Origin of the sequence: Halomonas tibetensis (genome assembly GCF_042643535.1) — a bacterium.
GTDB lineage: Bacteria > Pseudomonadota > Gammaproteobacteria > Pseudomonadales > Halomonadaceae > Halomonas > Halomonas tibetensis.
Map to the genome: position 1 here is coordinate 1 of NZ_JBHRSQ010000039.1, position 57671 is coordinate 57671.

Sequence of the window (57671 nt, forward strand, 5' to 3'; positions counted from 1 at the left end):
ACAGATGGCCCAGCCAGAAGGCCTGTGTCGAGGTCAGTTCAGTCATGGTGTCCTCCTTGGATTCGGATGACACCAGTCTGACGGGGGTTATTCATCTGCAGAAGATGTGGTTTATGGACCGCTTACCGACGACAGATCCATCTATATTTTCGCCGTAGGAGGTCATTACGATCAGTACTGACACTGGAGGCCCCGCAGCGTCACTGCTGACAGGGTAAGGAAATGGCGCACAGCAATTGTACGATATGGCTGACAGAAGGCTGACAGGGCTTGGCTAGGGTGAAAGTAATACCCACTGGCCGAGGAGTCCGCTCCGGGAGGGCATCATGCACCCCGCGACACCCTTCAGTTCCCACATTGACGGGGGCTACTATACAGCCACCCCCCGGACGCGAGTGAAACCCTGCCCACCACAGCGTCAGCAGGGGCTGACGCTTATCGAACTGATTGTCGTCATCGCGGTGCTTGCCATCATCACCACGGTGGGCATTCCAAACTTTCAGCAGTTTACAGCAAGGAATGAGGTCGCAGCGGAAGTGATGAAGTTGAAGAGCGCGCTTTCGATGGCACAGACACATGCGATCATGAAGCGCTCGACCGTGACACTATGCCCAAGCGCCGATCGGACAAGTTGCAGTAATGGGGACTGGTCACTACCGCTCCTTGTGATTCACGGCAGAGCCGAAAGCGGTGATATCAACGGTGAGATCCTCCGGCACTTTAATCCCGGGCGAGTTGAAAGCGTAACCTACCGAAATGATAACCGCCCCATACGTTATGGCCGACTGGGAAGACCAGCCGGCCATAATGGGACGCTCAGGATATGCGGACGTATGGGCACGGGAGCCAGCGTCATCGTAAGCAACTTTGGGCGAGTTCGCGTGGTCAGCGGCCGGCCGTCAGAATGCTGACCGCTGACCGCTGACCGCTGACCGCTGACCGCTGATCGCTGATCGCTGACCGCTGACCGCTGACCGGCAAGATTACTCCGTCTCCCAGGAAGTTGCCTTGGCGAATCCAGGTGCAGACTCAGCCGAATCTTGCGCGAAATCAAGTGCTTCAGCATCATTTTCTAGAGTAGATGATCCACCGCCACTGAAATCAAATTCAAAATTAGAGTTACCATACTGCCAGCCGTCTTCCACTAGGAACCGCTCAACCTCCGGAAATTCTACAAACCCGTTGCTATCAATCCAGTCGTAAGTAGGGCTATCGGGAGTAATAGGCGCATGAATCAATGATCCATAAAGGTCGCCGCTTCCACCACCACTATACTTAACCTGAGCACCTAATACAATAATAATTCCACGGAAATTATTCTTACCTCTCCATGTAAAGTTATCAGCCACCACCAGCACATTTACCTCACCATCACCATCACCAGCGTCATAAGCACTCATATCCGGGTCTTCAGTGACATAATGAATATTAGGCACTGAATAATCTATTGAAGCTGACCTCAACCCTTCAATAAAGGTTATAAATTCACCAATATCAATATCACCATCAGTAATACTAGGAGTGGCTGTGTTTGTTGAAAAACTCTCCCTAAAAAAATCTAAAGGAGTCCACTCCTGATTTCCTGAGCCAGGATATTTTTGCGTTTCACTGCTCTTGTAAACGCTGGAAGGCAAAGAGATCTCATACCCTCCCTTGCCATTAAGATTCATATTATTGGCACCACTAATTGTCACATCATCAGTGTCAAAATCATCTGCCAAAAATGCTATTGGAGGACCATCAAAGAGCCAGTTTATATTGATATCCGCATATTCAACTTCTATAAAAAGAGGCAGGCTTTCTGCAAACGTACCACTTTCGCCAGACACCATCCTCGCCATAGCGACGATATAGCGCTTGACGCGATCGACTTCCTTTTCTTCGCTTGAATCATAGAGCGTGACGAAACGATAACTGCACTCGATATCATCACTCGTAGGATTAATGCCTTCTTTTTCGAGCAGATCGCTGCAATCCTCGTCGGCAAAGTCAATAGGCACAGGCAACACACTCACGCAGGGGCCAGACTCCAGCGACGCAAAGGTGTCCAGGGCGGACAAGAACTCCCAATTGGCGATAAAATCCCCACGCTCTGCAGGAAGCATGGTTTCTTCATCAATGGCGCCTTTTGAGTTGAAGTCAATCACACCCCCTTCGGCGTTGATCGGTAGGAAAAAGTCATCGCTGCTACATTCTTCATTTTTGAGAAACGTCGAAAGGTCGCTTCTTACCATTGAAAAAGCGGCCGCACCTGCCCTCTCTGCGGACATTGAGAGTTTGGTGCTGGCGCGCTGACTACCCGCGAGACGCTCCCCCACGTGAGAGCTCTGCATACTGGACACGCCTATAATCAAGGAGGCGGCTAATACAGAAATCACGACCAGCAGGGCCGATCCGTTTTGATGTTTTTTCATTTTACACCTCCTAATCCTGGCACAAGCAAACCGCTCAGATACCAGCTTTCGCCAATGCTTTGCTTCTATTCACCACGTTGAATGTGAGAGCCTCGGGAGTCTCGCCCGCCGAGCCAAGGGGGGATTCCCGCAATCGCAGAGTAATCTGCCAGATCGAGCTATCACCCAAGGTGTCCGAAAATTCGATTCCGGCTGTACCTGCTCCAGCAAAGCCCCCAACAATAGGCTCAGGGGGTGGGTTGTCAATGCAATTGCTTTCGACGCTAGAAATCTGGACCCTAAGAACAAATTCGTCAATATCCGAGCTTGACGTTGCCACCTGGTAGGTTTTTTCCAATATCTCACCTGTGCCGCACGCCGCACTATCACCACGATTACTGACTTCCAGAGTAATCCCTGCACCATCATCTATAGCTTGCAATGTTCTAGCTCTTCGAATATCTCTGGCCAAGACATCAACGGCAACTGTAACGGCGGCCTGCTTGTCGCGCAGCCACTCTACCTGTCTGAAGGTTTGCAAATTAGCAATCAGCAAGCTGCCAGCCGCCAGCACAATAATTAGGCCGATAACCAAGGCGACCAGCAGCTCGATCAACGAAAAACCCACCTGTTGAGCTGACTTAGCCCTATTCGCGCCATGCACTACCTTTTCTATAGCCATTTTTGTGCGGGTCATTCTTCAGGCTCCATCGGGGCCACTTCGCCTGGAATGCGGAAACCGTATAAAAGATTCGGCGGAGGTGGAGGCTCCAATGCTTCACAATCGCTCTCGCCCCCACCTCCTTCCGCCTCTTCCATACACTCCTGATACTCGGCAACATTACCTGCTAAAGAAACATCTGACCAACTCACATCAACAACATACGTGCATACGCCATAACCAATTATGTCTCCAGCGTATTCCATCGTAACCGAAATATCAGCTGATGCAGTTGCATTCAGAAAAGCCAAGGTTGTCTGCCAATGACTAAGCCAATCAGCCGCAACATCGCTTATAACCGTTGGACAGAACCAGTCTCCGTCTACTTCAAGATCATGCTCGGCGAGAAGGCTCCAGACACGCTCTTCGCCGTCCAAGGCCACCATGCTGGCAAGAGAACGCTGATAAGCAATTGTCGCGCCTTGGGAAGCCTTGAGCTGCATGGCTGCCAAGCCAAGCACTCCCACTGAAAGCACCACTATCGCCACCAGCACTTCAACAAGAGTGAAGCCTTTTTGCCTAAGATTTCTCATCCCAGCAACCCTGAATGTTGACAACATTTCAAAACTCAATATATCCCGAAGGGGACACCGTAATGGTTCGCGAATCGATTACAATCGCGCACCCACCGCTCGTACATCCAGGAGCCCTTCCGAGTCGGTCAAAAACAATCTCGACGTCTCCCTCGACGCCAAAATTTCCAACCCCATCAAGCGGACGCATCATTGTGCATAAATCTTCACTCGTTACAGTAAGACCCCAAGGATCACCCGAAATACTGAGCTCTACATCACCACGACATTTAATAGCCTCTGCCCGCGCATAATTTAGCGCGGCCAACACCTCATTCACGTCTCCTCGAAGCTTGCTTGAATTCAAGACAGACTGAAAATTCGGAATAGCAATCGTTGCAACAATTGCTATTACAGCAACCGTGATAATCAACTCAACCAAGGTAAAACCTCTTTTCCTCATCACCGGCTTCACCAACATCCATCCTCTCCTCGACTCCCGTTACTTCTCACCCACAATGTCGTACAGGCATCTGGAACGCGCTCACCACCGGTCGCTTCCAGTCGATAAGCCTGACCCGACTGGGTCAGACTAATGGTGCTGTAAACGCCTTCCGGAGACCCTGTGGTGTCAAAGCCATCCAAACAGCTTAGCTGGTAACTATTAGTAACCGTGTAACACCTCTCCATGACGGAGGCCGCTTCCATGAGCCAAGCGGTACCATCCACTACACGCGAACGCTCCACATACCTCTGGTAGTTCGGTATCGCAATCGCCGCCAAGATTCCAATCACGGCTACCGCAATGAGCAGTTCGATCAGGGTAAAGCCGGCGCTGCGCCGGGTGCTGCATGTGGGGCCCTGGGGCCTGCGTCGGGTGCTCGGTTGGGTCACGCCGCGCCTCTCCTGCGTTCGTTACGTTTAGTTTCAGTATGTCGCAACAGCGAGATTCTCGCTAGTGTCAAGTCTAAAGACTCTCACCCCAGGTTAGCGATTGCTCACCCGGAAAACCTTTAGCCACTTGATGGCCTGGGATTAAAAGAGATGGGAATACAAGTACTTGGTGCTTTCGACGGCAACCAATGCCTTCTGGTGTCGCAGAAATAGAGACCGACCACAAAATTCGCCCTCATGGCCATGAGGGCGGCGCGATCGTTGGCGCATGCTCGCAAGGCTACTCGCTGACGATGACCCGTTCGCGCAGCTCACGGGGCATGGAGAAGGTGATGGTCTCGGCGAGGCCGTCGAGTTCCTCCGGGGCCTCGGCGCCTAGTTCCTGCAGGCGGTGGATCACGCCCTGCACCAGCACATCGGGGGCGCTAGCTCCGGCGGTCACGCCCACGGCGCTCACCCCTTCCAGCCAGGCGGTGTCGATCTGCTCTGCGCTGTCGATCAGGTAGGCCGGGGTGCCGACCCGCTCGGAGAGCTCGCGCAGGCGGTTGGAGTTGGAGCTGTTGGGGCTGCCCACCACCAGTACCAGATCCGCGCCTGCTGCCAGTTCGCGCACGGCGTCCTGGCGGTTCTGGGTGGCGTAGCAGATGTCGTCCTTGCGCGGCCCCTCGATCTCCGGGAACTTGGCGCGCAGGGCGTCGATCACCCGGGCGGTGTCGTCCATGGAGAGGGTGGTCTGGGTGACAAAGGCCAGCCGGCTCGGGTCGTTCACCTCCAGCCTGGCCACGTCGTTCTCGTCTTCCACCAGATACATGGCGCCGCCATGGGCGGTGTCGTAGCGGCCCAGGGTGCCTTCCACCTCCGGGTGGCCCTCGTGGCCGATCAGAACGCACTCCTGGCCGCGGCGGGCGTAGCGCAGCACCTCCAGGTGGACCTTGGTGACCAGCGGGCAGGTGGCGTCGAACACCTTGAGGCCGCGGCGGTCGGCTTCCTCCTGCACGGCGCGGGAGACGCCGTGGGCGGAGAAGATCACGATGACATCGTCGGGAACCTCATGAAGCTCCTCGACGAAGACGGCGCCGCGCTCACGCAGGGTGTCCACCACGTAGCGGTTGTGAACCACTTCGTGGCGCACGTAGATCGGCGGGCCGAAGGCATCGAGGGAGCGGTTGACGATCTCGATGGCGCGGTCGACGCCCGCGCAGAAGCCGCGGGGGTTGGCCAGCTTGATTCGCATGGAGTTGGCTTGCATGGGCGCCTCGCCTTGATGCTGGTGCATCTGCTGTTGATTCGTTGGTAACGGCCGCCGGGGCGCCTTCGGCGCCATTCGCCGGGCAGAGCCCAGCTCCCACAGGTGGCAGCGTCAGTGGGTGGTGGCGGGCTTCACGTCGAGCACGTCCACCTCGAAGGTCAGGGTACGCCCTGCCAGCGGGTGGTTGAAGTCCACGTCGATCATGTCGCCGTCGATTTCGCTGATCACGCCGGGCAGTTCGCCACCGGCGGGGTCGGCGAAGGACATCACGGTGCCCAGTTCCACCGGTTCCTCGCCGAAGTTGTCGCGCTTGATGCGGTGGACGTTCTGCGGGTTGTGCTGGCCGAAGGCGTGCTCCGGGGTGATCTCGAAGGTGCCGCTCTCGCCGGTGGTCATGCCCTTCATGGGGTGTTCGAAGCCGGGCGGCAGGTTGCCGTCGCCCACCTGGAAGGTGGCCGGGGCCTTGTCCCGGGTGGAATCCACCACGGTGCCGTCCTCAAGCTTAAGGGTGAAGTGCAGGGTCACTTCCATGCCCTCGTCGATACGGTATTCCTGGCTGTTCTGGTCGGTCATGAGGTGTAGGACTCGGTAAGGATGTATAGGTTCGGTGGCACCGTGGGGCGCCTGTCGGCGCCAATCGTCGAGGCGTCGAACCGGCAATAAATTGCGCTCCCGCCGGGACGGCCGGGCGACACCGCCGCGGCTATTTCAGGCGCGTCGTCGCGCGCGGCGCTTCTCGCCGAACACCGATTCCCAGATCAGGCCGATGGCCCCCAGGGTGATGCCGATGTCCGCCACGTTGAAGGCCGGGTAGTACCAGCCGGCCACGTGGAAGGAGAGAAAGTCCACCACGTAACCGTGGACCAGCCGGTCATAGAGATTGCCCAGGGCCCCGCCGATGATCGCCGCCAGCGACACGGCCAGCAGCGTCTCGTCGCGCTTGAGCCGGGTCAGCCAGACGGTCAGGCCGATGCTCGCCCCCACCGCGAAAGCGGCGAAGAACCAGCGCTGCCAGCCGGGGTGGTCGGCCAGGAAGCTGAAGGCGGCGCCGGTGTTGTGCAGAAGCGTCAGGTTGAAGAACGGCAGCACCTCCACCGGGCGGGCGTAGTCGAGCATGGCGCTGGCCGCATATTTCGTCGCCAGGTCCAGCACGATGATCGCCACGGCCAGCCACAGCCAGCGCAGCGGGCGCTGCATGGGCGGCACCCCTGGCGTGCTGACAGCAGGGCTGGCAGGGGTGCCACCCCCCTGGGAGGGACGCTGATCAGGCATGCAGACGCGTCTCGCCGGGGCCGTCGGGCAGGTTGCTTACGCAGCGCCCGCACAGGTCGTCGTGCCCTTCGTGGGTGCCCACATCCGGGCGGTGGTGCCAGCAGCGCTCGCACTTGCGATGATCGCTGACGGCCACCGCCACCCTGAGGCCCTCAAGGTCGGTGGCCTCGGCGCCTTCGCCTTCGGTTTTTTCAGCATCGCCGAGGGGGGCCAGGGTCACCTCGCTGGTCAGCATCACGAAGCGCAGCTCGTCGCCCAGCTTGGCCAGTGTCGCCTGCAGGCTGTCGTCCACGTAGAGGGTGACCTCGGCGGCCAGGCTGCCCTTGATGGTCTTGGCGTTGCGAGCGTCCTCCAGGCATTTGTTCACCGCCTGCTTGACCTCGAGCACCTGCTCCCAGAAATCACGGCCCATCTTGGCGGCGGCGTCCAGGGTGGCCAGGCCCTCGTAGTAGGTCGCCAGCAGCACGCTGTCGGCGCGCTCGCCGGGAATGTTCTCGAAGATCTCCTCGGCAGTGAAGGAGAGGATCGGCGCCACCCAGCGAGAGAGCGCTTCCACCACGTGGTAGAGCGCGGTCTGGGCGCTGCGGCGCGCCAGGGAGTCGGGCTGGGTGGTGTACTGGCGATCCTTGATCACGTCCAGGTAGAAGCCGCCCAGCTCCCGGGCGCAGAAGCCGTGCACCTGCTGGTAGACGTCCAGGAAACGATACTCCTGGTAGGCGATTTCGATGCGCGCCTGCAGCTGGGCGGCGCGGTCGACCACCCACTGGTCCAGGTCCAGCATCTCGTGAAACGCCACGGCGTCGCGGCTCGGCTCGAAGCCGTTGAGGTTGGCGAGCAGGAAGCGCGAGGTGTTGCGAATGCGGCGGTAGACGTCGGCGGTGCGCTTGAGGATCTCGTCGGAGACCGCCATCTCGTTGCCGTAGTCGGTGGAGGCGACCCACAGGCGCAGGATGTCGGCGCCGAGCTTGTCCATCACCTCCTGGGGCGCCACCACATTGCCCATGGACTTGGACATCTTGCGGCCCTGGGCATCCACGGTGAAGCCGTGGGTGAGCAGGCCGCGGTAGGGCGGGTGGCCGTCCATGGCGCAGCCGGTCAGCAGCGAAGAGTGGAACCAGCCGCGGTGCTGGTCGGAGCCCTCCAGGTACAGGTCGGCAATCGGCCCGCTCTCGTGGCCGTGGGGGTGAGAGCCGCGCAGCACGTGGCGATGGGTGGTGCCGGAGTCGAACCAGACGTCCAGGGTGTCGGTGACCTTGTCGTAGTCCGCGGCCTCATCGCCCAGCAGTTCGGCGGCCTCGAGGCGGAACCAGGCGTCGATGCCCTCGTTCTCGACCCGCGTGGCGGCCTCTTCCATCAGCTCGAGGGTGCGCGGGTGCAGCTCGCCGGTCACCTTGTGCAAAAAGAAGGGGATCGGCACGCCCCAGTTGCGCTGGCGGGAGATGCACCAGTCCGGGCGGTTGGCGATCATGCTGTGCAGCCGCGCCTGGCCCCAGGCCGGCACGAACTGGGTGGCTTGGATGCCTTCCAGGGCGCGCTCGCGCAGGGTCTTGCCATCGCGGCCCAGCACGTCCATGCCCACGAACCACTGGGCGGTGGCGCGGTAGATCACCGGGGTCTTGTGGCGCCAGCAGTGCATGTAGCTGTGGATGATCGGCTCATGGTGCATCAGCGCCCCGACCTCGCGCAGTTTCTCTACGATCTGCGGGTTGGCCTTCCAGATCATCTGGCCGCCGAAGAACGGCAGGTCCTCGGCATAGACGCCGTTGCCCTGCACCGGGCTGAGGATCTCCTCGAAGGCCATGCCGTGATCGCGGCAGGTGACGAAGTCATCCATGCCGTAGGCGGGGGCGGAGTGGACGATACCGGTGCTGCCCTCCTCGGCCTCGACGTAGTCGGCGAGATACACCGGCGAGAGACGATCATAGAGCGGGTGGCGGAAGCGGATGCCATCGAAGGCCTCGCCGAGGGCGGTGGCGATCACCTCGCCCGTCAGGCCGTAGCGCGCCAGGCACGACGCGACCAGGTCCTCCACCAGCACCAGCAGCCGCTCGCCGGTGTCCACCAGGGCGTAGGTGAACTCCGGATGCATGTTGAGCGCCTGGTTGGCGGGGATGGTCCAGGGCGTGGTGGTCCAGATCACGATGCCGGCCGGCTTGGACAGGGCCGCGAGGCCGAAGGCGGCCGCCAGCTGGTCGGCGTCTTCCACCGGAAAGGCCACGTCGACGGCGTCGGACTTCTTGTCGGCGTACTCCACCTCGGCCTCGGCCAGGGCGGAGCCGCAGTCGAAGCACCAGTTCACCGGCTTGAGCCCCTTGAAGACGTAGCCGGCCTTGACCATATCGGCCAGGGCGCGGATCTCACCGGCCTCGTTGGCGAAGTCCATGGAGCGGTAGGGGTTGTCCCAGTCGCCCATCACGCCCAGGCGCACGAAGTCGGCCAGCTGGCCCTGGATCTGCTCGCCGGCGTACTCGCGGCAGAGATGGCGGGCGCGCTCGGCTTCGAGGTGCTTGCCGTGGGTGGTCTCCACCTTGTGCTCGATGGGCAGGCCGTGGCAGTCCCAGCCGGGCACGTAGGGGGCGTCGAATCCGGCCAGGTTCTTCGACTTGACGATCATGTCCTTGAGGATCTTGTTGACGGCGTGACCGATGTGAATGCTGCCGTTGGCGTAGGGAGGGCCATCGTGCAGCACGAACAGCGGCTTGCCACTGCGCTCGTCGCGCAGGCGGTGGTAGAGATCCTGCTGCTGCCACTGGGCCAGCCGCTTGGGCTCACGCTTGGGCAGCATGCCCCGCATAGGGAAGTCGGTTTCTGGCAGGTTCAGAGTGTGCTTGTAGTCGCTCATATCCTGGAGGTCAGCCGTCGTCGTGGTCGGCGGGGGTACCCGCCGAGGAATCGGAAGTCACGGACTCGCGCGCCAACGGCGCCGATGCCAGAGGAAGAGAATTTTCGTTGTCGAGGGCAACGGGGTGCTGCAAAAAGTAACGCTGCGCGCGACGCCGATCGGCGCCGATCTGCTGCTTCAGGGCCGCGAAGTCGTCGAATTTTACCTCGCCACGCAGCTTGGCACAGGGAAATACCCGGAGGCGCTCGCCATAGAGGTCGCCATCGAAATCGAACAGGTGTACCTCCAGCACCGGCCGGGTGCTGCCCACCGTGGGCCGCCAGCCGATGTTGGCGACGCCGGGAAGGCATCGGCCGTCGGGCAGTTCGCTGACCACCGCATAAACGCCGTGCAGGGCCAGGGAGCGCACCGGCTGGGGCAGGTTGGCAGTGGGCACACCGATGGTGCGCGCCAGCTTCTGGTCGGCCACCACGCGGCCACCCAGCTGGTAGGGGCGCCCCAGCAGCCTGGCCGCAGCGTCGAAGTTGCCGCTGGCCAGCAGAGTGCGAATGCGGGTGCTGGAAACGCGATCGTCGTCGATGGTGAAGGTGCGGGTGTGCTCGACGCCGAAGCCACGATGCTCGCCGATCTCGGTTAGCAGGTGGAAATCGCCGCGGCGGTCGCAGCCGAAACGAAAATCATCGCCCACCACCAAGTGGCGCACGCCCAGGCCGTCGATCAGCACCTTATCGATGAAGGCCTCGGCGGTGAGGCTGCGCAGGGCATCGTTGAAGGGCAGGCAGAGCACCCGCTCCACGCCGGCCTCATCCAGCAGGCGCACCTTGTCGCGCAGCAGGGCGAGGCGCGGCGGCGCCTGGTCGCCGGCGAAGAACTCCCGGGGCTGCGGCTCGAAGACCACCACGGTGACCGGCAGCTGCAGTTTGGCGGCCTGTTCGCGGCACTGGTCGAGAATCGCCTGGTGGCCTCTGTGCACCCCATCGAAATTGCCGATGGTGGCCACGCAGCCGCGGTGCTCGTCGCGCAGGTTGTGCAGTCCTCGGATCACTTGCATGGCGTTGATCAAGCCCCGCTGGCCAGAAGGTCATCGTAAAATGGCGATTATACCGGACCGCCGGCCCCTTGACAGCCGGGCCGGCCTGGTCTTCTGTCTTCAGCTTTTCATTCGAAACTGACGAAGGCGCACCCCGAAGGCGGCGAGCCAGGCAAAGTAGACCCCGGCGCCGGCCACCACCAGGGCGGCCAGCCAGGTCACCCGCGTCCAGACATCCCAGCCCAGCCACGCCTGCCAGTCGGGAGAGATCCACCACAGGCCGATGCTCATTACCGCGCAGCCGCCGATAAGCTGAACCGCATAGCGGCCCCAGCCGGGCTGGAACACCAGCACGCGCTCCTTGTAGAGCAGCCAGCCCAGCAGGCCGGCATTCAGGAACGCCGAGAGTGCCGTGGCCAGGGCCAGGCCGGCGTGGGCCAGGGGCCAGATCAGGATCAGGTTGAACACCATATTGGCGACCATGGCGATAATGCCGATCTTCACCGGGGTCTTGGTGTTCTGGCGGGCGAAGAAGCCGGGCGCCAGCACCTTGATCAGCATGAAGGCCACCAGGCCGAACGCATAGGCGCGCAGGCTCATCGCCGCCATGGCGATATCGTGATCGGTCATGGCGCCATAGTGAAACAGCGAGATCAGCAGTGGCTCGGCGAGAATGGCCAGGGCCAGGGCCGCCGGCAGGCCAAGCAGCAGCACGGCGCGGATCGCCCAGTCGAGCATCTCGCTGAAGTGCTGGCCGGACTGCTCGGCGTGGCGCTTGGAGAGCGCCGGCAGTATCACCGTGCCGATGGCGATGCCGAACACCCCCAGCGGCAGCTCTACCAGGCGGTCCGAGTAGTAGAGCCAGGAGACGCTGCCCGGCGCCAGCAGCGAGGCGAGGATGGTATCCAGCAGCAGGTTGATCTGGGAGACCGAGACGCCGAACAGCGCCGGCGCCATCAGCACCATGATCTGCTTGACGCCGGGGTGCACGAAGCTCGGCCAGGGCCGCGGCATCAGCCCCAGGCGCACCAGGAACGGCACCTGGAAGGCGAGCTGGGCGACACCGGCGATCAGCACGCCCCAGGCCAGCGCCATGGCCGGCTCGGTCATCAGCGGGGTGAGCAGCAGCGCCGCGCCGATCAGCGAGAGGTTGAGCAGCACCGGGGTAAAGGCCGGGATGGCGAAGCGGTTCCAGGTGTTGAGCACGCTGCCGGAGAAGGCGGTCAGCGAGATCAGCAGCAGGTAGGGGAAGGTGAGCCGCAGCATGTCGGCGGTAAGCGCCAGCTTGGCCGGGTCGCGGCCGAAGCCGGGGGCAAACACCCACACCAGCCAGGGGGCGGCGACCATGAACAGCGCCGTGAGCAGTGCCAGCACCACGGTCAAACTGCCGGCGGCGGCATTGAGCAGCTCGCGCACCTCGCGCTTGCTGCCGCGGGTCGCATACTCCGAGAGCACCGGTACGAAGGCCTGGTTGAAGGCCCCTTCGGCAAACAGCCGCCGCATGAAGTTGGGAATCTTGAAGGCGACGAAGAAGGCGTCCGCGCCGCTGCCCGCGCCGAAAAAGGCGGCAATGACCACGTCGCGCACCAGGCCCATGACCCGCGAGAGCATGGTCATGACGCTGACCACCAGGCCCGAGCGCATCAGCCCGCCGGCCTTGGGGGCCACCACCTTGTCGTGCTCATCCCCCGGAGTGGGGGGTAACTGCTCGCGATCCGTCACGGTTGGGCTCCTCGGCGAACTCGGGGAACGGCGGCCACAAAAAAACCGGCCGCAGCCGGTTTTTTTACGAGACGCCTGCCACGCAGGCCGCGTCTCGAGGGCATCTGACCGGCTTAGGCAGCCAATGCCTTGATGCGCTTGTTCAGGCGGCTCTTCATGCGTGCGGCACGCTTCTTGGAGAGCACGTCCTTGTCGGCGATACGGTCGATGACCGGCTGCGCCTGCTGGAACTCGGCCATGGCCTGGGCGTGGTCGCCGCTGTTGATGGCCTTGATGACGCGCTTGATGTAGGTACGCACCATGGAGCGCTGACCGGCCTTCAGTAAACGACGGCCTTCGGACTGACGCGCCCGCTTACGAGCTTGCTTGCTGTTTGCCACTGGATGTCTCCTTGGAGATGCTTCGCCGCCCGTGTGATGACGGCATCGATAACGTATTGATCCGGCAGAAAAGTCCGAGACTTTCCGCCGGCTTGGCCATCTGGCCGACCGCTTGACATCAGCGATCGTTCACGGGCCGTGTCTGAGAGGATGGCGCATCCTATCACAGCCCGCGCTGCGCTTGCCATAGTGGCGCGGCTACAACACCACCAGGTTGTCACGATGGATCAGCTCCGGCGCTTCCATGAAGCCGAGGATCGCCTCGATCTGGTGGCTCGGCTTACCGAGAATGCGCGCCGCGTCGTCGGCGCCATAGTTAACGAGCCCTTTCGCCACGCGCTCACCCTGTTCGTCGACACAGAGCACCATGTCACCGCGGCGAAACTGCCCCGATACCGCTTTCACGCCCACCGCCAGCAGGCTGGAGCCGCTATCGCGCAGCACCTTCACCGCCCCGGCGTCCAGAATCAGGGAGCCGCGCACCTGCAGTTGGCCGGCCAGCCAGCGCTTGCGCGCCGCGATCGGCACCTGGTCGGGACGCAGCAGAGTCCCGAGACGCTCACCTGCCATCAGCCGGGTAAGCACCTCGGGCTGACGCCCGCTGGCGATGGCGGTATAGGCGCCGGAACGCGCCGCCAGGTGAGCCGCACGAAGTTTGGTGGCCATGCCGCCGCGGCCGAGCGCACCGCCGCCGCCGGCCACCGCGGCCAGCGCCGGATCGTCGGCACGCCCCTCAAGAATCAGCCGCGCCCCGGCGTTGCTGCGCGGGTCGGCGTCGAAGAGCCCCTCCTGGTCGGTAAGAATCACCAGGGCATCGGCTTCCAGCAGGTTGGCCACCAGGGCGCCCAGGGTGTCGTTGTCGCCGAAGCGAATCTCGTCGGTGACCACGGTGTCGTTCTCGTTGATCACCGGCACCACGCGCAGATCGACCAGGGTGCGCAGGGCCGAGCGGGCGTTGAGGTAGCGCTTGCGATCGGAGAGGTCGTCGTGGGTCAGCAACACCTGGGCGGTGAGCAGGCCGTGGCGGGCGAAGTGGCTTTCGTAGCATTCGGTGAGGCCGTTCTGCCCCACCGCGGCAGCGGCCTGGAGCTCATGCACCGCCGAGGGGCGCACCTGCCAGCCAAGGCGCACCATGCCGGCGGCCACCGCGCCTGAAGAGACCAGCACCACCTCAATACCACGGCGATGCAGCGCGGCGACCTGATCCACCCAGCCGCCGATCGCCGCCTCGTCCAGGCCGCGACCGTCGTTGGTCAGCAGCGCGCTGCCGATCTTCACCACCACCCGGCGAGCGCCCACCAGCGCCTCGCGGCCGGGATTGTTAACCCCTTCCTTCATCTTGGTTCCTGAAGTTTGCTGGGTAGGATTATTGCCGATCACTCAGCTCGACCAAGGGTTCGCTTTGCGAAAGCAGCTGTAACGCTGCTGGCAGAAGTCTCTGAAGCACCTCGCGCATCCGGGCATTGGTCGTATTGCCCATGGTCACCCAGATCACTCTTGGCGGAGGGCCGTGCCGCTCAAGGAGGTCGGGGAAGTCCCGATCCTTGGTCAGAACCACCGCATCCGCCTCACGAGCCGCAGAAAAGATCTCCTCATCCGACGCGTCATGATAGCCGAGCCAGCGGGCAGAGTAGGCCTCAACCCCAAGGCTTTCGGTTATCCAGGGAGCCAGATGGGGCGAGAGCTGAGCATCGACCCAGAGGATAATGCGGCAAGCACAGGATGGTCCAGGCGACGGGCGGCAAACAGCAGTGCCGCCCGGATGTCATCAAGCTCCAGGTCCGGCATCTCTTCAAGCACGTCCTGTGCACTGAGACCCTGGGCCATAAGATCCAGAACATCCATTACACGGATGCGCATGCCGCGAATACAGGGCCTGCCACCGCATTGGGCGGGATCAATCGTGATACGACTCAACAGAGTATCCATCCTGCCTCCCCTTATCCGTCCGACCTACCCTCAGTTTACGCCCTCAGGGCGCGTATTCGACCTCGACGTCGTAGTCGTCGTCATCGAAATCGTCATCATCCTCATCGACCGTCTTGCGCTTGCGGCCCAGACGCGCCTCGGTGCGGGCGACCGCTTCGTCTTCCATGCGTGCACGCATCTCGCGGGCCCGCTCGGCGGCCTCCTCGTCCTCGTTCTCCAGCTGGCGCTGTTCGGTCAGCCAGCGGTAAGCCGCCTGAACCAGGGCCGCCGTGCCGTCGGCCGAGATCGCCGAGATGCGAAACACCGGGCCTTCCCAGCCCAGGCGGCGAACGATATCGGCGGCGCGCTCCTCACGCTCCTCGGCGGGAAGCAGGTCAAACTTGTTGAGCACCAGCCAGCGTGGCAGCTCGGCGAGCGTCGGGGAGAACTCGCCCAGCTCGTGGGTGATCGCCTGGGCGACCTCCACCGGGTCGGACTCGTCGAAGGGCGCCACGTCCACCACGTGGAACAGCAACCGGGTACGGGTCAGGTGCTTGAGGAAACGCAGCCCCAGGCCGGCCCCGTCCGAGGCCCCCTCGATCAGCCCCGGCACGTCGGCCATCACGAAGTGCTCGTGCATGCCGAGCTTCACCACGCCCAGGTTGGGCACCAGGGTGGTGAACGGATAGTTGGCGACCTTGGGCTTGGCGGCAGAGACAGCGCGGATCAGCGTCGACTTGCCCGCATTGGGCATGCCCAGCAGACCCACGTCGGCCATCACTTTCATCTCCAGGCGCAGGTTGCGGCGCTCGCCTTCGGTGCCCAGTGTCGTCCGCCGCGGCGCCCGATTGGTGGAGGACTTGAAGTGAATGTTGCCCAGCCCTCGGCGGCCAGCCTGGGCCACCATCACCACCTGACCGATCTCGGTGACGTCGGCGATCACTTCGAGGGTCTCCTCGTCGATCACCGTGGTACCCACGGGCACCTTGACGTGCAGGTCCTCGCCGGCGCGGCCGCTCATTTGCCGGCCCATGCCGCCCTGGCCGTTCTGAGCCTTGTAGAAGCGCTGGAACCTGAAGTCGATCAGGGTGTTGAGGGAGTCGTCACCGATCAGGTAGACGCTGCCGCCGTGGCCGCCATCGCCGCCATCCGGGCCACCCTTGGGCACATATTTCTCGCGCCGGAAGCTGAGGCAACCATTGCCCCCCTTTCCGGCCTCCACGATGATCGAGGCTTCGTCGACGAACTGCATCTGTCATTCTCCTGACGGCGGCTGCCGTCTTACCCATCTGGGCATATACAAGAAGGCCCCGCCTGGGCGGGGCCTTCTCGCTGCAAGCCTCAGGCGTCTCAGGCAGAGACGACAGTGACAAACTTGCGGCTTTTCGGACCCTTGGTCTCGAACTTGATCACACCGTCGTTCAGAGCGAACAGGGTGTGGTCGCGGCCCAGACCGACGCCGGTACCGGCGTGGAACTTGGTGCCGCGCTGACGCACGATAATGTTGCCGGCAGTGACGGTCTGGCCACCGTAAAGCTTAACGCCAAGGCGCTTGGATTCTGAATCGCGACCGTTACGCGTGGAACCGGCTGCTTTTTTATGTGCCATGGAAACATTCTCCGTTCAGGGGTGAACCGCTTACGCGGAAATCCCGGTGATCTTGACTTCAGTGAACCACTGGCGGTGGCCCTGACGCTTCATGCTGTGCTTGCGGCGGCGAAACTTGATGATGGTGATCTTGTCGCGACGGCCGTGGGCAACGATTTCCGCAGAAACCTTGGCACCCTCGACCATTGGCGCGCCGACCTTGATCTCGTCATCGCTGCCAACCAGCAGCACTTCATCGAAGTCGATGGACTCGCCGGTCGGAACTTCGATCTTTTCCAGCTTGAGGGTCTGGCCTTCCTGAACGCGGTACTGCTTGCCACCGCTCTTGATAACTGCGTACATACTTGTCTCTCCAGGACTCATCGGGGTTGGCTCTTGATCGGCCTGCGGCGAGTGGCGCCTCTTCTGGCACCATCTGACAGGGAGCGGGATGAGTGGGCCGCGCATTATAACTGTGCGCCGAGGAAGGCACAACCCGTGCCGCACCTGCTATTTGTGACCAGCCCAACGCCTACGAGCGGCTCGCCTTGACGCCCATGAGGGGGCCCCATAGCATGAGCCGCAACTCAAGGCCAGAGGGGACCGCCACGCCCCGGCCCCCATCACTTCAGTTGAAACCGCCCATGACTGCTGACGTCACCTCCACCGCTGCTGCTGCCCCCTCATCAATCCATGCCGTCGTGGCCGAGGATTTCGCTGCCGTCAACCGCACCATCGTGGATCAGCTGACCTCGCGGGTGCCGCTGGTGGAAACCATCGGCCAGTACATCATTGCCAGCGGTGGCAAGCGCTTGCGCCCGCTGTTGGTGCTGCTGGCGGCTCGCTCGCTGGGCTACCAGGGTGAGCGCCACGTGATGCTGGCCACCCTCATCGAGTTCATGCACACCTCGACCCTGCTGCATGACGACGTGGTGGATGAATCCCACATGCGCCGCGGAAAGGCCACCGCTAACGACGCCTGGGGCAATGCCCCGTCCGTTCTGGTCGGCGACTTTCTCTATTCTCGCTCCTTCCAGATGATGGTGGAGGTAGGTTCCATGCGGATCATGGGCGTTCTCTCCTCCGCCACCTGCGTCATTGCCGAGGGCGAAGTGCAGCAGCTCACCAACGTGGGCAACGCGGACATCGACGAAGCGGCCTACTTCGAAACCATCCAGGGCAAGACCGCCATGCTTTTCGAAGCGGCCAGCCACAGCGGCGCGATACTCGCCCAGGCCACTCCGGAGCAGGAGGCCGCCCTTCAGCACTACGGCCGCTATCTGGGCATGGCTTTCCAACTGATCGACGACTTGCTCGATTACCAGGGCGACGCCGAGGCGATGGGCAAGAACGTGGGCGACGACCTGGCCGAGGGCAAGCCCACCCTGCCGCTGATTCAGGCCATGGCGGCCGGCACCCCTGAGCAGGCCGCAATGATCCGCCGGGCGATCCGTCAGGGCGGCCTGGATCATCTCGACGAGGTGCTGGCCATCGTCAACGCCACCGGCGCACTGGCGTACACCCGATTGCGCGCCGAGGAGATGGCCGACAGGGCGCTGGCGCAGCTGGATCATCTGCCCCCCTCTCCCTACCGCGACAGCATGGCCGACCTGGCTCGCCTGGCGGTGGAGCGCACCTCGTAAACCTGACTGCTGCCAAAGGCTTGCAAAGCGTCGCGCTGCGGGTATAATTCGACCCCGTTGAGGCGCAAGCTCAGCGCATCGGAGTATAGCTCAGCTTGGTAGAGCGCTGCCTTCGGGAGGCAGAGGTCGTAGGTTCGAATCCTGCTACTCCGACCAGAAAACATTGTAAAGACGGCCACTTAGCTCACAAGAGCAGTGGCCGTTTTTCGTTCTCGGCTTTCTAGGTTCCACACAGGTTCCATGCGTCGGAAAATCGCCGACTAGGTTCTCACCCGACTGGAAGTAAGGATACATTTGTGACGACCCGCTCAGCCGGCTAACTGGCTTTATCGAGCCCTTCGCTAGGCACCATCTCCCAGCGGAAAACCACTCGACCCGAGAGGACGTGATGCAGCAAGGATTAGCGTCAGCAGTCAAGAGACAGCATGAGATCACCCCTACCGAAGGTGGCAAACTACGCATCCCACGAGGCTTCCTGACGCCTGGCTTCATCACGGCAGCCACCAGCCTGGGCCACACCTACCGCGTTACTGGCATAGAGTTTGCCAACCCCGGCTCTCATCAAGGGTACTTCTCTGCATTACAGGTGCCCTTCATGCTGTTCGGAGCAGACGACTTTGCCATGGCCCGTCCGAACAGAGGCTCACGCTACAGCCCCATGCAGATGCTGGAAAACGCTGCTGACGTTGATCGCGCTACAACGGAGACTGCTGACTGCATTCGTCATCACACGGGGGACCTCCCCGGCATTGGCCGATTGTGTAACGTCATTGGAGAGCTGCATGATAACGTCCGCGCCCATGCCAATGGGGCCGGCTTCTCAATGGCGCAGCTCTGGAGCTACAAGGGCCAGTACGATGTGATCGAGTTTGCCGTCGTGGATGCCGGCAAGGGGTTTTTCCGAGAGTGCCAGCGCCGAGCCGTGCCGGGCGTGACGGATCACGTCAGCGCCATTGACTGGTGCTTGCGCAAAGAGCATTCGACCAAGGACATCGATCACGAGGATTTCGCCCAGCAGCAGCCCGAAGACGCTATGGGCAACCCATTTGGTCAAGCCACAGACGTCATGTACCGCCATGACGGCAATCATCACCAGGGGCTCGGCCTGGACCAGCTGATGAACCTCGTGCGTCACTACGATGGAGAGCTCTGGATCGCCAGTGGAGACACCTTGCTCAGCTCCACACCGGCAACGCGGGCAGAGTACGAATTCGGCAGCTATGCTGCAGTGCCACACTGGCAAGGGGTGGCCATCGCGTGTAGATTAAAACTCAGCGAGCTTGGTAAAAACATCGAAGAAGAGCCTCTGTCAGATGATGTGCAGAGCATTCTGGACGATATGACTTTTTGAAACGCGCTCTCACCATGCCGCACCATAAGGGGGCAAGAAAATGACTAACACATTGAAATATAAAGGCTCCTTGGCTAATCGAACCACCGCAGCTCAGGAGAGGGCCCGGATTGAGGCGATTGCCCGCCACGGCGAGCAGGTCGTGCTTGATTTCAGCGACGTCATATCGCTCTCCGGCTCCTACGCCGACGAGCTTTTCGGCGTGTTCACACAGCGCCACGGGGTCCAAGCACTGAAAAGCACCCTCAAGATCAAGGGTGCCAGCCCAGCTGTCACGCGGTCTATTGGGCTGGCTATCCAACAGCGGATGACCGCCAGCGCCGCCTAAGCCTTGCTACAGACGCACCGAATCCCGAACCCGCCGCCATGGCGGGTTTTCTATGGTGCGCCAGGCATGGCTCGCAGCGCCTGACTGGCGCATCATCAAAAAAGCCGACGGACGATTTGTCTGTCGGCTTTTTCGGCTCCTTGACCTCACATCCTGCCTCTCAGAGGCTGGTAAGTCTTGCATCGATCAATGGTGTGATTCGCCTGACGCTGGCGCGTCGGTTTACCTGGCTGGGTCCCTGTGTATCCAGCTTCAGATAGCGCTCACCGTAGCCTTGTACGATCAGATTTTCCGGGGGGATGGCGAAGTATTCGGTGAGTGCCAGGGCGACGGCTTCTGCTCGACGATCTGACAATCCCAGGTTCATCAAGTCGGATCCAACGGCATCGGCATGGCCCTCGACCAGAAAAATCTCATCTGGGTTCTGCGCTATGACCTCGGCCATGGTGTTCCCGATCAGCCCCAGTGCTTCGGCCTCGGAGGGTTGAATGGCCGACGAGCCGGTGGCGAACTGGATAACGTCGAGATCGATACGCGGCATCATGTCACGGACTCGAGCGCTTTCCCGAACCTGGCGGAGCGTGAAGACGCGATCTGTCTCCTGTACCGGCGGTGCCAGCAGTGCTTCGCGCAGGATCTCCTGGTCTGCACGGCGGTAATCGACTATGTAACGATCTTCCGGGAGGTCGTAACGCAGGGGAGGCAGGGATTCCTCAACGTCGACAGAAGACATCCAACTATCGGTCTTGCTCGTTTCGTCGATGAGTAAGATAGCGGAGCCGTCGGGCAGATAGCGAGTGCGCTTGAGGACGAAGCCACCGGAATCACGAACGGTCACGATTTGGCTGCCATCATCGCGAGTGATGGTGGAGCGGGTGATGCCATCGGCAAAGGATTCGTTCGTCTCGGTGACGCCAGGGCGGCGCAGCAAGAGATTCTCGTCCTTGCGCACAAGCAATTCACCGTCGCGTTCGACGATCATGCGGTCACCTTGATTTTCGACGACCCGTCCACCGAGTTGGGGAACCAGGGCGCCGACAACGGCACCTGCCGCAGCGGCTCCCAGGTATTTCCATATCTGGTTGTCGTCATCATCAGCGTCGGACGCCGACACTGCCTTGGCTTCCTCGTCGCTGGAACGGGTGCTCTCCGAGGTCACGACGGTTTCTGACGTCGAACTGGCTTCCTGGGTGTCGAGGGTGGCAGCAGCGGCGCGGGCGTCTGCCTCGGCCTTGGCCAGTGCTTCCGCGTCTGCCTTGTCCTGGGCCTCCTTCTCGGCCAGGGCGTCTGCCTCGGCCTGTTCGGCAGCTTCCTGCTCGGCGGCGGTGTATGCCGCTGCTTTTTCGTTGGCTTCCTGCTCGGCGAGGGCGTCTGCTTCGGCCTGCTTGGCGGCTTCTTCTTTAGCGAGGGCGTCAGCTTCAGCTTGGGCGATGGCTTCCTGCTCGGCTAGGGCGTCGGCTTCGGCTTGCTCGATGGCCAGCTGCTCGGCTTGGGCAGCCTCGGCTTCTGCCTGAGCGTCGGCTTCGGCTTGTTCGATGGCTAGCTGCTCGGCCTGGGCGGCATCGGCTGCTGCCTGGGCATCGGCTTCGGCTTGCTCGATGGCCAGCTGCTCGGCCTGGGCGGCATCGGCTTCTGCCTGGGCATCGGCTTCGGCTTGTTCGATAGCTTCCTGCTCGGCCTGGGCGGCATCGGCTTCGGCCTGGGCATCGGCTTCGGCTTGTTCGATGGCTAGCTGCTCGGCCTGGGCGGCATCGGCTTCTGCCTGAGCGTCGGCTTCGGCTTGTTCGATAGCTTCCTGCTCAGCCTGGGCGGCATCGGCTTCTGCCTGGGCATCGGCTTCTGCCTGGGCATCGGCTTCGGCTTCGGCTTGCTCGATGGCTAGCTGCTCGGCCTGGGCGGCATCGGCTTCGGCCTGGGCGTCGGCTTCTGCCTGAATGGTAGCTTCCTGCTCGGCGAGGGCGTCCGTTTCAGCCTTGAGGATCGCTTCCTCCTCAGCCAGAAGTTCTTCCTCTGTCTTGGTGTCAGGTTCGGTAACTTGAGCGAGCGTAATGATCTCCATATCGGTAGCCGACGCCTGGGTTACCTGGGCAAAGGCTGGGCTCATCAACGACAGTGAAGCCAAGATGACGGCGGGCTTCCTAAGAAAGCGCATACGATGTTTCATATCAGATCTCCTGAATCAGCACTGCCCGGGCATCGTGTTGGTTGTCTGAAATCAACGGTGCCAGCGCGGCTTTCTTCACGATGATAGTGATCGAGGAATTTCCGGCTAGCCAGCGGGTGCGCTAGCTATCATTGGGAATGGTTCTAGCAAGGAAGGGAGGAGTGATCCGTGTCGAGCAACGCTTTCTGGCAGGAAGGGTCGAGATGGCGTGTCGACATGGGGCGTTTCCATTTTTTTGTCAAGACTTTACTGTGGACCATAGCATCACGACCATCAGTACGCCGGCACACATAGGCGTCCTATTTTTTCGTTCATCGCAGTTCGCTCAACTGCAATAGCCCTGCGACTGGTCGGCGAGTCCGGTATCCATCAGATGCACCCTGGGGCTCTTGATCAGCCGCGGAAGATGGGGGGATACCATGTCGCGCCTCTGCCAGCGTTCAGTTGCTGGCTAGTCCATTGTCCAATTGCTTACAGGATTATCGTCCAACTCCTGTATGGTCTTACGTTAGAGTGCGTTTCCTGCACGAGACGTCGTAGGCTCAGTTTAGGAAATTCCCTGCCTGGCGCTGCTTTCGCTACCCTCAAAGGCACTCCTCACACTGTGGGGCACTGCATGACAGGCCCTGAGTGTACGGACGTCGAGAAGACCGTCATAGACCTGGCCATCTGTTCATGAAGGCGGGGGACAATGCTGCTCGACATCGAAGGGACAGAACGACATCAGGGAGTTTAGCTGTGGTCGAACGCAATAGCAGTGGCATACCCCCATTCGACGAGAAAAAACGACTTGCCGAACTTCACTCTCTCGACATCCTAGATACCCCACCAGAGGAGGGTTTCGATCGCTACACGCGTCTCGCGTCAGAGATCTTCAAGGTGCCCATGGCCATGGTTTCGCTGGTCGATGAGGATCGACAGTGGTTCAAGTCATCCGTCGGGCTGGAGGTGGGTGAAACGCCCCTCGAGGCATCTTTCTGCGTTCATGCCCTAAAACAGGACATGCTGGAGGTCCCCGATACCCTGCAAAACGATGTTTTCCACCACCATCCCGCCGTGACAGGCAGTCCCTTCGTTCGTTTCTACATGGGTGCCGTGCTGCGCGGCCCCACCGGCCAGCCCCTCGGCACCCTGTGCATCATGGACACACACTCTCGCTATCTCACCCGTTTACAGCGTAACTGGCTGAGAACCTTTGGCCACCTGGTCGAGGAGTTGATCAATCACAACCACGCTCTGAGCGTAGGCAGTCAGAAGGAGCATTCGGACAGCTACAGCCAAAGCTACACTCACATCGGCCTTCCAGCAGAAGCGCTGTTCAAAGATACCCTTGCTAACTTGCTCCGCCTGTCGAACAAGGAGGAATATTACCTGGCCGTGCTGTATCTGCGCCTGAACCGTCTCGACGAGATTAGTCGCACCAATAGCCGCTTCACCCGGGACACCATCTTGCACTGCCTGGCGGAGCGTCTGAGTGCGCCCAGCAACAAGGTGCTGGCAACTGGCCATTTGAGTCTGGCCTGCTTCGGGGCAGTCATATCGCTGCCTTCAGTAGGTGACTTCTTCGACGTGATCATCCCCATCGTCAACGATCTCTCCAGACCCATCGAACTGGACGAGATGACGGTTCGCCTGGATGTTGATGTGGGCATCAGCCTGTCCCCGCTCGATGGTCTGACGTCTGAGGACCTGCTGGAAAGGGCACGTGCCGCCCTCAATGAGCCGATATCCCCTGAAGGCGTGCATGTCTTCAGTCATGAGGCCGAAAAAGCTGCGCTTCGTCGACACGCGATCGAACAACGCCTGGAACCGGCGCTGTTGAATAACCTCTTGAGCCAGCACTACCAGCCCCAGATGCTTGCCGACGGCAGTCGCATCGTCGGTTTCGAGGCACTAGCGCGCTGGCAAGATGAGGAACTGGGCAGCGTGAGCCCGGGAGAATTCGTGCCTGTTGCCGAAAAGAGCCGCCGGCTGTCAGGGCTGCTGATGGAATGGTCGCTCAGAATGGTCTGCGAAAAAGCGCAGCACTGGCCACTCCAGCCCAGTGATGCCCCGCTGCGGATAGCCATCAACGTTCCCGCCGATCAGTTCTCTCAACAAGGCTTCGTCGAGTGGGTCCTCGCCACCCTGGAGGAGCATCGACTCTCACCTGAGCGCCTGACCCTGGAACTGACCGAGGTAAGTCTGCTGACCGATGTCGACAAGGCGATTCAGACCATGCGCGATCTCCAGGATCACAACATCGCCGTGGCCTTGGATGACTTCGGTACCGGCTATTCGTCACTGAGCTATCTCAAGAACCTGCCGATCGACACCCTCAAGATCGACAAGAGCTTTATCGACGACCTGCCCGACGATTCACGCGCCATGGAGCTGGTCAACGGAATCATCCGAATCATTCATGGCCTGGGGTTGCAGGTTGTCGCCGAAGGGGTCGAGACTGAGGCACAGCGCGCCGTGCTGCAGGAATTGGGGTGCAATGTGATCCAAGGCTTCCTCTTCAGCCGACCCGTCGCGGCCGATAATGCCCTGACGTTGTTCAACCGCTGGCAATCCGATATGTGAGGGTAGCATTAACGATGCCTTCCCGAGCGGCCGCAGAAGCGCATTCCACCCCATCACGGATGGACGAGGATACTCTGCCTTACTGACGGCCTCTTCCCATGGCCGATGCGACGCGCCATGCTGAGAATGCCCCGCTGGCCAGCGAGGCCCGACAATCTTGGAGGCAGCTCACTGCGTGATCAAACCCCGTCCGCCACTCCTCGATAGCCTACGACGCCATACCCGCGCCGACCACCATGGCCTGGACGACCACCCAATGCTGGTACGCCTGGTTCGGCCAGGGCTCGACCTCGACGACTATGCCGAGACGTTGCGCGCCCTGCATCCGGCGCAGCAGAGACTGGAAGAGCTCGCCGCGAAGACTCTCCACCATTTGGCAATGGCGTATCCTTTCGCTTCCAGGATGGGGGCGCTCGAGTCAGACCTTGCGCGTCTTGGCTTGTCGTCACCCGCTGCGCCGGGATGGAGGCCAGAGCCACCGGCAACGCTCGCCGAACTGGTGGGTCTGCTGTATGTCCTGGAAGGCTCGCGCCTCGGCGCCAGGATCATCGCCAAGAGGATCCGTGCCTCGCTGGGCGACGGCATTCCGCTATCCTTCTTCGACAGCGCCGATGGCGAGCGGGTCTGGTCGGTTTTTTGTGACTTTGCCGTCACCCATTGCCCGATGGAAGAGGCCGAGTTGGCTATCCGCGCAGCCCGCCAGGCATTTGGCGACTTCCTACAGCATCTCGATATGCCTCGGGTACTTGATGTGTCGACCATCGACTGACACGACTCTGGCGTCTGCCCATGGCCAATCCCTGAACCCACCGCCTGGAGTTCGCGCATGCCCAACACCCATTACAGTGATGCCGAGATCGCCGCCGCCCTCGAGGCCTGTGCTCGTGAACCAGTGCATATCCCCGGGGCCATCCAGCCAATGGGGTGCCTGGTGAGCCTGGATGCCGACCTGGGACGCATTCGCCAGGTCAGTGCCAATATCGAGGATTTTCTGGGCATCAGCGTGGCGGATGTCCTGGCCGGCGAGCCCAGGACGGTACTGGGCGACGAGTTGATGGATCTCCTCGACACTGAACTGGTGAAGCAGGACAGCTCGGCTTCCGTTCTTACCGCCACCGCTCAGGTCGATGTGCAGGGCAAACGCCACCGTTACCATGTAGTGGCTTATCCCAGTGGCGACGCGTTCGTCGTGGAAATGGAATTCGAGATGTACCCGGAAGGACATCGCCTGTTGGACAAGGTGAACGACTGGCTGGTCGAAGTGGGGAAGATAGACGACATCGATACCCTTTTCGATACTCTGACGCGACGGGTACAAGAGTTGACCGGCCACGAGCGGGTGATGGTCTATCGGTTCGACGAGAACTGGAACGGTCGGGTGATCGCCGAGACCCGTCTGCCCGCGGCGGAGAGCTTCCTCGATCACTACTTTCCAGCCAGTGATATCCCCTCCCAAGTACGACGCCTCTATGACATGAACAGGGTGCGCAGTATCCCCGATGCCCTGGCGTCTCCGGTTCCCCTGGTGCCACCCTGTGGCCCTGACGAGGCATTGCCACTGGACATGTCGCGAGGGGTGCTGCGCGCCGTGGCGCCGATTCACCAGGAGTACCTCACCAACATGGGCGTCGGTGCCTCGCTATCGGTGGCCATGCACGAAGAGGGGAAACTCTGGGGGCTGCTAGCCTGTCACGGTCTGGCACCCAGGCCAATCGAAGCCGACCTGCGTGATGCGCTGTGTGCCCTGGTTCAGGTCACCATGCCGCGAATGATGCTACTGCTGGCGCGAGCAGACACCGGCCTCCTTCACGCCATCCATCAGAGCAACGAGACTTTCTCCTATGAAAAAAAACACCTTTTCGGACCGGATGATCTGATCCAGCACCAGGGCGGACGATGGCTCGAGCTCCTGGATGCCAGTGGCATCGCCCTGGTTAACGGGAAGCAAAGCATTGGCACGGGAGCCCTGCCGGCCGAGGAGAATCTGATCGCCATGGCCAACTGGCTCGGCCGACACCAGCGCCGCGATGCGCCCTGGCATACCCAGGCCCTGGGAGAGACACCCCTGGCGCCTTGGCAGGAGGGCGATCTCTGCGGGCTGCTTGCCGTGGCCCTGCCCGCCGAGTCGGCCCACTGGCTGATGTTCTTTCGCCCCGAGCAACGCCACAGCAAGCGCTGGGCCGGCAAGCCCGAGGATACCCCCATGATCCGCGACGGGCAGCTGGTCCTGACGCCCCGCCGTTCCTTTGCCCAGTGGCAGGAAGAGGTCAGGGGGCGCAGCCTCGCCTGGCGCGCCATCGAGTGCCGTGCCGCCGGGGACCTCGCCAAGAACCTGGCCGTGCTGACCTCCAGCCACGAAATCAACAAGCTCAATGAAAAGCTCAAGAGCCTTGCCTACAACGACGGCCTGACCGGCATCTGGAACCGCTACCGGATGGAGCAAGCAATCGACGCGGCGCTCAATGCCGCGGAGCGCCATGACAGGCCCTTTGCGGTTTTGCTATTCGATATCGATCACTTCAAGCATTTCAACGATGCATACGGCCATGAGGCCGGCGACGAGGTGCTGATAACGCTATGCCGTGTCCTGCAGAACAGGCTGCGCCCCACCGACAACCTGGGCCGCTGGGGCGGCGAGGAATTCATCGTGCTGGCCAGCGATTGCGACCTGGTCGGCGGCATGCATCTCGCCGAGCGCCTCAGGCAGAGCGCTGAAGAACTGGACCTGGGCAATCTCGGCGGAGTGACCATCAGCATCGGCGTGGCCACCTGGCGCCCCGGGGACAGTCGCAAGACGCTGGTTGCCCGGGCCGATCAGGCCATGTATCGGGCCAAGGAAGGGGGCCGCAACCAAGTGGAAGCCGAAGCGACAAACGTCGAGTAGGCAAAACGCCTCGTTGGAGCGCATGTCTGTTACGAAGCCGATAAGCTGAGCTTGCTGGGCTGACGCAAGGATGTTCTGGGATATGGATGACGTACTGTCTCACACCAACGAGGAATGGTTCGAACGCGACCACTGGCGCTTACGTCGACGTGCCATCGCTCTCTACCTGGTCGCCTTGTTGGCCCTGCTGCTGTTTTTCACCAGCATCCTTCTGGACCAGCATCGGGGTGACCTTGAAGTAGGCCGCGAGCTTACTCGTGCTCGGGCCGATCTGGTGGCCGAGTGGGTGGCCACGACCTTCGCCGTGAGCGATCACGCGCTGGGAGGTCTTTCACAGCTGTATGACGCTCCTCTGGCGCGGGTCGTGAAGGATTCGTCACTCGCCCCGGCAGACGTCGAAGCCCTGTTGGCCGGTCAGCGTGACCGGCTCGCCTTCATTGACGAGCTAACCCTAGTCAATGCCCAGGGGCATGTTATTGCCTCTTCTGCGGCCTACTGGCCGCCTGGTTTCGACGTCAGTGGCCTGCCCTATTTCCGGGCCTTGCAGGCTAGCATCGAGCGCGATGAACTGGTCACTCCTCTCTATTGGTCGGCCCTGAGCCAGAACTTTCATGTGGTGCATGCCCGGCGCCTCACCGGCCCGGAGGGTGACCTTCGAGCCCTGGCCGTGCTGCAGCTCAACCCCGTCATCTTCGGTGAGGTCCTTGAGCGATTGAACATGACCCGGGGTGAGAGCATCGCCATCGTCGATACCGAAATGCGTCTGATCACCCGCCGGCCGATCTTTGGTGAGGGAGACGCCATGGATATACTCGGCACGCCGATCACCGAGCCCTTGACGCGTGCCTTCCTTGCCAGCGGCGAAGCAACGACGACCCTGCGCACGACCTCGCCGCTGGATGGCAGCGAGCGCCTCTACACCATGCGACGGGTGGAAGGGTTGCCATTCCTGGTGGTAGTTGGTGAGCAACTCGAGGTGTTACTGGCGGGCTGGTGGCAGCGGCTCTGGCTGCTGGTCGGTATCTATCTGGTAGTGGCGGCGCTGGGATGGTGGCTGCTGCGCCACTACCTCAACCGACTGCGTCTAGAGGATGTGCTTCGCCGGCATTTTGTGGAGCTCGACCAGTCTCGACGCAAAGTGCAGGATCGAGAGGCGCGGCTGAAGGCCCTGATCAATTCGATGCAGGATATGATCTTCGTGTTCGATGGCCGGGGACGCTTTGTCTATGTTCATGCCGTTGATCCGGATCAGTTGCTTACGGATACCGGAGACCTGCTGCAGCGACACTATAGCGACGTCTTGCCCGACGTCGTGGTGCAGCAAATCAACCGGGCCCTGGCCGATCTTCAGACCACTGGCGAGCCGGTGGAGACCGAGTATCGCCTTATCCTGGACGGTGTGCCTCGCGACTTCCATGTCATCTTGAGCCCTCTATCCGAGGAGAATGAGGGGTTCAGCGGGGTGCTGGCCGTGGTGCGTGATGTGACGCAGTCCCGCGCCGCCGCCGCCCAGCTGCGCATCGCCGCAATGGCCTTCGAGACCCATCTGGGCATGACCATCACCGACGCTAAGGCCAATATCCTCAAGGTCAACAGTGCCTTTACCCGCATCACCGGCTACACCGAAGAGGAGGTGCTTGGCCGTAATCCGAACCTGCTCAGTTCCGGCCGACAAGACGAAGCCTTCTATCAGCATCTTTGGGCGTGTGTGCACGAGAAGGGCAGCTGGCAGGGTGAGATCTGGAACCGGCGCAAGAACGGCGAGGTGTACCCCGAGTGGCTCACTATCAGCGCGGTGCACAACGAGGCTGGAGATCTGACCCACTTTGTGGCCACGTTCAACGACCTTACCGAGCGTAAGGCCGCCGAGGCGGAGATCCATCAGCTCGCCTTCTACGACCCCCTGACCGGGCTGCCCAATCGCCGGTTGATGCTGGACCGTCTCGAGGGTGCGCTCAAAGATAGCTATCGCAGCGGTCAGTTTGGCGCGCTTCTTTACATCGATCTGGACAACTTTCAGCAGATCAACGACACCCTTGGGCACCATGCCGGCGACCAGTTGCTGCAACAGATCGGAAAACGTCTGTGCGAGGTGTTGCGTGTGCACGATACCCTGGCACGACCGGGGGGTGATGAATTCGCCGTGCTGTTGCACGACTTGGGTAGTGACCAGCTGCGAGTGGGGGTTGTGACGGAACGCATCGCCAATAAACTGCTCGAGGCGCTCCGTTCACCGTTCATCCTGGCCGGGAATTCGGTGACGACAACCGGCAGCATCGGCGTCACGATTTATCGTGATCACGGCACGACCCTTGACGAGATCCTCCAGCAGGCGGATATGGCGCTCTTTCAGGCCAAGCAGAGCGGGCGCAATAGCCAGTGCTTCTTCGATCCTGCCATGCAGGCCCAGCTTCATGCGCGTGCCCGGCTTGAGGGCGACCTGCGCCAGGCATTGGCCAACAACGAGTTCCTGATCCATTACCAGCCACAGGTGGACGTTGAGAGACGCATGATCGGCGTCGAGGCATTGCTGCGCTGGCAGCACCCGCAGCGCGGCATGATCTCTCCCGGGGAGTTCATTCCCCTGGCTGAGGAAAACCGGCTAATCGTGCCCATCGGCAACTGGGTGCTGGAGACCGCCTGTCGTCAACTGGTGGCCTGGGCAGGGGATCCTGCCAGGGCCGATCTCACGGTCTCGGTAAACGTCAGCCCCCAGCAGTTCCGCGAAGAGCAGTTTGTCGAACGTGTATTGGCCACCCTGGACCGCACCGGCGCTGACCCTGCGCGGCTCAAGCTCGAGGTGACCGAAAGTCTTTTCGTCAAGGATCCCGATGATGTCCGCGAGAGCATGATACGTCTCAAAGAATACGGGGTGACCTTCTCCCTTGACGACTTCGGCACCGGCTACTCGTCGCTCTCCTATCTCAAACGCCTACCTCTGGACCAGCTCAAGATCGACCAGTCCTTCGTGCACGACCTGCTGGAAGACGAGGCGAGCGCGGCCATCGTCGCCAGCACCATCGTTCTCACCGAGAGCCTGCATCTTGCGGTGATCGCCGAAGGGGTCGAAACCGAGGAGCAGCGGTCGTGGCTGTTGGCGCATGGCTGCCGTACCTTCCAGGGCTACCTGTTCGGACGGCCAGTGCCAGTGGACGCACTTTTCTTTCCATGCTGATACGTATCAGGAAAAGAGCGGGGGCTTAATCTCCACGGTTCTGAACACCTTGGCCACTTAGCTAGCGTCCAATGGCTGCCTGACGCTGCTTTCGCCACCCCTGAAGGCACCCACAGCGCGTTGGCGCCGTGCCGGACGTTGAGCAGTAAAAAGCTCGCCCGGCACGGCATCTCGTTGGAGGGGGCGGGATTTGATCAGGTTACGGTGATAACGGTGCAGTCGGCGATGTGGCTGATCTTGTGGGAGACGCTGCCGAAGACCATGCCGCGCATGTCACTGATCCCACGGCTGCCCATGACGATGACATCGGCGCCCAGCTTCTCGGCCTCCTTGTTGATCAGATCGGCCGGACGCCCCTGCCGCATGACTTCCTTGACCTCGATGCCGTTGAGATCGACCGCGGCGAGTGCCTTATCGATGACTTTGTGGGCCTCCTGCTTCATACCTTCGGCAAGCTTCTCGCGCTCGACCTCGGAGAAGGGCTCAGGAGTGCCGCCGGTGAACAGGCCAATGTTATCGGGGGGAAACTCGGCGACGGTCATCAGATGGAGGGTCGCGGAAGACGCTCGGGCCAGCTGAGCGGCAACGCTAAGTGCTTTCTCGGCATGGCTAGAGCCGTCAACCGGAACCAGTATGGTCTTGAACATGGGATGTCTATCCTTCTTGTAAGGCGTGAAAGCGGGATACAAGGCTCCCTTGCTTCCAGCCTAGACGCTCGCGGCCGATCGGCAATGTCCTGGATCAAGCCCCCCAGCCGAAACCCAGGATCGGCATCGCCAGGGCGAACACCACCAGGGTGATGACCATCAGGGCCGCGACGCTGATCAAGGCCCCGGCGCGAACCATTTCGGCGACGCTGAGCTTGCCGCTGGCAAACACCACGGCATTGGGCGGGGTGGCGACCGGTAGCATGAAGGCGCAGCTCGCCGCCATGGCCACCGGCACCGACAGCAGCAGCGGGCTGGCTCCCAGACTGACGGTCAGCGAGGCGGTCAGCGGCAGGATCGCCGCCGCGGTAGCGGTGTTGCTGGTGACGTGGCTCATCAGCATGACCGCCAACGAGACCATGGCCACCATGGTCCAGGTAGGCCAACTGCCGAAGGCACCGAGACCCTCGGCCACCACCGCGGCCAGGCCGCTCTCCTCGATGGCAGTCCCGAGACTCAGCCCCCCACCGACCATGATCAGCACGCCCCAGGGCAGGTGCTTGGCGCTGTCCCAGTCCATCAGGAACTGACGCTGGCGCCAGCGTGCCGGCACCACGAACAGCAGCAGCGCACCGATGATGGCGATACCGGCATCGCTGAGTTCCACGCCCAGGGCCCGCTCCAGCAGCGGGCGAGTGACCCAGGCCAGGGCTACCAGGGCAAAGATCGCGGCAACACGCTGTTCGGGTCGTGTCATGCGCCCTAGATCGCTGGCCTGGTCGGCCAGCATCTCTGACACACCGGGCATCTCGCTACGCTCCACCGGGTAAACCAGGCGGGTCAACAGCCACCAGGCCAGTACCAGCAGCAGAAGCGAGGGGGGCACGGCCACTGCCATCCACTGGGCGAACCCGATCTCGATCCCGTAGCTGTCGCCCATGAAGCCGGCCAGCAAGGCGTTGGGCGGCGTGCCGATCAACGTGCCCATGCCGCCAATGTTGGCCGCCAGGGCGATGCCCAGCAGCAGGGTGAGCGCCATGTTGTGGGTCGCCCCCGCGCCGCCCTGGCGTTCCAGCATGGCCAGCACCGAGAGGCCGATGGGCACCATCAACGCCGCGGTAGCGGTATTACTGACCCACATGCTCAGCGCCGCCGTGGCGAGCATGAAGCCGGCCACCAGACGATCCGGCCGGCTGCCCGAGATGCGCAGCACCAGCATGGCGATACGCCGGTGCAGCCCCCAGCGCTGTATCGCTTCGGCCAGCATGAAGCCGCCAAGGAACAGGAAGATCAGCGGATTGGCGTAGGGCACGGCCACCGACTGGATCGTCCCCACGCCGAGCAAGGGCAGAAGCGCCACAGGCAACAGCGCGGTCGCCGCAATCGGTACCGGTTCCAGCACCCACCACACCGCCATCCAGGCGGTCAGCGCCACCACCTGCCAGGCCGCCGGGGGGATGCTCGCCGGTGCCTCGACCCACAGCAGCAGCGCTGCCGCCAGGGGACCGAGCAGCAGGCCGACGGTGATCTTGAGGCGCTCGCGCCGGGCCTGTCGCAGCTCCTGTTCCTGGCTCGCCTCCTTGTCGTCACGGGTCTCGGGGGTGTTCATCGCATGCTTTCCTCTATCGCTTCCCAGCGGTCCAGACAGTTCCACGCCAGCTCCCAGGGAGAACAGGGAGAAAGCGCAATAACGTGATGAGGCAGCCGAGCGGGATCAACCGGATCAGACTCGGCCTCCACGCGCAGCAAGAGGCCTCAGGCGTCGCCGTCATCATCGGCCAGACGTCGCGCCAGGGACTTGCGCGCCCTGTTGCGGCGGTAGAGACGCACCAGCGCAATACACAGCGCGCTGGTGACCATGGCCGCCAGGGTCCAGCCCTGCCAGAAGCGGGCAGCGTCACCCATCATCGTCTCCAGGGTGAGGATCAGGATGAAGCCCAATGCCTGGCTGGCGATGGCCAGGGCGCGCAGGGTGTCGAAAGCTGGCTTGGCCATGAAGGCTCCCGTGACGAGGGTGGGTAACGGATGACAGCCATGCCGGCCAACAGTAGGCTTGGCAAGAATAAGACATCAGCGCAGGCAGCATCTTGCCTGCGCTGATGTCCAATTGTACCCGCTAGCGCGCCGGTCGCCGACCCTGCATCTTCCCGACTCTGCGTCATCGCTCAGGAGCCCGCCCCATGGATGCCATCGCCCTCGGTCCCGTACTGATTTCGGTACCGCGTCTGTACGCGCTGGGCGCCGCCTTGCTGCTGCTCGCCCTGAGCGCCTGGCTGCTGGGGCTGCCACGCGGCGAGCACGCCCGCTGGTTCAACGGCCTGGTGCTGTCCTGGCTGGTCGGCGCACGCACCGGACACGTGCTGCTGCACCTGGACGCCTACGCCGCGGCTCCGCTGGACATCCTCAAGCTTTGGCAGCCGGGCTTTCACGGCCTGTGGGGGCTGCTGGCCGCACTGCTGTGGACCGGCTGGACACTGCGCCAGCATCTGCTTCGGCTGATCGGCGCCATGGCGCTGACCGTAGGCACCGCCAGCCTCTGGCTGGTACTGGTCACTCTGGTGCCGCTGGGCGGCGGCATGCCGGTGGGCGAGCTACCCGACCTGACCCTAGAGACACTCGATGGCGAGGCCATCAACCTGCGCGAGCTGCAGGGGGAGACGGTGGTGCTCAATCTGTGGGCCACCTGGTGTCCACCCTGCCTGCGCGAGTTGCCGCTGCTGGCTGAGGCCGACGCCCGGGAAGGGGTCAGCGTGGTAGTAGCCAACCAGGGCGAGGAGCTGCTGCAGGTGCTTCGCTACCTGGACGACCAGGGGCTGGCCTTCCGCTATCCGCTGCTCGATCCCCGCCAGGAACTGATGGTGCTGCTGGAGGCTCCGGGGCTTCCTACCACCCTGCTGTTCGACACCTCCGGGCGTGCCGTGGAGCGTCACGTGGGTGAGCTCTCCCGGGCCCAGCTTGGCGCCTGGCTCGACCGCCATCACGCTGCCCCTTAAGCCGCGCCGGCCTTTGCTGTAAGATACCTCGCCCTGTTCCGCCGCCGCGTCCCGGCGGCCATGAGCGCATCCCTTTCAGCATCCTCCGAGGCATCATGAGCGACTTCTCACCCGGCCAGCGCTGGATCAGTGACGGCGAGGCCGAACTCGGCCTGGGCACCATCCTGAGCTGTGATGCCCGCAGCGTTACCGTCCTGTTTGGCGCCAGCCAGGAAACCCGCACCTACAGCAGCCGCCAGGCCCCGTTGACCCGGGTAGTGTTCGGCAGCGGCGACCGCATCCGCGATGCCGAGGGCTGGACACTCACCGTGGACGACACCAAGGAGCTGAACGGGCTGATCGTCTACATCGGCGAAGACGCAGAGGGCGAGCTGCACGAGCTGCCCGAGGCCCGGCTGGCCGACACGACCCAGTTCGACCAGGCACGCGACCGTCTGCTGACCGGCCAGGTTGACCGTAACGACTGGTTCGACCTGCGCTTTCGCACCCTGCACCACCACCACCGCATCGAGCAGAACCCGGCGCTGGGACTGGCCGGGCCGCGCATCGACCTGATTCCCCACCAGCTCTACATTGCCGACGAGGTCTCCCGCAGACACGCCCCGCGGGTGCTGCTGGCCGATGAAGTAGGGCTGGGCAAGACCATCGAGGCGGGCCTGATTTTGCATCGCCTGCTGCTCACCGGCCGCGCCGAGCGGGCGCTGATCCTGGTGCCGGCGAGCCTCTGCCACCAGTGGCTGGTGGAACTGCTGCGCCGCTTCGCCCTGGAGGTGACCCTGCTCGATGAGCAGCAGAGCCAGGCCCACGGCGATGCCAACCCCTTCGAGGCGGGCCAGATCATCCTCGCCAGCCAGGATTGGCTATTCGCCAACCCCCATCGTCAGGCCCAGGCCCTGGCATGCGTCTGGGACCTGCTGATCGTCGACGAGGCCCACCACCTGGATTGGAGCGAGGAGCAGGTAGGCCCCGGCTACGCCTGCGTGGCGCGCCTGGCCGGCGAGAGCGAGGGCGTGCTCCTGCTGACCGCCACCCCGGAACAGATGGGTCTCGCCAGCCACTTCGCCCGGCTGCGCCTGCTTGACCCGGACCGCTACCACAGCCTGGCGCGCTTCCGCGAGGAGGAGTCCCACTATGTGGAGGTGGCCGAAGCGATCGATGCCCTGGAGCGCCTGCCCGGCACGCCGGAGGATCGCGCCCGGGTGGCCGCGGTGATCGATGAGCCCGACAGCCTGGCGCTGCTCGATACGCTGGCCAACCTCGAAGCCAGTGAGGCGCAGCATGGTGCCGCCTTAAATCAGTTGCGCGACCAGCTCCTGGACCGCCACGGCACCGGGCGGGTGATGTTTCGCAACAGCCGCCGCCACGTGGGCGGCTTCCCCGAGCGTCACCTGCACGTCACCGAACTGCCCCTGCCCTCGGCCTACCGACGAGTGCTGCGCCGGCTGGAGCGCGACGAGGACTATCTGGACGAGCTGCTGATCGAGACCGGCCTCGACCATCCCGAGGTACTGATTTACCTGGACGCCATGTATCGGGCACTGATCGACGACCCGCTCAACGAAGAGCCCTGGTGGCAAATCGATCCCCGCGTCAACTGGCTGCTTGAGCGTCTGGCGGACGACAGCGACACGGGCTTGGCCAACGACAAGGTGCTGGTGATCGCCCACGATCGCGAAACCGCCAAGGGCCTGGCAGAGGCGCTGCGCGTGCTGGGCGGCTACCACGCTCCGGTGTTCCACGAGGGGCTTTCGCTGGTGGAGCGCGACCGCGCCGCCGCCGCCTTCGCCGACGAGGAGGAGGGCTGCCAGGTGCTGGTCTGCTCGGAGATCGGCTCCGAGGGGCGCAACTTCCAATTCTGCCGCCACCTGGTGATGTTCGACCTGCCCCTTCACCCCGATCAGCTGGAACAGCGCATCGGTCGCCTGGACCGCATTGGTCAGCGCCACGCCATCGAGCTTCACGTACCCGTATTCGAGGGCAGCCCCGGCGAGAAGCTGCTGCGCTGGTACCGTGACGGCATGGACGCCTTCAGCGCCCCCCACGGTATCGGTAGTGAGCTCTTCGCCGCTTTCGGCGACACCCTGGCCGAGGCGCTGCTCGACAACGACGCCATGGCAGACGTGATCGAGGAGACCCGTACGCTTTTCGAAAGCCGCCTGGCCGACCGCGACGCCGGTCGCAACCGGCTGCTGGAGCTCAACGCCTGCCGCGGTGATCGCGCCGAGGCGGTGGCCACGGCAATCCGTGAGTTGGATGAGGACCGCACCCTGCCCCGCTATCTGGATCTGGCACTGGACATCTTCGGGGTCGACAGCCAGGAGTTGGGCGGCGGCATCCAGCACCTGCATCCCAGCCCCCAGATGCTCGATGGGTTGCCCGGCCTGGCCAAGGGCGAAGAGGGATTCTCGGCGACCTTCTCGCGACTGCGCGCCCTATCGCGTGACGATGTCCAGCGGCTCTCCTGGGAGCACCCGCTGCTGCGCGAGATGATGGGACGCATCCTCGACGGCACCATGGGCAATACCGCCCTTGCGCTGCTCAAGCACCCGACGCTGCCCGCCGGGCGGATCATGGTGGAACTGGTGTTTCGCACCCACTGCCCCGCGCCGAGAAAGCTGCATCTCAACCGCTTTCTGCCGCCCACCGCGGTGCGCGTGCTGCTCGATGAGTCCGGCGCCAACTTGACCGACAGGATCTCTTTCACGGGGCTTTCGAAGAACCTTCAGAAGGTCAAGAAGGCCATTGCCCGGGACTTGATACGCAGCCGCCTCGAGGTGCTCCGTGACCTGCTCGACCGCGGTGAGGTCGAAGCGGAGCGCGAGCTGCCCTCCATCACAGAAGCGGCCCAGACGCGCATGCGTGAAGAATTGGACGGCGAGCTTGCGCGCCTCATCGCCCTGGCACGCCACAACCCGGCGGTTCGCGACGACGAGATCAAAGCGCTGCGCGACGAGCGTCAGGCGCTGGACGAGGCCATCGAAGGCACTCGCCTGCGCCTTGACGCGGTGAGGGTGATCGTTACGGTAGGAGAGGAGTCACGGTAATCCGGGCTGGTTCGGGGGCAAATAGCGCCTGCCCCCGTGATGCTTGATGTCAGGCGGGGAGCCTCATTTAACGATATCCGCCAGGGCGGCTTCCAGGGTCTCGAACTGGAACTGGAAGCCCGCTTCCTGGAGACGCTTCGGGCGCATGTCGGCACCGGTGAGCAGCAGCCGTGACATTTCGCCGAAGGCAGTCTCCAGTACGAAAGCCGGCACCGGAAAGATTGCCGGGCGCTTGAGCGCCTTGGCCAGGGTGCGGCTGAACTCGGCGTTGGTCACCGGGCGCGGGGCGCTGCCGTTGAAGGGGCCTTCAAGCTCGGGATTATCGAGCAGAAACAGGATAGCCCGCACCAGGTCCTCGCGGTGGACCCAGGGCATGAACTGCTTGCCGTCACCGAAGCGCCCACCAAGACCCAGCTTGAAGGGCGGCAGCATCTTCTGCAGGCTGCCACCACCGGCGTCGAGGACCAGGCCGATGCGCAGTAGCACCACCCGGGTGCCGAATGCCTCCGCCTCCCGGGCGGTGTCTTCCCAGCGCTTGCAGAGTCGGTGGGCAAACTCGTCGTGGGGCGGGGTCTGTTCGCTGACCTCGCGATCCCCCTGGTCGCCGTAGTAGCCCATCGCCGAGGCAGACACCATCACCTGAGGGGGCCGGTTGCCGCTGGCCTTGAGTTGTTCGCAGAGGATGACAAGATCACGCGTGATAGTGACCCGCGAGTCGATCAGCTGCTTTTTCTGGTCATCGCTCCAACGCTTGGCGGCGATGGATTCGCCGGCGAGATTGACGATGGCTTCCGGTGGCGTATCCACGAAGTCCAGCACCGAGCGTCGGATATCCGTGCCCTCGGGAAGCCGTGACCTCACTGCTTCCGGGTCCCGTGACACCACCAGCAGCCGATGCCCCGCCTCGGCCAGGTGCTGGCAAAGCCGCTGCCCCACAAATCCGCTGCCGCCGGTGATCAGCACTCGCATCGAGACCTCCTGATTTCTTTACTGGGTATATTTGAAATGACTAGCATCTGCCATGAGTTATACAGCTGTTGTACACTTCTGCTAGTCTAGCCGAAAACTAACGAGGATGACGCTGCCATGTGCTCAGATTCCACCCGCCGTACCGCTATTATCGGTGCAGGCATTGCCGGGCTAGCCTGCGCTCGGGCGCTGGACACCGGCGGCCTGCCGGTTACGCTGTTCGACAAAGCTCGCGGTGTCGGCGGCAGGATGTCCAGCCGCCGCCTGCCCGATGCCGTGCTCGACCTGGGCGCCCAGTTCTTCAGTGTCCGCGATACGACCTTTCGTCATGCTGTGGATAGCTGGCACAAGGCTGGCGCCATCGCCCCCTGGCCTGTGTCGCTGTGGTCGGCAGAGACGGGCAGCTGGCAGCGCCACGAGGATGATCTGGAGCGACTGTGCGGCACCCCGAGCATGAGCGCCGTAACCCGCCACCTGGCCGAAGGGCTGACGGTCGAGACCGAGACCCGCATCGAACACCTTGAGGGTTGTGCCGGACAATGGCAGCTGGTGGACGAGCACGGCAATCGCCACGGCCCCTTCGCTCGAGTGGTGCTCGCCATACCTTCCTCTCAGGCCCATGCCCTGTTGGGTTCCCATGATGAGAGCCTAGCTGCCGCCTGCGAAACGGTCATCCAGCGCCCCTGCTGGGCCGCCTGGGCGCTGTTCGATGCACCGCTGCCCGCACTGCCCGACGTCGATAGTGACTGGCAGGCGGTACGCATTAACGATCCGCGGCTGCGTTTCGTGGTCCGCAACCAGCTCAAGCCCGGCCGCCAGGATCAAGGTGAGAGCCTGAGCCTGCTGGCCAACTTGTCATGGAGCGAGGCGCGACTGGAGGACAGCGAGGAGACAGTGGTGGAAGCTCTGCTTGATGCCTTTCAGCAGGCGCTGCCCGCCGGCATCTCCCTCCCGGAGCCCAGCGCGCTGGGCGCTCACCGCTGGCGCTACGCTCAACCCGATGTCTTTGCCGGCGGCGAGGCCGTCAACCTCGATTATCGCCTCTCGGCTAGCGGCCTGGCCCTGTGCGGCGACGGCTGGCGAGGCCCACGGGTCGAGGACGCTTGGCTCTCGGGCCACCATCTCGGCGAGGCACTGGTCGCCAAGTCCATCTGAATCGACCGTGACAGGAGTCCGTCATGTCTTATGCCCAGACACTCATCGCCGCCGGGGCCGAGAGGTCCTGCCAGCCATGAGCGACCCCTCACAGCACGCCGGCGATACGCCGCTCTACCCGATCCGGGAGGTTTCCCGCCTTACCGGCGTGAACTCGGTGACCCTGCGAGCCTGGGAGCGGCGCTACGGGCTGATCAAGCCCCAGCGCACCCCCAAGGGACACCGCCTCTACGCCCAAGAAGACATTGAGCGCGTCGAGCAGATCCTTCAGTGGCTCAATCGCGGGGTGCCAGTGAGCCAAGTGCGCGAGCTGCTGGACCGCCCCGAGGTCAGCGAAGCGCCGATGGCAGACGCCAGCGACTGGCCGGGCCAGCACGCCCAGTTGGTCACTGCCACCGAAGCCATGGACCTGGCGCGTCTGGAGACCCTCTACGCCCAGTCTTTCTCGCTCTATCCTGTGCCGGTTTGCATCGCCGAACTGTGGGCTCCCGCGGTGCGGGAGCTCGAAGAGCACTGGGGCGATAGGCTTGGTGATACCCTCCAGCGACTCAGTCTCGAGGCTTTCCTGCGCACTCGCATCGGCACCCGCCTGCTCCACGCCAACGCCCGCGCTCAGGGTCCGGTGTTGCTGATGGTGCCGATGCCTGACGATCCGGGAACCCTGTGGCGGCTGCTGGCGGCCCTGGCCGCAAGTGACTATGGCTACCGGGTGGAGCTGCTCGACACGGCGTTGCCGTTTGGCGAGATACCTCTGGCGGTGGAAGCACTGGGCGCTAGCGGCGTGTTAATGGCCGGCAGCCACGCCGGCCGCAGCGATTTGGTACGGCGCCAGCTGCCGCGCCTGGCGGAGCAGCTGGAAGTGCCGCTGGCGCTGTGTGGCCCAGTGGCTCGAATCCGCGAAGCCGACCTGGAAGAGAGCCGGGTGGCGGTGCTGGGTGACGACCTGGACCAGGCGATGGCGGAGCTGTCCGTCCTGCTGCCCCTGACCCGGCTACCTCTGATGAAGTGAGCACACCATGCCTATCACCCTGATGTGGTTTCGCAGCGATCTGCGCGTCGCAGATAATCGCGCATTGGCCGCCGCCACCGCCCGGGGATCGGTTGTGGCCGTCACCCTGCGAAGCCTGCCCCACTGGCAGCGCCATGGACATGGCGCCAATCAGCTCGACTTCCGCGCCCGCGGCGTAGCCGCCCTCGAGGAGTCTCTGGCGGGGCTCAACATTCCGCTGCTGCACCGCGACATCGACGATTTTCGCGAGGCTCCCGCCGCGCTGCTGGCCATCGCCCGCGAGGTTGGCGCCAGCGCCCTGCACTTCAATCACGAGTATCCGCTGGATGAGCAGCGCCGGGACGCGGCCGTGGTCGCCGCCTGTCAGGAGGCAGGGCTCGAAGCCAACGGGCACCATGACGCCGTGGCCTTTGCCCCGGGGGAGCTGCTCACCGGCAAGGGCGACTACTACGGTGTCTTTACCCCTTTCTCGAAAAGCTGGCATCGCCAGCTGACGGCGGAACGCCTGGCGCTGAGCGACACCCCCGCTCCCCAGGCTTCTATCGGCATCGTCAGCGACCCGCTGCCCGAATTACCCCCTCTCGAAGACACCCCTATCGATGGCCGCCAGTGGCCGGCCGGAGAAGGGCCGGCCGCCGACCGCCTGGAGCGCTTCCTGCGCTTTCGCGGGCGCCACTATGGGCGCCAGCGCGACTTCCCAGCGATTCGCGGCACCAGTGAACTCTCACCCTATCTGGCGCTGGGCATGATCTCACACCGCCAGTGCCTCCAGGCGGTGATGGCCGAGAACGACGGCAGCCTGGCCGAAGGCGATGCCGGGCTTGTGGCCTGGGTGAACGAGCTGGTGTGGCGTGAGTTCTACCGCCACGTGGCGGTAGGCTTCCCCCAGGTCTGCCGACACCGCCCCTTTCAGGCCCACACCGAGGGACTGGCCTGGCGGGATGATGACGAAGGTTTCTCCGCCTGGTGCGAAGGTCGCACCGGCTACCCCATCGTCGATGCCGCCATGCGCCAGCTGCTCGCCACCGGCTGGATGCACAACCGCCTGCGCATGATCACCGCCATGTTCCTCAGCAAGCACCTGCTGATCGACTGGCGGCGCGGCGAGGCCTTCTTTATGCGCCATCTGGTGGACGGAGAATTCTGCGCCAACAACGGTGGCTGGCAGTGGGCAGCCTCTACCGGCACAGACGCCGCGCCCTACTTCCGTATCTTCAATCCCACCACCCAGTCGAGCCGTTTCGATCCCGAAGGAATATTCCTGGCCGAGTGGCTGCCGCCTCTTGCCGACCTGCCCGCCAAGGCGCGACATGCCCCGCCCCGGGACCTGCTCGGTGGCGTCGACTATCCCCCGCCCATCGTCGACCACAGGGCGGCTCGAGCTCGGGCCCTGGAAGCCTTCAAGGCACTCAAGGCCGACTGATGTTTCGGCATCGCCCGTTTCAGGAGCAGCCCATGGCAGCGACCGCAGATGACCGGCTGGAGGCTTTCTGCGCCTTCTTTAATAAGCTAGACAAAAGCTGTACAAAAGAGCTCTTCAGGTTCTATACTCCGGATGTCATATTCATCGATCCGCTCCACCGGGTAGAGGGCTCAGAGGCCCTGGAGCGTTATTTTTCGACCCTGTACGAAAACGTGACAGCATGTCGCTTCACTTTTCATGAGCGACAAATGTTGGACGATCAGGCCTTCGCCATCTGGACCATGTCTCTGACGCATCCACGACTCGATGGAGGCAGAGAAATCCAGGTAGATGGCTGCTCGCACCTGACTTTCGTCGCGGACGGCAGAGTCATGCGTCACCGAGATTACTTTGACGCTGGCGCCCTGCTCTACGAGCGCCTGCCGCTGTTGGGCGGCATCATACGTCGGGTAAAGAAACACATTGACGGCTGACCGATGGCTTGCGGCGGTCGACCATCCCGGCCGGAGGGCCGGTCCCCTGGAGGCCTCATGCCACTTAACGGTAACCAACGCATCTGGCTCACCGGCGCCACCTCCGGCATCGGTAAGGCTCTCGCCGAGCGTCTGCTCGAAGACGGCCACCGAGTAGCCCTTAGCGCGCGTGGTGAAACCGATCTGCAGCATCTCGCCGCCGGACGCGACAACGCTCTACTGCTGCCCCTGGACGTGAGCGACCGAGAGGCCGTGGCCCGTGCCGGTGACCGAATCGCGGAGGTTTTTGGCGGTCTCGATCTGGTGCTGCTTAACGCCGGCACCTGTGAGTATCTCGACGCTCAAGAGTTCGATGTCGGGCTGGTAGAACGCGTGTTTGCCCCCAATTTCTTTGGCGCCGTCTATTGCATTGAGGCGGCCCTGCCGCTGCTTCGCCAGGCCCGGGCCGAGGGCAGTCGCCCGCTTCTGGCGGCGACGTCCAGCGCCGCGGCCTATTTGCCGCTGCCCCGCGCCGAGGCCTATGGCGCTTCCAAGGCGGCGCTTAGTCATTTTCTCGAATCCCTGCGCCTCGATCTTCACGCCGAGGGGATCGGCGTCAGCGTGATTCACCCCGGCTTCGTAAAGACCCCTCTCACCGATCGCAACGACTTTCCGATGCCGATGCGCGTCGGGGTCGATCAGGCCGCTGAAGCAATCCTGGCAGGCCTCTCACGCCGACGTCTGGATATCCATTTCCCGCGCCGCTTCACGCTGCTGTTGAAGCTCATGGGCATCCTGCCCCCGGCGCTGCGACACCGCCTTGGCCTGCGCCTGGTAAGACCGGGCACCACTTCGGAGAGTGCGCCATGACCGCCTTCCTTCGCCATCCTGCGGAGCCGGAACGCCGCATCGCCGTGATCGGCAGTGGCATCGGCGGCATGGCCGCCGCCTGGTACCTATCCAATCGCCACCAGGTGACCCTGTTCGAAGCCGCCGACCGCCTGGGTGGCCACACCGCCACCGTCGACGTAGAGCTCGAGGGACGCCACTACGCCATCGACACCGGCTTCATCGTCTTCAACGACTGGACCTACCCCCACTTCCGTCATTTGCTGGCAAGGCTGGGTGTGCTCACTCAGCCCACCGAGATGAGCTTCTCGGTTCACGAGACTGCCCGCGACTTCGAATATAACGGCCACACCCTGTCGAGCCTGTTTGCTCAGCGGCGCAATTTGCTGCGTCCCAGTTTCTACCGGCTACTGCGCGATATCCTGCGCTTCAACCGCGAAGCGATCCTGGCCCTCGACAGCGGCACTCTCGCTCCTGACATGACGCTTGGCGAGTGGCTTGACGCCGGTAGCTACGGCGCTGCCTTCCAGCGCCACTACTTGCTTCCCATGGGCGCTGCCATCTGGTCGGCCAGCCTTCAGGATTTGCGCGACTTCCCGCTGCAGTTCTTTGTGCGTTTCTTTCGCCACCACGGCCTGCTATCGGTGAGTGACCGTCCCCAGTGGTACACCCTGGTAGGCGGCTCGCGAAGCTACATCCCGGCGATGACCGCGCCATACGCGGAGCGCATTCGACTCTCGACCCCGGTACGCGGTATTCGCCGCCTGGCCGATGGCGTGGAAGTGCGCACCGACGCCGGAACGGAATGCTTCGACGAAGTGGTACTGGCCTGCCATGCCGATCAGGCCCTGGCATTGCTGGACGATCCGAGTCCCGCCGAGCGCGACATCCTCGGCGCGCTGCCCTACCAAGACAACGAGGTGGTGTTGCACACCGATACGCAGCTGCTCCCGCGCCGCCGCCGTGCTTGGGCGAGCTGGAACTATCGGCTCGATGGGCGCGGCGAACACGAGCGTATCTCCGTCACCTATGACATGAATATCCTTCAGCGCCTGGAGACGCCCCACACCTTCTGCGTCACCCTTAACGACAGCGATGCTATCGATCCGAACAAGGTACTGGGTCGTTTCACCTATGCTCACCCCCAGTTCACCCTGGCAGGAGAAGCGGCCAAGGCACGCCACGCAGAGATCTCCGGCCCCGACTTCCGCACCCATTATTGCGGCGCCTACTGGCGCAACGGCTTCCACGAGGACGGGGTGTGGAGCGCGCTGCGGGTGGCTCGCGGCCTGGGCTGCGACGAAACGTCACCGCGCCCAGGGGAGCCCGGCTGGGCGCCCGACGCCCTTGAGGTCGCCGTGGCATGAACACCGCGCCTCGCTCCCGCATCTACCGCGGCACCCTGCGCCACCGTCGCTTTCTGCCGCGTCAACACGCCTTCACCTACCGCGTGTGGATGGCATGGCTGGATCTGGATGAGCTGCCCGAGCTCTTCGACGGCGTACCGGGCTTCAGCGCCCGCCGCCCGGCCCTGGCGCGCTTCCGGCGCAGGGACTATCTCACGGACGATCTCAAGAACGATCTCAAGGACGATCTCGCTCCTCACGACCGGCCACTCAAACAGGCGGCACATGAGGAGATTGAGCGCCAGCTCGGCTGGGCACCGGACGGGCGCATTTGCCTGCTGACTCAGCTGCGCACCCTGGGGCTCGGCATCAACCCGGTCTCACTCTATTACGCTTTCGACACCGAGAATCGGCTGCGCGCCGTGCTCGGCGAGGTGACCAATGTGCCCTGGGGAGAGCGCGCTCGTTACGCCTGCGCCATAGAGCCAACCCGACATAGTCACGAGGCCACCTTCGCCAAGACGATGCACGTCTCGCCCTTCAATCCCATGGACATGACCTACCGCTGGCGCTTCAACACGCCGGAAGCGCAGCTGATGATGCACATGGAGAACTGGCAGGGGGACGCAAAACACTTCGACGCCACCCTGACCCTGGAGGCCCGTCCGGCGACCCGCGGCGTACTGCTGGGTACCCTGGCACGCCAGCCCTGGATGAGTCTCAAGACCCTGGCCGGCATCCACTTCGAGGCCCTGCGCCTGTGGCTCAAGCGCGTGCCGATCCATGACCACCCCGGTCCTGACCCGAGTTCCCGTAAGGAGAGTTAGTCGTGAACACTCTGCGCTCCGCAAGCACTACAGGCTCCGTCGTTGAGGATGCCGATCGCCTGACCCGCTGGCTGCGGCCTCGGCTGCTGAAGCAGTTGGATCGAATGGAGGGCGGCCGGGTGACTCTGATCGAGGGACACCGCCGCCACCAGCTCGGTCAGGGCGGCCCCCTGGACGTTACTCTGGTGGTGCGCGACAGCCGCGCCTGGAAACGCCTTGCGCTAGGCGGAACCGTTGGGGCCGCCGAGGCCTACATGGACGGTGACTGGGACGTCGATGATCTGGTCGCCCTGGTGCGGCTCCTTGCCGCCAATCTGGAGCGCGTCAACGGTGAAATGGAGAACGGTACGGCGCGGCTGGGTCGCTGGCTGATGGCCGCCGTCTACCGCCTGCAGCGCAACAGTCTCAAGGGCTCGCGGCGCAATATTGCCGCCCACTACGACATCGGCAATGATCTGTTCGCCACCTTCTTGGACGAGCACCACCTGATGTACTCCAGTGCGGTATTCCCCTATCCGGAGGCGAGCCTGGAGGAAGCGTCCACCTTTAAGCTGGACCTGATGCTCGACCGCCTCGACGTGCGCCCCCAGCACCATCTGCTGGAGATCGGGACCGGCTGGGGCGGGCTGGCCATTCACGCGGCCCGCACCCGCGGCTGCCGGGTCACCACCACCACTATCTCCGATGAGCAGTACGCTCATACCGCGCGGCGCATCGAGGAGGAGGGCTTGGGAGACCGCATCACCCTGCTCAAGCAGGACTATCGTGAGCTCTCCGGGCGCTTCGATCGGCTGATCTCCGTGGAGATGATCGAAGCGGTGGGTCACCAATATCTGGATACCTATCTGGTCACCCTGGATCGACTACTGACCGATGACGGTATGGCTCTGCTGCAGGCCATCACCATCCGTGATCAGCGCTTCGAGGCTGCCAAGCGCGAGATGGATTTCATTAAGCGCTACATCTTTCCGGGCGGCTTCCTGCCCTCCCACCGAGCCATCCTTGATGGTCTGGCTCGGCGCACGTCCCTCAACGTGCTGTCCTTGGACGAAATCGGCACCCACTATGCGCGCACGCTGCGCGAATGGCGCCATCGCTTCGAGGCCAACCTCGAACGGGTTCGCAAGCTGGGCTATGACGAGCGTTTCATCCGCATGTGGCGCTACTACCTCTGCTACTGCGAGGGCGGCTTCCTGGAGCGTAGCATCGGCACCTGCCACCTGCTGCTGGCCAAACCCGGTGCTCGCCCCGCCCCCCAGACCGGTAGTCACTGACCGATGGCACTGTCTTCGGTCCTGCGCCAGCCGGGCACTCGCCGGGCGCTGCTCAACCTGGTGGCCTTCGAACTGGGCTGGCTTGCCTGCGTACTGGGTGGCTCCTGGATCGCGGCGCCGGTCGCGTTCGTCATCTTGACCCTTCACCTGGTCTGGCAGGCGAAGCCGGGAGAGTGGCGCTGGCTGGCAGGCTTTGCAGCGATGGGACTTGTAGTGGATGGTGGCCTGACCCTGATTGGCGGCTTTGACTTCGGCGACCAGCCGCTGATGTTCGGCGTATTGCCGCTGTGGATATGGCTGCTGTGGCCGCTTTTCGCCACCCTGCTTCACCACTCGCTGGCCTGGCTGTGGCAGTACCCTTGGCTTGCCGTGCTGGGGGGGGCCATCAGCGGTCCGGCCTCCTATTATGCCGGCGCCCAGCTGGCCGATGTGACTCTTGCGTCCTGGCTGCTTCCCGTTCAAGCCCTGGTGTGGGGTCTGCTCTGTCTGTGGCTAGCCATTCACTTTGGCCGCAGCGAGCGCCGTACTTCCCCCGCCTGACCCCGCAGGCAACCAGCGCGCTTCAATGGCGTCTGCTGGTTCAGGGCGCGCATAGAGGAAACCCTGTACCAGAACGCAGCCTGCAGCCAACAGGAAGTCACGCTGGGCCTCGGTTTCGACTCCTTCCGCGATCACTTCCAGGTCGAGCCCCCGCGCCATCGCCAGCACCGCGTTGACAATGGCCGCGTCGGCGCGGTCGCCGGGCAGGGCACGGATAAAGGTGCGGTCGAGCTTGAGCTTATCCAGAGGCAGCTGCTTCAGGTAGCCCAGAGACGAGTAGCCGGTGCCGAAGTCATCAATGGCAACAGGGTGTCCCAGCTTGCGTAGCGCTTCAAGGCGCGGCGCAATGTCGCCGGCGCGCTCGTCAAGCAACACGGATTCGGTGATTTCCAGCCCCAGCAGCGGCGCTGGCACCCCATGGCGTGCCAGCCCTGCACTAAGCGCTGATTCCAGCTCGCCCTGGAACATCTGCAGCGCTGAGACGTTGATCCATATCGGCAGCTCAGGCATGCCCAATCGGCGCCAGCGCGCCTGACAGGCAAGCGCCTCATCGATAACCCAATTACCCAGCGAGGCCATCAGACCGTGTCGCTCGGCCAGAGGGATGAAGTCGACAGGCGAGATCATGCCGTCGCGGGGGTGCCGCCAGCGCAGCAGCGCCTCCCAGCCTACCAGGCCGCCATCCCCCAGGCGGTGCTGCCCCTGGTAGTGCAACTCAAGTTGAGAGCCAGTGGCCAGGGCGTGGCGCAGGTCGTTGACGATACCCAGCTGGGGGGTCTCCTGCACGTCCAGGGCTGGACGGAAGCGTTGGCTGTGATTACGCCCATTGCGTTTGGCGGTATAGAGCGCCGACTCCAGCCTTTGAAAAAGGGTGCCGGACTCCCGGCCATCTTCCGGGGCGCGGCAGCTACCCACGGTAAGCCCCAGGCGCAATGAGTGTCCCTGCAGTTCGAAGGGCTCGGCAAGGTGGGTTCGGAGGCTAGCGACCCACTTGTCGTGATCGTCGAAATTGGTCGTGCGGATCACCATGAATTCGTCGCCGCCGAGACGTCCCACGACGCCGCCGGCGACCTGGTTGGCCAGGCGCTGGCCAAATCGCGCCAGCAGGCGATCACCCTGCTCGACGCCGAGGGAGTCGTTGACCTCCTTGAAACCATCGATATCGATCAGTGCGATGTCGAGGCTCTCGCCGGCCCGCAGGTGGCGCAACCGCGATCCCATCAAGTCGTGCAGTCTGCGCCGGTTCGGAAGGCCCGTGAGGGGGTCCTCAAAGCCGATCCGACGCAAGTCACGCTCACGTGCCTTGTGCATCGAGATGTCAGTGAACAGGTAGACGTGGTGACTGAGCCGACCGTTGGCATCGGTGATGGCACGTACGCGCAGCCATTCGGGATATTCGTCGCCGTGCTTGCGGCGATTCCACATCTCCCCTTCCCAGCGTCCAGTGCCGTGCAGGGTCTGCCAAAAGCGCTCGAAGAAGGCGGTGTCGTGGCGGGGCGCTGACAGCGCAGTGGCATTGCGACCTCGCACCTCCTCGACGCTGAAGCCGGTAATGCGGGTAAAGGCAGGGTTGACGGCGAGGATACGATTGGCCGCGTCGGTGACAATGACACCATCCTCGGTCAGCGCCAACGCCTCCTGGCCCAGCCGCGCATGCTGATGCTCACGACAAACTTGCCGCCAGGCGTCGGCCAGGCCTAGCCCCACCAGGGAGATGGCCACGGCGCGCAGGACCAGGTCGGGCAGCCAGACGCTGAGCGTGAGGCCGGCAAGGCCAACCCACATCAGCGGGCGGTTGAGGGAAAAAGATGGCCACATGGCGTTGGCTTAACTCATGCGTGAGTGAAAGACATTGGCCTATTTATCGGCCGTCCAGGCATTTACTGTACCTTCTCGAGCGCTACGAGGTTTCCACGCTGATGCGGCAAGGGACGCCCGGCGTGCATTCCCTCTGCGTGGACAGTAGACTTGACTACTGTCGCCTGGCGGAGGCCTGTCGCCTGCCGCGCACAATAACTTCGACCTTCGGAATGACCCAGTGACCAAGCAACACTCCTTTGATCGCGAAGAACTGCTGGCCTGCTCCCGCGGCGAGCTCTTCGGCCCCGGCAACGCCCAGCTACCGGCTCCCAACATGCTGATGCTCGACCGCATCACTCGCATCTATGAGGATGGCGGTGACTTCGGCAAAGGCGAGCTGATCGCCGAACTGGACATCGACCCCAAGCTGTGGTTCTTCGAGTGCCACTTTCCTGGCGATCCGGTGATGCCCGGATGTCTAGGTCTGGACGCCATGTGGCAGCTGGTCGGTTTCTACCTGGGCTGGCTGGGCCATCCAGGGCGCGGACGCGCCCTGGGCTGTGGCGAAGTCAAGTTCACTGGCCAGATACTGCCCGAGGCCGGTAAGGTCACCTACAAGATCGACATCAAGCGCATCATCACACGGCGCCTGATTCTCGGCATCGCCGACGGCACCGTGTCGGTCGATGGCCGCGACATCTACCAGGCCACCGATCTACGCGTGGGCCTGTTTACTTCCACCGCGAACTTCTGAATCAGGAGGCTTCCATGCGACGAGTGGTAGTCACCGGCCTGGGCATCGTGTCCTGCCTGGGCAACGACCGTCAGGCTGTGATCGAGGCACTCAGGGAAGGGCGCTCGGGTATTCGCTTCAAAGATGAGTACGCCGAGCGCGGATTCCGCAGCCAGGTTGCCGGCAGCGTAGACATCGACCTTGACGCCTTGATCGACCGCAAGCTGCGACGTTTCATGGGCGATGCTGCGGCCTACGCCTATGTCTCCATGGCCCAGGCCATCGAGGACTCGGGGTTAGCGCCGGAGATGGTCTCCAGCGAGCGTACCGGCCTCATCGCCGGCTCTGGAGGCGCCTCCAGCGCCAATCAGGTGGAGGCCGCCGATCTGATGCGCGAGAAAGGACTCCGCCGCGTTGGTCCCTACCGGGTCACCCGCACCATGGGCAGCACCGTCTCCGCGTGTCTGGCCACGCCGTTCAAGATCAAGGGGGTCAACTACTCTATCTCCTCGGCCTGCGCCACCTCGGCCCACTGCATCGGCAGCGCCGTGGAGCAGATCCAGATGGGCAAGCAGGACGTGGTCTTCGCCGGCGGCGGCGAAGAGGAGCACTGGACCCTCTCCTGCCTGTTCGACGCCATGGGCGCGCTTTCCACCCAGTATAACGACACCCCCGACAAGGCCTCGCGGCCCTATGACCAGGCCCGCGACGGTTTCGTCATCGCCGGTGGCGGCGGCATGGTCGTTCTCGAGGAGCTGGAGCACGCCCGCGCACGGGGCGCGAAGATCTATGCGGAAGTCGTTGGCTACGGCGCCACCTCCGACGGCCACGACATGGTCGCGCCCTCCGGCGAGGGCGCGGTGCGCTGCATGCGCCAGGCCATGGCCACGGTGGAAGGCAAGATCGACTACATCAATACCCACGGCACCTCTACGCCGGTGGGCGACGTGGCCGAGCTCAAGGCGATCCGTGAGGTGTTCGGCGATACTACGCCGGCCATGAGCTCCACCAAGTCGCTCACAGGTCACTCGCTGGGTGCCACCGGCGTGCAGGAGGCGATCTACTCGCTGCTGATGATGGAGAACGATTTTATCGCCGCCTCGGCCAACGTCGATACCCTGGACGAACAGGCCGACGGCTTTGATATCGTTACCCAGTGTCGCGACAACGTGAAGATTAATCGCGTACTCTCCAACAGCTTCGGCTTCGGCGGTACCAATGCCTGTCTGGTGCTGGAGAAGTTTACAAACTGACGCGACATGAATGAGCCCCACGGGCCGATCAAGCGTCGGTCCAACGCAAGGAGGCGCCCCACGGGGCGCCTCCTTGCGTTGGTTAATCTGGCGTTGGTGAGCCTTCGCCTCAGACCGCGTTTTTCTCGACGTTAACCGCCGGTGTCGGTGAGGCCGGCCGCGGCACATCGGAGATCTCGATAAGAGTCGTCTCTATCCAGGTTTCCACATCCACCAGCACCTCTTCCGGGGTGCGTCCGGTGGTCTGGATGGGTTCGCCCACCACCAGCGACAGGCGCCCAGGGTTCTTGACCCAATGGCGCCCCGGCCAGCGCTCGCCGGCATTGTGGGCTATCGGCACCACCGGCACGCCGGCGCGACAGGCAATCACCGGGCCGCTCTTGTTGTAGCGCTTGCGTTCCCCCGGCGCGACCCGTGTGCCCTCAGGAAAGATCAGCACCGAGAGCCCCTCTTCCAGGCGCTGCTTGCCCTGGGTGAGCACCTGCTTCATGGCCCGGGCAGGCCTGCTGCGATCCAGGGCGATAGGGTGCAGCAGGCGCAGCCCCCAGCCGAAGAGCGGAATATGCAGCAGCTCCTGTTTGAGCACGGTGCAGATCGGCGGCTTGAGGACCTGGAGGTAGATGGTCTCCCACTCGCTCTGATGGTTGGATACGATCACGCAGGGACCCGCAGGCAGGCGCTCGCGTCCACGGATCTCATAGCGCACCCCGCACACCCACCGAAACCAGGCGGTGATCAAATGATTGTAGACGTTGAGCAGGCGGTAGCGGCTACTCAACGGCAACAGGGGCGCAAGCGGCACGAACAGTAGGCCGCACACCAGCATGATAAGAAAGTAGCCTATATAGAAGAGCAGGCTGCGCAGGGCATTCATGGCAGTAATGCCCCCTCCGGCGGTTCATGGCAGCGATAGCTGTCATCGCACCAGGCGTCGAGCATCCGCCCCACCTCTAGCCGCCAGGGTTTCTGGTGGACGCCGAACACCTCGAGCACGCGTCGGCAATTGAGCACCCGTCGCAGAGGATGGTCGTGATGGTGGTGCATGGCCTTCACCTCTCCCAGCGAAGCCGGCTTGCCGAGACCCTCGAGACGGGTGGCAAGCTGCGTGCGCACCATGGAAACGAAAGTGTAGACACTGACTGGCTCAGTGCCGGCCAGGTGGTAGCTGCCCCAGGCATCGGCACCGCAGTGCTGCTGCTGGAGCATACCGATCAGCGACATGGCTACGGCGTCGACGGAAGTGGGACAGCAGGTGACGTCGGCCTCGCCACGCACCTCCCGGCCGGCCACCAGGGTGTCGACCAGCTCCCCCAGCCAGGCGTGGCCGCCCTCGAGAGCAAACAGTGGACCCAGGCGCACAATCAGGTGCCGCGGGCACTCCGCGCGGATGCGATCGCCGGTCACCACCAGGCGGCGCAGACTCTCGTCCCGAGGGCGCGGGATAACGTGCTCATCGATGGGTTCGGCGAAACCGTCCTCGTAGAGCTGGTCGGAGACGCACCACACCAGAGGCACGCCGGCCTCCCGACACGCCTCCATACATTGCTCCACCACCGCGGCATGGACAGTCACTTCGGCCGGCGCAGCCTGAATGGGACGCGACAGAGGTGGAATGATCAGCGCATCCGGCGCCACCTTGGCGAGCCGATCGGCGTTCACCACACAGCCGGTATCAATGATCAGTTCAGTATCGCTGCGCCGATTGGCTTCCCGGGCCAGCGCCAGGCTCAGGCAATGGCCGGCATCCAGTATCAGCAGCTTCACTCGTGCTCCTCCCTGCGCCTGGCAGATGGCTCCGTTCTAAAACGGAATCTCGTCATCAAAGTCGTCGAAGCTGCCCGGATCCGGCGCCCCATAGTTGCCCTGCTGGTTGCCCTGCTGGTTGCCCTGCTGACCGCTCTGTGGCTGCCCTGCCGGCGGGGTCGGAGCAGGACGCTGCTGAGGGTGAGCCGGCTGCTGGGGCTGACCACCATAGCCACCGCCCTGCTGCTGGGGCTGACCGCCATAGCCTCCCTGCTGAGGAGCACCACCGTATTGGCCGCTCTGGGGTGCGCCGCCGCCCTGGGCGTCACCGCCGCCACTCCGAGAATCGAGCATCTGCATGTCGTTGACGACAATCTCGGTGCTGTAGCGGTCCTGGCCGTCCTGCCCCTGCCATTTGCGGGTCTGCAGACGGCCCTCGACGTAGATCCGCGAGCCCTTCTTGAGGTACTGCTGGCCGATCTCCGCCAGTTTGTTGAACATCACCAGAGTGTGCCATTCGGTGCGCTCCTGGCGCTGGCCGGACTGCTTGTCCATCCAGGTATCGGTGGTGGCAAGCCGCAGGTTGGCCACCGGGGCCCCGGAGGGTAGAAAGCGAACCTCGGGATCTTGTCCCAGGTTGCCGATCAGAATGACCTTGTTGACGCCACGGGCCATGTTGGACTCCTTGCTGTCATGAATTCATGTGGCTGCAGGCAGGCCTGAAGGATGGCGCATCTAGCGCCTGCTTGCGAGCCAAGTCGTTGCGAGACACTTGTTGCGAGCCGGCCATCAGGCCCGCTCCTTGCCATTATCGATCACTCTTGCCAGGGCTTCTTCATCGAGGTGCCGGCGGTCAACCTTGAGGTAGGCCAGCCGATCCTCGGGGACCACCAGCACGTCTTCGACGCCGGCCACCTCGGCGAAGCGGGCCGCCAGACTCTCGAGTGCCGCACCTTGGTGCTCGTCGTCCAGGGCCACCACTTCGCTGGCCAGGTGTGGCGGCGGTGTCATGCCCGCCATCAACGCCAGCCACACCACTCCCAGCAGACCACAGCCGACGAACACCGCGGCCAGCCCCCACTGCTGGGCCAGAAAGCCGCCAAGCACCCCGCCCAGGAAGGCCCCCAGAAACTGACTGGTGGAGTAGACCCCCATGGCGGTCCCCTTGGCCCCGGCCGGCGCCAGCTTGCTGAGCATCGACGGCAGGGTCGCTTCGAGTAGATTGAAGGCGATGAAAAACAGCAGCAGCCAGCCCCATAACCCCCAGAGACTGCCCTCCAGGCCGGCCAAACCGCCAAGGCTTAGGGTAATGGCGCCGATGGCCAGCAGACACATCGCCTTCATCTGACGGCGCTTCTCGGCCAGGATCACCAGCGGCACCATCCCGGCGAAGGCCAGCAGCATGACGCCAAGGTAGGTGAGTCCATGACGCTCCACCGCGATCCCGGCCTCCAGCAGCCGGAAGGGCACGGCAACAAAGATCGCCATCAGGATCAGGTGCAGGGCGAAGATAGACAAATCCAGACGTAGCAGCTCGTGGCGCCCCAGGGTCGCAGCCAGCTGGCTGCGCTCGATGCCGACGTCGCGATGCTGAAGGCGGCGCGGCGCGGGTGGGACAAGCTTCCATAGCACTGCTATGCCAAGCAAAGCCAATGCCGCGGTGAACCAGAACACCGAAGAAAGTCCGAAACCGGCGGCCAGCCAGGGACCCAGCACCATGGCCAGGGCAAAAGCCACGCCGATGGACAGCCCGATAGTGGCCATCGCGGCGGTGCGCACCTGCTCGCGGGTCTGGTCGGCGAGCAGCGCCATGATGGCGGCGGCCACCGCTCCGCTACCCTGCAGGGAGCGGCCCGCAATCACCCCGCCGATGGACTCGGCGTTCGCCGCCACCACGCTGCCCATCATGAACAACACGAGACCGAAAGCGATCACCGGCTTGCGACCAATGCGGTCGGAGAGAGCGCCGAAGGGTATCTGCAACAGCGCTTGGGTAAGACCGTAGACGCCCAGTGCCAGCCCTACCAGCAGCGGGGTAGCACCGCTCAAATCGTCGGCGTAGAGGGCCAGCACCGGCAGCACCATGAACAGGCCCAGCATGCGCGTCGCGTAGAGGCTGGCCAGCCCTGTGATGGCGCGCCGCTCGCTGGGCAGCAGAAGCCCGGAAACCTTTCGCATAGGGATGATGACGTTCCATGCTCGGGTGCGATGCACCCTTGAGTGAGTCGCATATTCTAGCGGCTCGCTGCCACCCAGGGAAAGCCGTGCCCGGACCGCACTTTGCCGCCACGGCAGCCTGCCCCGTATAATGGATCTTTTGCCGTGCGCCCGAGGTGGGAATGGACAAGATTCTGGTGAGGGGTGCTCGCACCCACAACCTGAAGGATATCGATGTCGAGCTGCCCCGCGACAGGCTAATCGTGGTGACCGGGCTCTCTGGCTCGGGCAAGTCGTCGCTGGCCTTCGACACCCTCTACGCCGAGGGACAGCGCCGCTACGTGGAATCGCTCTCTACTTATGCCCGACAATTTCTGTCGATGATGGAGAAGCCCGACGTCGACCATATCGAGGGGCTGTCACCGGCGATCTCCATCGAACAGAAGTCCACCTCTCATAACCCACGCTCTACCGTGGGCACCATCACCGAGATCTACGACTACCTGCGCTTGCTGTTCGCCCGCACCGGCACTCCCCGGTGCCCGGAGCACGGCGAGGACCTGGAGGCCCAGACGGTCTCCCAGATGGTCGACCAGGTGCTGTCGCTCTCCGAGGGCAGCAAGCTGATGCTGCTGGCACCGGTTGTCAAAGGGCGCAAGGGCGAACACCTGCAGCTGCTTGCCGAACTGCGCGCTCAGGGTTTCGTGCGCGCCATGGTGAACGGTCAGGTGCTCGAACTCGATGATATTGCGCCTCTGGACAAGAACCGCAAGCACGACATCAGCGTGGTGGTAGATCGCATCAAGGTCCGCGATGGCCTGCAGCAGCGTCTGGCGGAATCCTTCGAGACCGCCCTGAATCTTTCCGACGGCATCGCCATGGTCCATTTCATGGACGGCGAGCAGGATGACATCGCCTTCTCCGCGCGCTTCGCCTGCCCGGTATGCGGCTACTCCATCGCCGAGCTTGAGCCGCGCATGTTCTCCTTCAACAACCCCGCCGGCGCCTGCCCTAGCTGTGAGGGGCTCGGCGTGCAGCAAGTGTTCGATCAGGACAAGCTGATCAGCCACCCGGAGCTTTCCCTGGCCGAGGGTGTCATCAAGGGCTGGGACCGCCGCAGCGTGTTCTACTTCAATCAGCTGCAATCGGTGGCGGAGCACTATCGCTTTACCCTCGAGACCCCCTGGCAGGAACTGGCACGTCACGAGCGCGAGGTGATCCTCCACGGCAGCGGTAACGACGAGATTGCCTTCCACTACGTCAATGACCGTGGCCGCAAGGTGACCCGCCAGCACCCCTTCGAGGGGGTACTGCCCAACCTGCAGCGCCGTTACCGCGAGACGGAATCCAACATGGTGCGCGAGGAGCTGGCACGCTACATCGCCGTGCAGCCCTGCCCGACCTGCCAGGGTTCGCGGCTACGCAAGGAATCGCGCCACGTCTTCATCGACGAGCGCAATCTGCCGGAGATGGTTCGCCTGCCCATCGGCGAGGCGTGGCACTACTTCAAGGCCCTGGCACTGCCGGGGCGGCGCGGCGAGATTGCCGTGAAGATCATCAACGAGATCCACGCCCGACTGGAGTTTCTGGTTAACGTAGGCCTCGACTATCTGACGCTGGAACGCAGCGCCGAGACACTCTCCGGCGGCGAGGCACAGCGCATCCGCCTGGCCAGCCAGATCGGCGCTGGCCTGGTGGGCGTCATGTATATCCTGGACGAGCCCTCCATCGGCCTGCATCAGCGGGACAATGACCGCCTGCTCAAGACCCTGGAGCGTCTGCGCGACCTGGGCAATACCGTGATCGTCGTGGAGCACGACGAAGAGGCCATCCGCGCGGCAGATCATGTGCTGGACATCGGACCGGGCGCGGGCGTGCACGGCGGGCGTATCGTCGCCCAGGGCACCCCCGAGGCGGTGATGGCCAACCCCGACTCCCTCACCGGCCAGTACCTGGTTGGAACGCGACGCATCGAGGTGCCGCCGTGGCGAATTCCCGGCAACCCGGAGAAGGTCCTGCGCCTGGTAGGGGCGACCGGCAACAACCTTCAGGATGTGACTCTCGAGCTGCCACTGGGGCTGTTCATCTGCGTCACCGGAGTGTCGGGCTCCGGCAAATCGACCCTGATCAATGCGACACTGATGCCCATCGCCGCTCGCGAACTCAACCACGCCACCAGCCTGACGCCAGGACCCTACCAGCGTATCGAAGGGCTCGATCAGCTCGACAAGGTGATCGATATTGACCAAAGCCCCATCGGGCGCACCCCGCGCTCCAACCCAGCCACCTATACCGGCATCTTCACGCCGATCCGCGAGCTCTTTTCCGGCACACAGGAAGCCCGAGCACGGGGCTACAAACCGGGGCGCTTCAGCTTCAACGTCAAGGGCGGGCGCTGCGAGGCGTGCCAAGGCGAGGGGATGATCAAGGTGGAGATGCATTTCCTGCCGGACATCTACGTCCCCTGCGACGTCTGCAAGGGCAAGCGCTACAACCGCGAGACGCTTGAGATCCAGTACAAGGGCAAGAGCATCGATGAGGTGCTGGGAATGACGGTAGAGGAAGCGCTGGCGTTCTTCAGCCCGGTGCCGGCCATCGCCCGGCGTCTACAGACCCTGCTCGATGTGGGGCTCTCCTACATTCGCCTGGGCCAGAGCGCCACGACCCTCTCCGGCGGTGAGGCACAGCGGGTCAAACTGGCTCGTGAACTTGCCAAACGCGACACCGGCAAGACGCTGTATATCCTCGACGAGCCCACCACCGGGCTACACTTTGAGGATATTCGTCAGCTGCTCACCGTGCTCCATCGCTTGCGCGACCACGGCAATACCATCGTC

50 protein-coding genes and 1 tRNA gene (1 of these 51 running past the window's edge) are annotated in these 57671 nt (G+C 63.1%); 23 read left to right on the top strand and 28 right to left on the bottom strand.

Annotated features, from left to right (window positions below):
- The first annotated feature begins 326 nt into the window (after positions 1–326).
- Complete coding sequence (locus ACFODV_RS15755; RefSeq protein ID WP_379761145.1) at positions 327–911, top strand: GspH/FimT family pseudopilin; 585 nt, start codon at positions 327–329, stop codon at positions 909–911.
- A 72-nt stretch (positions 912–983) separates the two neighbouring features.
- On the opposite strand, the gene ACFODV_RS15760 is transcribed toward ACFODV_RS15755, so the two are convergent.
- The 18 genes from ACFODV_RS15760 to rplU form a co-directional block, all read right to left on the bottom strand.
- The gene (locus tag ACFODV_RS15760; RefSeq protein WP_379761147.1) at positions 984–2414 is read right to left on the bottom strand and encodes a pilus assembly PilX family protein; all 1431 of its coding nucleotides are present in this window, start codon (positions 2412–2414) and stop codon (positions 984–986) included.
- A 34-nt stretch (positions 2415–2448) separates the two neighbouring features.
- On the bottom strand, positions 2449–3090 hold the full coding sequence (locus ACFODV_RS15765) for a PilW family protein (RefSeq protein WP_379761149.1): 642 nt from the start codon (positions 3088–3090) through the stop codon (positions 2449–2451).
- Positions 3087–3686, bottom strand: a complete 600-nt coding sequence (pilV, locus tag ACFODV_RS15770) for a type IV pilus modification protein PilV (protein WP_379761151.1) — start codon at positions 3684–3686, stop codon at positions 3087–3089. The genes ACFODV_RS15765 and pilV overlap by 4 nt, the downstream gene beginning before the upstream one ends.
- Complete coding sequence (locus tag ACFODV_RS15775; RefSeq protein WP_379761153.1) at positions 3676–4107, bottom strand: GspH/FimT family pseudopilin; 432 nt, start codon at positions 4105–4107, stop codon at positions 3676–3678. Before ACFODV_RS15775 ends, pilV begins: the two co-directional genes overlap by 11 nt.
- Positions 4098–4448, bottom strand: a complete 351-nt coding sequence (locus ACFODV_RS15780; protein WP_379761278.1) for a type IV pilin protein — start codon at positions 4446–4448, stop codon at positions 4098–4100. The genes ACFODV_RS15775 and ACFODV_RS15780 overlap by 10 nt, the downstream gene beginning before the upstream one ends.
- 352 nt (positions 4449–4800) lie before the next feature.
- Positions 4801–5754, bottom strand: coding sequence for a 4-hydroxy-3-methylbut-2-enyl diphosphate reductase (gene ispH / locus ACFODV_RS15785; protein WP_379761280.1), 954 nt, complete (start codon positions 5752–5754; stop codon positions 4801–4803).
- A 126-nt stretch (positions 5755–5880) separates the two neighbouring features.
- Positions 5881–6342, bottom strand: a complete 462-nt coding sequence (gene fkpB, locus ACFODV_RS15790) for an FKBP-type peptidyl-prolyl cis-trans isomerase (protein ID WP_379761155.1) — start codon at positions 6340–6342, stop codon at positions 5881–5883.
- A gap of 135 nt (positions 6343–6477) precedes the next feature.
- Complete coding sequence (gene lspA, locus ACFODV_RS15795) at positions 6478–6966, bottom strand: signal peptidase II (RefSeq protein ID WP_379761282.1); 489 nt, start codon at positions 6964–6966, stop codon at positions 6478–6480.
- Positions 6967–7033: 67 nt separating this feature from the next.
- Complete coding sequence (ileS, locus tag ACFODV_RS15800) at positions 7034–9883, bottom strand: isoleucine--tRNA ligase (protein ID WP_379761157.1); 2850 nt, start codon at positions 9881–9883, stop codon at positions 7034–7036.
- Positions 9884–9893: 10 nt separating this feature from the next.
- Complete coding sequence (ribF, locus tag ACFODV_RS15805) at positions 9894–10934, bottom strand: bifunctional riboflavin kinase/FAD synthetase (RefSeq protein WP_379761159.1); 1041 nt, start codon at positions 10932–10934, stop codon at positions 9894–9896.
- 99 nt (positions 10935–11033) lie between these two features.
- Positions 11034–12557, bottom strand: a complete 1524-nt coding sequence (murJ, locus tag ACFODV_RS15810; protein WP_379761284.1) for a murein biosynthesis integral membrane protein MurJ — start codon at positions 12555–12557, stop codon at positions 11034–11036.
- 191 nt (positions 12558–12748) lie between these two features.
- The gene (gene rpsT / locus ACFODV_RS15815) at positions 12749–13015 is read right to left on the bottom strand and encodes a 30S ribosomal protein S20 (protein ID WP_379761163.1); all 267 of its coding nucleotides are present in this window, start codon (positions 13013–13015) and stop codon (positions 12749–12751) included.
- A gap of 198 nt (positions 13016–13213) precedes the next feature.
- Positions 13214–14353 (bottom strand): glutamate 5-kinase, encoded by a 1140-nt coding sequence (gene proB, locus ACFODV_RS15820; protein WP_379761165.1) that lies wholly within the window; start codon positions 14351–14353, stop codon positions 13214–13216.
- Between the two features lie 28 nt (positions 14354–14381).
- Positions 14382–14723: a DUF5615 family PIN-like protein gene (locus ACFODV_RS15825; RefSeq protein ID WP_379761286.1), complete on the bottom strand. Its 342-nt coding sequence runs from the start codon at positions 14721–14723 to the stop codon at positions 14382–14384.
- Positions 14672–14932 carry a DUF433 domain-containing protein gene (locus ACFODV_RS15830; protein WP_379761167.1) on the bottom strand — a complete coding sequence of 87 codons (261 nt, stop codon included), beginning with the start codon at positions 14930–14932 and terminating at the stop codon, positions 14672–14674. Before ACFODV_RS15830 ends, ACFODV_RS15825 begins: the two co-directional genes overlap by 52 nt.
- A 55-nt stretch (positions 14933–14987) precedes the next feature.
- Entirely contained in the window at positions 14988–16175 is a 1188-nt protein-coding gene (gene cgtA / locus ACFODV_RS15835; protein ID WP_379761169.1) for an Obg family GTPase CgtA, read from the bottom strand.
- 98 nt (positions 16176–16273) lie between these two features.
- Positions 16274–16531: a 50S ribosomal protein L27 gene (rpmA, locus tag ACFODV_RS15840; RefSeq protein WP_379761171.1), complete on the bottom strand. Its 258-nt coding sequence runs from the start codon at positions 16529–16531 to the stop codon at positions 16274–16276.
- A gap of 30 nt (positions 16532–16561) precedes the next feature.
- Complete coding sequence (gene rplU / locus ACFODV_RS15845) at positions 16562–16873, bottom strand: 50S ribosomal protein L21 (protein WP_379761173.1); 312 nt, start codon at positions 16871–16873, stop codon at positions 16562–16564.
- A 281-nt stretch (positions 16874–17154) separates the two neighbouring features.
- On the opposite strand from rplU, the gene ispB reads away from it, so the two are divergent.
- From ispB to ACFODV_RS15865, 4 genes are all read left to right on the top strand, one after another.
- Positions 17155–18153 carry an octaprenyl diphosphate synthase gene (gene ispB / locus ACFODV_RS15850; RefSeq protein WP_379761175.1) on the top strand — a complete coding sequence of 333 codons (999 nt, stop codon included), beginning with the start codon at positions 17155–17157 and terminating at the stop codon, positions 18151–18153.
- Positions 18154–18232: 79 nt separating this feature from the next.
- Positions 18233–18309, top strand: a tRNA-Pro gene (locus ACFODV_RS15855).
- Positions 18310–18541: 232 nt separating this feature from the next.
- The gene (locus tag ACFODV_RS15860) at positions 18542–19504 is read left to right on the top strand and encodes a hypothetical protein (protein ID WP_379761177.1); all 963 of its coding nucleotides are present in this window, start codon (positions 18542–18544) and stop codon (positions 19502–19504) included.
- Positions 19505–19544: 40 nt separating this feature from the next.
- A complete protein-coding gene (locus ACFODV_RS15865; RefSeq protein ID WP_379761179.1) occupies positions 19545–19832 on the top strand; it encodes an STAS-like domain-containing protein in 288 nt (95 codons plus the stop codon).
- A 160-nt stretch (positions 19833–19992) separates the two neighbouring features.
- Here the strand turns inward: ACFODV_RS15865 and ACFODV_RS15870 are convergent, their stop codons facing one another.
- On the bottom strand, positions 19993–21996 hold the full coding sequence (locus ACFODV_RS15870) for an OmpA family protein (RefSeq protein WP_379761181.1): 2004 nt from the start codon (positions 21994–21996) through the stop codon (positions 19993–19995).
- Between the two features lie 675 nt (positions 21997–22671).
- Between ACFODV_RS15870 and ACFODV_RS15875 the strand changes: the two genes are divergently transcribed.
- The 4 genes from ACFODV_RS15875 to ACFODV_RS15890 all read left to right on the top strand — a co-directional run bounded on the left by ACFODV_RS15875 (position 22672) and on the right by ACFODV_RS15890 (position 30620).
- Positions 22672–24561 carry a sensor domain-containing phosphodiesterase gene (locus tag ACFODV_RS15875; RefSeq protein WP_379761183.1) on the top strand — a complete coding sequence of 630 codons (1890 nt, stop codon included), beginning with the start codon at positions 22672–22674 and terminating at the stop codon, positions 24559–24561.
- 175 nt (positions 24562–24736) lie between these two features.
- On the top strand, positions 24737–25330 hold the full coding sequence (locus ACFODV_RS15880; protein ID WP_379761185.1) for a biliverdin-producing heme oxygenase: 594 nt from the start codon (positions 24737–24739) through the stop codon (positions 25328–25330).
- A gap of 57 nt (positions 25331–25387) precedes the next feature.
- A complete protein-coding gene (locus ACFODV_RS15885) occupies positions 25388–27445 on the top strand; it encodes a diguanylate cyclase (RefSeq protein ID WP_379761187.1) in 2058 nt (685 codons plus the stop codon).
- A gap of 82 nt (positions 27446–27527) precedes the next feature.
- Positions 27528–30620, top strand: a complete 3093-nt coding sequence (locus tag ACFODV_RS15890; protein ID WP_379761189.1) for a bifunctional diguanylate cyclase/phosphodiesterase — start codon at positions 27528–27530, stop codon at positions 30618–30620.
- Positions 30621–30814: 194 nt separating this feature from the next.
- On the opposite strand, the gene ACFODV_RS15895 is transcribed toward ACFODV_RS15890, so the two are convergent.
- The 3 genes from ACFODV_RS15895 to ACFODV_RS15905 all read right to left on the bottom strand — a co-directional run bounded on the left by ACFODV_RS15895 (position 30815) and on the right by ACFODV_RS15905 (position 33262).
- On the bottom strand, positions 30815–31267 hold the full coding sequence (locus tag ACFODV_RS15895; RefSeq protein ID WP_379761191.1) for a universal stress protein: 453 nt from the start codon (positions 31265–31267) through the stop codon (positions 30815–30817).
- Positions 31268–31361: 94 nt separating this feature from the next.
- Positions 31362–32876 (bottom strand): SLC13 family permease, encoded by a 1515-nt coding sequence (locus ACFODV_RS15900; protein WP_379761193.1) that lies wholly within the window; start codon positions 32874–32876, stop codon positions 31362–31364.
- A gap of 146 nt (positions 32877–33022) precedes the next feature.
- Positions 33023–33262, bottom strand: coding sequence for a hypothetical protein (locus tag ACFODV_RS15905; protein WP_379761195.1), 240 nt, complete (start codon positions 33260–33262; stop codon positions 33023–33025).
- Between the two features lie 185 nt (positions 33263–33447).
- On the opposite strand from ACFODV_RS15905, the gene ACFODV_RS15910 reads away from it, so the two are divergent.
- Together ACFODV_RS15910 and rapA are read left to right on the top strand one after the other, a co-directional pair.
- The gene (locus tag ACFODV_RS15910) at positions 33448–34260 is read left to right on the top strand and encodes a TlpA family protein disulfide reductase (protein WP_379761197.1); all 813 of its coding nucleotides are present in this window, start codon (positions 33448–33450) and stop codon (positions 34258–34260) included.
- Positions 34261–34355: 95 nt separating this feature from the next.
- Positions 34356–37304 carry an RNA polymerase-associated protein RapA gene (gene rapA / locus ACFODV_RS15915; RefSeq protein ID WP_379761199.1) on the top strand — a complete coding sequence of 983 codons (2949 nt, stop codon included), beginning with the start codon at positions 34356–34358 and terminating at the stop codon, positions 37302–37304.
- A 63-nt stretch (positions 37305–37367) separates the two neighbouring features.
- Here the strand turns inward: rapA and ACFODV_RS15920 are convergent, their stop codons facing one another.
- Entirely contained in the window at positions 37368–38273 is a 906-nt protein-coding gene (locus ACFODV_RS15920) for a TIGR01777 family oxidoreductase (RefSeq protein ID WP_379761201.1), read from the bottom strand.
- A gap of 117 nt (positions 38274–38390) precedes the next feature.
- Between ACFODV_RS15920 and ACFODV_RS15925 the strand changes: the two genes are divergently transcribed.
- The 9 genes from ACFODV_RS15925 to ACFODV_RS15965 all read left to right on the top strand — a co-directional run bounded on the left by ACFODV_RS15925 (position 38391) and on the right by ACFODV_RS15965 (position 47148).
- Positions 38391–39428: an NAD(P)/FAD-dependent oxidoreductase gene (locus tag ACFODV_RS15925; protein ID WP_379761203.1), complete on the top strand. Its 1038-nt coding sequence runs from the start codon at positions 38391–38393 to the stop codon at positions 39426–39428.
- 76 nt (positions 39429–39504) lie between these two features.
- Complete coding sequence (locus tag ACFODV_RS15930; RefSeq protein WP_379761205.1) at positions 39505–40437, top strand: MerR family transcriptional regulator; 933 nt, start codon at positions 39505–39507, stop codon at positions 40435–40437.
- A 7-nt stretch (positions 40438–40444) separates the two neighbouring features.
- Positions 40445–41860 carry a deoxyribodipyrimidine photo-lyase gene (gene phrB / locus ACFODV_RS15935; RefSeq protein ID WP_379761207.1) on the top strand — a complete coding sequence of 472 codons (1416 nt, stop codon included), beginning with the start codon at positions 40445–40447 and terminating at the stop codon, positions 41858–41860.
- Between the two features lie 32 nt (positions 41861–41892).
- The gene (locus tag ACFODV_RS15940; protein ID WP_379761209.1) at positions 41893–42333 is read left to right on the top strand and encodes a nuclear transport factor 2 family protein; all 441 of its coding nucleotides are present in this window, start codon (positions 41893–41895) and stop codon (positions 42331–42333) included.
- Between the two features lie 57 nt (positions 42334–42390).
- On the top strand, positions 42391–43182 hold the full coding sequence (locus tag ACFODV_RS15945; protein WP_379761211.1) for an SDR family NAD(P)-dependent oxidoreductase: 792 nt from the start codon (positions 42391–42393) through the stop codon (positions 43180–43182).
- A complete protein-coding gene (locus tag ACFODV_RS15950) occupies positions 43179–44528 on the top strand; it encodes an NAD(P)/FAD-dependent oxidoreductase (RefSeq protein ID WP_379761213.1) in 1350 nt (449 codons plus the stop codon). The genes ACFODV_RS15945 and ACFODV_RS15950 overlap by 4 nt, the downstream gene beginning before the upstream one ends.
- Positions 44525–45334 carry a DUF1365 domain-containing protein gene (locus ACFODV_RS15955; RefSeq protein WP_379761215.1) on the top strand — a complete coding sequence of 270 codons (810 nt, stop codon included), beginning with the start codon at positions 44525–44527 and terminating at the stop codon, positions 45332–45334. The genes ACFODV_RS15950 and ACFODV_RS15955 overlap by 4 nt, the downstream gene beginning before the upstream one ends.
- Before the next feature lie 104 nt (positions 45335–45438).
- Complete coding sequence (locus ACFODV_RS15960; protein WP_379761288.1) at positions 45439–46608, top strand: class I SAM-dependent methyltransferase; 1170 nt, start codon at positions 45439–45441, stop codon at positions 46606–46608.
- A gap of 3 nt (positions 46609–46611) precedes the next feature.
- Positions 46612–47148, top strand: a complete 537-nt coding sequence (locus ACFODV_RS15965) for a DUF2878 domain-containing protein (protein WP_379761217.1) — start codon at positions 46612–46614, stop codon at positions 47146–47148.
- Here the strand turns inward: ACFODV_RS15965 and ACFODV_RS15970 are convergent.
- On the bottom strand, positions 47101–48966 hold the full coding sequence (locus ACFODV_RS15970) for a putative bifunctional diguanylate cyclase/phosphodiesterase (protein WP_379761219.1): 1866 nt from the start codon (positions 48964–48966) through the stop codon (positions 47101–47103). The genes ACFODV_RS15965 and ACFODV_RS15970 overlap by 48 nt on opposite strands.
- A 220-nt stretch (positions 48967–49186) precedes the next feature.
- Here ACFODV_RS15970 and fabA point away from each other — a divergent pair, with 220 nt between their 5' ends.
- Together fabA and fabB are read left to right on the top strand one after the other, a co-directional pair.
- Positions 49187–49702, top strand: coding sequence for a 3-hydroxyacyl-[acyl-carrier-protein] dehydratase FabA (gene fabA, locus ACFODV_RS15975; protein ID WP_379761222.1), 516 nt, complete (start codon positions 49187–49189; stop codon positions 49700–49702).
- A 14-nt stretch (positions 49703–49716) separates the two neighbouring features.
- Positions 49717–50934 (top strand): beta-ketoacyl-ACP synthase I, encoded by a 1218-nt coding sequence (gene fabB / locus ACFODV_RS15980; RefSeq protein ID WP_379761225.1) that lies wholly within the window; start codon positions 49717–49719, stop codon positions 50932–50934.
- 109 nt (positions 50935–51043) lie between these two features.
- Here fabB and ACFODV_RS15985 read toward each other — a convergent pair whose 3' ends face one another.
- The 4 genes from ACFODV_RS15985 to ACFODV_RS16000 all read right to left on the bottom strand — a co-directional run bounded on the left by ACFODV_RS15985 (position 51044) and on the right by ACFODV_RS16000 (position 54855).
- Complete coding sequence (locus tag ACFODV_RS15985; RefSeq protein ID WP_379761227.1) at positions 51044–51808, bottom strand: lysophospholipid acyltransferase family protein; 765 nt, start codon at positions 51806–51808, stop codon at positions 51044–51046.
- Positions 51805–52698, bottom strand: coding sequence for a sugar nucleotide-binding protein (locus ACFODV_RS15990; RefSeq protein WP_379761229.1), 894 nt, complete (start codon positions 52696–52698; stop codon positions 51805–51807). Before ACFODV_RS15990 ends, ACFODV_RS15985 begins: the two co-directional genes overlap by 4 nt.
- A gap of 36 nt (positions 52699–52734) precedes the next feature.
- Complete coding sequence (locus ACFODV_RS15995) at positions 52735–53352, bottom strand: single-stranded DNA-binding protein (RefSeq protein ID WP_379761231.1); 618 nt, start codon at positions 53350–53352, stop codon at positions 52735–52737.
- Between the two features lie 114 nt (positions 53353–53466).
- Entirely contained in the window at positions 53467–54855 is a 1389-nt protein-coding gene (locus tag ACFODV_RS16000) for an MFS transporter (RefSeq protein WP_379761233.1), read from the bottom strand.
- A 161-nt stretch (positions 54856–55016) separates the two neighbouring features.
- On the opposite strand from ACFODV_RS16000, the gene uvrA reads away from it, so the two are divergent.
- Positions 55017–57671: the 5' portion of an excinuclease ABC subunit UvrA gene (gene uvrA, locus ACFODV_RS16005; protein ID WP_379761235.1), read on the top strand. The gene runs 198 nt beyond the window's last position; the window shows 2655 of its 2853 coding nt (coding positions 1–2655); the start codon lies at positions 55017–55019; its stop codon lies off the right edge, out of view.

Coding starts and splice junctions, on each gene's coding strand:
- ACFODV_RS15755 (WP_379761145.1), top strand. CDS start 327: ATGCACCCCGCGACACCCTTCAGTTCCCACATTGACGGGGGCTACTAT.
- ACFODV_RS15760 (WP_379761147.1), bottom strand. CDS start 2,414: ATGAAAAAACATCAAAACGGATCGGCCCTGCTGGTCGTGATTTCTGTA.
- ACFODV_RS15765 (WP_379761149.1), bottom strand. CDS start 3,090: ATGACCCGCACAAAAATGGCTATAGAAAAGGTAGTGCATGGCGCGAAT.
- ACFODV_RS15775 (WP_379761153.1), bottom strand. CDS start 4,107: ATGTTGGTGAAGCCGGTGATGAGGAAAAGAGGTTTTACCTTGGTTGAG.
- ispH (WP_379761280.1), bottom strand. CDS start 5,754: ATGCGAATCAAGCTGGCCAACCCCCGCGGCTTCTGCGCGGGCGTCGAC.
- fkpB (WP_379761155.1), bottom strand. CDS start 6,342: ATGACCGACCAGAACAGCCAGGAATACCGTATCGACGAGGGCATGGAA.
- lspA (WP_379761282.1), bottom strand. CDS start 6,966: ATGCAGCGCCCGCTGCGCTGGCTGTGGCTGGCCGTGGCGATCATCGTG.
- ileS (WP_379761157.1), bottom strand. CDS start 9,883: ATGAGCGACTACAAGCACACTCTGAACCTGCCAGAAACCGACTTCCCT.
- ribF (WP_379761159.1), bottom strand. CDS start 10,934: ATGCAAGTGATCCGAGGACTGCACAACCTGCGCGACGAGCACCGCGGC.
- murJ (WP_379761284.1), bottom strand. CDS start 12,557: ATGCGCTCGGGCCTGGTGGTCAGCGTCATGACCATGCTCTCGCGGGTC.
- proB (WP_379761165.1), bottom strand. CDS start 14,353: ATGAAGGAAGGGGTTAACAATCCCGGCCGCGAGGCGCTGGTGGGCGCT.
- cgtA (WP_379761169.1), bottom strand. CDS start 16,175: ATGCAGTTCGTCGACGAAGCCTCGATCATCGTGGAGGCCGGAAAGGGG.
- rpmA (WP_379761171.1), bottom strand. CDS start 16,531: ATGGCACATAAAAAAGCAGCCGGTTCCACGCGTAACGGTCGCGATTCA.
- rplU (WP_379761173.1), bottom strand. CDS start 16,873: ATGTACGCAGTTATCAAGAGCGGTGGCAAGCAGTACCGCGTTCAGGAA.
- ispB (WP_379761175.1), top strand. CDS start 17,155: ATGACTGCTGACGTCACCTCCACCGCTGCTGCTGCCCCCTCATCAATC.
- ACFODV_RS15860 (WP_379761177.1), top strand. CDS start 18,542: ATGCAGCAAGGATTAGCGTCAGCAGTCAAGAGACAGCATGAGATCACC.
- ACFODV_RS15865 (WP_379761179.1), top strand. CDS start 19,545: ATGACTAACACATTGAAATATAAAGGCTCCTTGGCTAATCGAACCACC.
- ACFODV_RS15870 (WP_379761181.1), bottom strand. CDS start 21,996: ATGAAACATCGTATGCGCTTTCTTAGGAAGCCCGCCGTCATCTTGGCT.
- ACFODV_RS15875 (WP_379761183.1), top strand. CDS start 22,672: ATGAAGGCGGGGGACAATGCTGCTCGACATCGAAGGGACAGAACGACA.
- ACFODV_RS15885 (WP_379761187.1), top strand. CDS start 25,388: ATGCCCAACACCCATTACAGTGATGCCGAGATCGCCGCCGCCCTCGAG.
- ACFODV_RS15890 (WP_379761189.1), top strand. CDS start 27,528: ATGGATGACGTACTGTCTCACACCAACGAGGAATGGTTCGAACGCGAC.
- ACFODV_RS15895 (WP_379761191.1), bottom strand. CDS start 31,267: ATGTTCAAGACCATACTGGTTCCGGTTGACGGCTCTAGCCATGCCGAG.
- ACFODV_RS15900 (WP_379761193.1), bottom strand. CDS start 32,876: ATGAACACCCCCGAGACCCGTGACGACAAGGAGGCGAGCCAGGAACAG.
- ACFODV_RS15905 (WP_379761195.1), bottom strand. CDS start 33,262: ATGGCCAAGCCAGCTTTCGACACCCTGCGCGCCCTGGCCATCGCCAGC.
- ACFODV_RS15910 (WP_379761197.1), top strand. CDS start 33,448: ATGGATGCCATCGCCCTCGGTCCCGTACTGATTTCGGTACCGCGTCTG.
- rapA (WP_379761199.1), top strand. CDS start 34,356: ATGAGCGACTTCTCACCCGGCCAGCGCTGGATCAGTGACGGCGAGGCC.
- ACFODV_RS15920 (WP_379761201.1), bottom strand. CDS start 38,273: ATGCGAGTGCTGATCACCGGCGGCAGCGGATTTGTGGGGCAGCGGCTT.
- ACFODV_RS15925 (WP_379761203.1), top strand. CDS start 38,391: ATGTGCTCAGATTCCACCCGCCGTACCGCTATTATCGGTGCAGGCATT.
- ACFODV_RS15930 (WP_379761205.1), top strand. CDS start 39,505: ATGAGCGACCCCTCACAGCACGCCGGCGATACGCCGCTCTACCCGATC.
- phrB (WP_379761207.1), top strand. CDS start 40,445: ATGCCTATCACCCTGATGTGGTTTCGCAGCGATCTGCGCGTCGCAGAT.
- ACFODV_RS15940 (WP_379761209.1), top strand. CDS start 41,893: ATGGCAGCGACCGCAGATGACCGGCTGGAGGCTTTCTGCGCCTTCTTT.
- ACFODV_RS15945 (WP_379761211.1), top strand. CDS start 42,391: ATGCCACTTAACGGTAACCAACGCATCTGGCTCACCGGCGCCACCTCC.
- ACFODV_RS15950 (WP_379761213.1), top strand. CDS start 43,179: ATGACCGCCTTCCTTCGCCATCCTGCGGAGCCGGAACGCCGCATCGCC.
- ACFODV_RS15955 (WP_379761215.1), top strand. CDS start 44,525: ATGAACACCGCGCCTCGCTCCCGCATCTACCGCGGCACCCTGCGCCAC.
- ACFODV_RS15960 (WP_379761288.1), top strand. CDS start 45,439: ATGGAGGGCGGCCGGGTGACTCTGATCGAGGGACACCGCCGCCACCAG.
- ACFODV_RS15965 (WP_379761217.1), top strand. CDS start 46,612: ATGGCACTGTCTTCGGTCCTGCGCCAGCCGGGCACTCGCCGGGCGCTG.
- ACFODV_RS15970 (WP_379761219.1), bottom strand. CDS start 48,966: ATGTGGCCATCTTTTTCCCTCAACCGCCCGCTGATGTGGGTTGGCCTT.
- fabB (WP_379761225.1), top strand. CDS start 49,717: ATGCGACGAGTGGTAGTCACCGGCCTGGGCATCGTGTCCTGCCTGGGC.
- ACFODV_RS15985 (WP_379761227.1), bottom strand. CDS start 51,808: ATGAATGCCCTGCGCAGCCTGCTCTTCTATATAGGCTACTTTCTTATC.
- ACFODV_RS15995 (WP_379761231.1), bottom strand. CDS start 53,352: ATGGCCCGTGGCGTCAACAAGGTCATTCTGATCGGCAACCTGGGACAA.
- ACFODV_RS16000 (WP_379761233.1), bottom strand. CDS start 54,855: ATGCGAAAGGTTTCCGGGCTTCTGCTGCCCAGCGAGCGGCGCGCCATC.